Source organism: Sinomonas sp. ASV322, assembly GCF_030908245.1.
Taxonomy (GTDB): Bacteria; Actinomycetota; Actinomycetes; order Actinomycetales; family Micrococcaceae; genus Sinomonas.
Window position 1 is genome coordinate 1 of the sequence record NZ_JAVFJJ010000011.1, and the last position, 56,876, is coordinate 56,876.

Annotated in this window: 50 protein-coding genes and 1 tRNA gene (1 of these 51 running past the window's edge); 22 read left to right on the forward strand and 29 right to left on the reverse strand. The window is 70.4% G+C overall.

The features are described from left to right. The 4 genes from RBS12_RS14265 to RBS12_RS14280 form a co-directional block, all read right to left on the reverse strand. On the reverse strand, positions 1-3,378 hold a 3,378-nt coding region (locus tag RBS12_RS14265), incomplete at its 3' end, for a beta strand repeat-containing protein (RefSeq protein ID WP_373886527.1). A gap of 80 nt (positions 3,379-3,458) precedes the next feature. Beyond that, positions 3,459-4,643, reverse strand: a complete 1,185-nt coding sequence (locus RBS12_RS14270; RefSeq protein ID WP_307966790.1) for a hypothetical protein — start codon at positions 4,641-4,643, stop codon at positions 3,459-3,461. Positions 4,644-4,925: 282 nt separating this feature from the next. Continuing rightward, positions 4,926-5,450 carry a MarR family transcriptional regulator gene (locus RBS12_RS14275; RefSeq protein WP_307966791.1) on the reverse strand — a complete coding sequence of 175 codons (525 nt, stop codon included), beginning with the start codon at positions 5,448-5,450 and terminating at the stop codon, positions 4,926-4,928. Positions 5,451-5,708: 258 nt separating this feature from the next. Then, positions 5,709-6,617 carry a carbon-nitrogen hydrolase family protein gene (locus RBS12_RS14280; protein ID WP_307966792.1) on the reverse strand — a complete coding sequence of 303 codons (909 nt, stop codon included), beginning with the start codon at positions 6,615-6,617 and terminating at the stop codon, positions 5,709-5,711. Between the two features lie 133 nt (positions 6,618-6,750). Between RBS12_RS14280 and RBS12_RS14285 the strand changes: the two genes are divergently transcribed. Further along, positions 6,751-7,464: a TetR/AcrR family transcriptional regulator gene (locus RBS12_RS14285; protein WP_307966793.1), complete on the forward strand. Its 714-nt coding sequence runs from the start codon at positions 6,751-6,753 to the stop codon at positions 7,462-7,464. Here RBS12_RS14285 and RBS12_RS14290 read toward each other — a convergent pair. Beyond that, complete coding sequence (locus RBS12_RS14290; protein ID WP_307966794.1) at positions 7,364-7,912, reverse strand: VOC family protein; 549 nt, start codon at positions 7,910-7,912, stop codon at positions 7,364-7,366. The two genes, RBS12_RS14285 and RBS12_RS14290, sit on opposite strands and share 101 nt — an antisense overlap. A gap of 65 nt (positions 7,913-7,977) precedes the next feature. Between RBS12_RS14290 and RBS12_RS14295 the strand changes: the two genes are divergently transcribed. Together RBS12_RS14295 and RBS12_RS14300 are read left to right on the forward strand one after the other, a co-directional pair. Continuing rightward, positions 7,978-8,790 carry a helix-turn-helix transcriptional regulator gene (locus RBS12_RS14295; RefSeq protein WP_307966795.1) on the forward strand — a complete coding sequence of 271 codons (813 nt, stop codon included), beginning with the start codon at positions 7,978-7,980 and terminating at the stop codon, positions 8,788-8,790. Between the two features lie 42 nt (positions 8,791-8,832). After that, positions 8,833-9,606, forward strand: coding sequence for a hypothetical protein (locus RBS12_RS14300; protein WP_307966796.1), 774 nt, complete (start codon positions 8,833-8,835; stop codon positions 9,604-9,606). A gap of 66 nt (positions 9,607-9,672) precedes the next feature. On the opposite strand, the gene RBS12_RS14305 is transcribed toward RBS12_RS14300, so the two are convergent. From RBS12_RS14305 to RBS12_RS14315, 3 genes are all read right to left on the reverse strand, one after another. Next, positions 9,673-11,265, reverse strand: a complete 1,593-nt coding sequence (locus tag RBS12_RS14305) for an AMP-binding protein (protein WP_307966797.1) — start codon at positions 11,263-11,265, stop codon at positions 9,673-9,675. A gap of 155 nt (positions 11,266-11,420) precedes the next feature. Beyond that, positions 11,421-11,906, reverse strand: coding sequence for an SRPBCC family protein (locus RBS12_RS14310; RefSeq protein ID WP_307966798.1), 486 nt, complete (start codon positions 11,904-11,906; stop codon positions 11,421-11,423). Positions 11,907-12,075: 169 nt separating this feature from the next. Then, the gene (locus RBS12_RS14315; RefSeq protein ID WP_307966799.1) at positions 12,076-13,023 is read right to left on the reverse strand and encodes a YafY family protein; all 948 of its coding nucleotides are present in this window, start codon (positions 13,021-13,023) and stop codon (positions 12,076-12,078) included. A 128-nt stretch (positions 13,024-13,151) separates the two neighbouring features. On the opposite strand from RBS12_RS14315, the gene RBS12_RS14320 reads away from it, so the two are divergent. Then, positions 13,152-13,400 (forward strand): hypothetical protein, encoded by a 249-nt coding sequence (locus tag RBS12_RS14320; protein ID WP_307966800.1) that lies wholly within the window; start codon positions 13,152-13,154, stop codon positions 13,398-13,400. Between the two features lie 9 nt (positions 13,401-13,409). Here the strand turns inward: RBS12_RS14320 and RBS12_RS14325 are convergent, their stop codons facing one another. After that, complete coding sequence (locus RBS12_RS14325; RefSeq protein WP_307966801.1) at positions 13,410-14,015, reverse strand: phosphatase PAP2 family protein; 606 nt, start codon at positions 14,013-14,015, stop codon at positions 13,410-13,412. An 83-nt stretch (positions 14,016-14,098) separates the two neighbouring features. Here RBS12_RS14325 and RBS12_RS14330 point away from each other — a divergent pair, with 83 nt between their 5' ends. Beyond that, on the forward strand, positions 14,099-15,271 hold the full coding sequence (locus RBS12_RS14330) for an acyl-CoA dehydrogenase family protein (protein WP_307966802.1): 1,173 nt from the start codon (positions 14,099-14,101) through the stop codon (positions 15,269-15,271). 114 nt (positions 15,272-15,385) lie between these two features. Here the strand turns inward: RBS12_RS14330 and RBS12_RS14335 are convergent, their stop codons facing one another. From RBS12_RS14335 to RBS12_RS14360, 6 genes are all read right to left on the reverse strand, one after another. After that, entirely contained in the window at positions 15,386-17,062 is a 1,677-nt protein-coding gene (locus tag RBS12_RS14335; protein ID WP_307966803.1) for an amidohydrolase family protein, read from the reverse strand. Positions 17,063-17,182: 120 nt separating this feature from the next. Then, entirely contained in the window at positions 17,183-18,385 is a 1,203-nt protein-coding gene (locus tag RBS12_RS14340; protein ID WP_307966804.1) for an NAD(P)/FAD-dependent oxidoreductase, read from the reverse strand. 117 nt (positions 18,386-18,502) lie between these two features. Next, positions 18,503-20,020 carry a dihydrolipoamide acetyltransferase family protein gene (locus RBS12_RS14345; protein ID WP_307966805.1) on the reverse strand — a complete coding sequence of 506 codons (1,518 nt, stop codon included), beginning with the start codon at positions 20,018-20,020 and terminating at the stop codon, positions 18,503-18,505. Between the two features lie 8 nt (positions 20,021-20,028). Then, a complete protein-coding gene (locus RBS12_RS14350) occupies positions 20,029-21,009 on the reverse strand; it encodes a transketolase C-terminal domain-containing protein (RefSeq protein ID WP_307966806.1) in 981 nt (326 codons plus the stop codon). Next, positions 21,009-22,241, reverse strand: a complete 1,233-nt coding sequence (gene pdhA, locus RBS12_RS14355) for a pyruvate dehydrogenase (acetyl-transferring) E1 component subunit alpha (RefSeq protein WP_307966807.1) — start codon at positions 22,239-22,241, stop codon at positions 21,009-21,011. The genes RBS12_RS14350 and pdhA overlap by 1 nt, the downstream gene beginning before the upstream one ends. A gap of 159 nt (positions 22,242-22,400) precedes the next feature. Then, a complete protein-coding gene (locus tag RBS12_RS14360) occupies positions 22,401-23,576 on the reverse strand; it encodes a histidinol-phosphate transaminase (RefSeq protein ID WP_307966808.1) in 1,176 nt (391 codons plus the stop codon). A 57-nt stretch (positions 23,577-23,633) separates the two neighbouring features. Here RBS12_RS14360 and RBS12_RS14365 point away from each other — a divergent pair, with 57 nt between their 5' ends. Next, positions 23,634-24,065 (forward strand): phage holin family protein, encoded by a 432-nt coding sequence (locus tag RBS12_RS14365; protein WP_307966809.1) that lies wholly within the window; start codon positions 23,634-23,636, stop codon positions 24,063-24,065. A 47-nt stretch (positions 24,066-24,112) separates the two neighbouring features. On the opposite strand, the gene RBS12_RS14370 is transcribed toward RBS12_RS14365, so the two are convergent. Together RBS12_RS14370 and RBS12_RS14375 are read right to left on the reverse strand one after the other, a co-directional pair. Next, entirely contained in the window at positions 24,113-25,588 is a 1,476-nt protein-coding gene (locus tag RBS12_RS14370) for a hypothetical protein (protein ID WP_307966810.1), read from the reverse strand. Next, on the reverse strand, positions 25,585-26,085 hold the full coding sequence (locus RBS12_RS14375) for a hypothetical protein (protein ID WP_307966811.1): 501 nt from the start codon (positions 26,083-26,085) through the stop codon (positions 25,585-25,587). The genes RBS12_RS14370 and RBS12_RS14375 overlap by 4 nt, the downstream gene beginning before the upstream one ends. 231 nt (positions 26,086-26,316) lie before the next feature. On the opposite strand from RBS12_RS14375, the gene purB reads away from it, so the two are divergent. After that, entirely contained in the window at positions 26,317-27,747 is a 1,431-nt protein-coding gene (purB, locus tag RBS12_RS14380) for an adenylosuccinate lyase (protein ID WP_307966812.1), read from the forward strand. A gap of 183 nt (positions 27,748-27,930) precedes the next feature. Further along, positions 27,931-28,007 (forward strand) — tRNA-Met (locus tag RBS12_RS14385). Positions 28,008-28,212: 205 nt separating this feature from the next. Here the strand turns inward: RBS12_RS14385 and RBS12_RS14390 are convergent. Beyond that, entirely contained in the window at positions 28,213-29,934 is a 1,722-nt protein-coding gene (locus tag RBS12_RS14390; RefSeq protein WP_373886528.1) for an FAD-binding dehydrogenase, read from the reverse strand. On the opposite strand from RBS12_RS14390, the gene RBS12_RS14395 reads away from it, so the two are divergent. After that, complete coding sequence (locus RBS12_RS14395) at positions 29,933-30,604, forward strand: methyltransferase domain-containing protein (protein ID WP_307966814.1); 672 nt, start codon at positions 29,933-29,935, stop codon at positions 30,602-30,604. The two genes, RBS12_RS14390 and RBS12_RS14395, sit on opposite strands and share 2 nt — an antisense overlap. A gap of 103 nt (positions 30,605-30,707) precedes the next feature. On the opposite strand, the gene RBS12_RS14400 is transcribed toward RBS12_RS14395, so the two are convergent. Continuing rightward, positions 30,708-32,078, reverse strand: a complete 1,371-nt coding sequence (locus RBS12_RS14400) for an NAD(P)/FAD-dependent oxidoreductase (protein WP_307966815.1) — start codon at positions 32,076-32,078, stop codon at positions 30,708-30,710. A gap of 257 nt (positions 32,079-32,335) precedes the next feature. Here RBS12_RS14400 and RBS12_RS14405 point away from each other — a divergent pair, with 257 nt between their 5' ends. Next, positions 32,336-33,364, forward strand: coding sequence for a nitrilase-related carbon-nitrogen hydrolase (locus tag RBS12_RS14405; protein WP_307966816.1), 1,029 nt, complete (start codon positions 32,336-32,338; stop codon positions 33,362-33,364). Continuing rightward, positions 33,361-34,434 (forward strand): agmatine deiminase family protein, encoded by a 1,074-nt coding sequence (locus RBS12_RS14410; protein WP_307966817.1) that lies wholly within the window; start codon positions 33,361-33,363, stop codon positions 34,432-34,434. Before RBS12_RS14405 ends, RBS12_RS14410 begins: the two co-directional genes overlap by 4 nt. Before the next feature lie 16 nt (positions 34,435-34,450). Here the strand turns inward: RBS12_RS14410 and RBS12_RS14415 are convergent, their stop codons facing one another. From RBS12_RS14415 to RBS12_RS14425, 3 genes are all read right to left on the reverse strand, one after another. Further along, on the reverse strand, positions 34,451-35,935 hold the full coding sequence (locus RBS12_RS14415; RefSeq protein WP_307966818.1) for an FAD-dependent oxidoreductase: 1,485 nt from the start codon (positions 35,933-35,935) through the stop codon (positions 34,451-34,453). Between the two features lie 106 nt (positions 35,936-36,041). Next, complete coding sequence (locus RBS12_RS14420) at positions 36,042-39,377, reverse strand: response regulator (protein ID WP_307966819.1); 3,336 nt, start codon at positions 39,375-39,377, stop codon at positions 36,042-36,044. A gap of 58 nt (positions 39,378-39,435) precedes the next feature. Beyond that, positions 39,436-40,512, reverse strand: coding sequence for a SpoIIE family protein phosphatase (locus tag RBS12_RS14425; protein WP_307966820.1), 1,077 nt, complete (start codon positions 40,510-40,512; stop codon positions 39,436-39,438). Between the two features lie 235 nt (positions 40,513-40,747). On the opposite strand from RBS12_RS14425, the gene RBS12_RS14430 reads away from it, so the two are divergent. From RBS12_RS14430 to RBS12_RS14455, 6 genes are read left to right on the forward strand one after another with little or no spacing between them, the layout of a single operon-like run. Beyond that, on the forward strand, positions 40,748-41,278 hold the full coding sequence (locus RBS12_RS14430; RefSeq protein WP_307966821.1) for a TQO small subunit DoxD: 531 nt from the start codon (positions 40,748-40,750) through the stop codon (positions 41,276-41,278). Position 41,279: 1 nt separating this feature from the next. Beyond that, entirely contained in the window at positions 41,280-41,618 is a 339-nt protein-coding gene (locus RBS12_RS14435; protein WP_307966822.1) for a hypothetical protein, read from the forward strand. Continuing rightward, positions 41,615-42,730: a permease gene (locus tag RBS12_RS14440; RefSeq protein WP_307966823.1), complete on the forward strand. Its 1,116-nt coding sequence runs from the start codon at positions 41,615-41,617 to the stop codon at positions 42,728-42,730. Before RBS12_RS14435 ends, RBS12_RS14440 begins: the two co-directional genes overlap by 4 nt. After that, on the forward strand, positions 42,727-43,011 hold the full coding sequence (locus tag RBS12_RS14445) for a sulfurtransferase TusA family protein (RefSeq protein WP_307966824.1): 285 nt from the start codon (positions 42,727-42,729) through the stop codon (positions 43,009-43,011). The genes RBS12_RS14440 and RBS12_RS14445 overlap by 4 nt, the downstream gene beginning before the upstream one ends. After that, positions 43,008-44,027 (forward strand): radical SAM protein, encoded by a 1,020-nt coding sequence (locus RBS12_RS14450; protein WP_307966825.1) that lies wholly within the window; start codon positions 43,008-43,010, stop codon positions 44,025-44,027. The genes RBS12_RS14445 and RBS12_RS14450 overlap by 4 nt, the downstream gene beginning before the upstream one ends. Before the next feature lie 16 nt (positions 44,028-44,043). Further along, a complete protein-coding gene (locus tag RBS12_RS14455) occupies positions 44,044-44,685 on the forward strand; it encodes a class I SAM-dependent methyltransferase (protein WP_307966826.1) in 642 nt (213 codons plus the stop codon). Here the strand turns inward: RBS12_RS14455 and RBS12_RS14460 are convergent. Further along, on the reverse strand, positions 44,654-46,132 hold the full coding sequence (locus RBS12_RS14460; protein WP_307966827.1) for a glycosyltransferase 87 family protein: 1,479 nt from the start codon (positions 46,130-46,132) through the stop codon (positions 44,654-44,656). The genes RBS12_RS14455 and RBS12_RS14460 overlap by 32 nt on opposite strands. Positions 46,133-46,295: 163 nt before the next feature. Next, on the reverse strand, positions 46,296-47,651 hold the full coding sequence (locus RBS12_RS14465; RefSeq protein WP_307966828.1) for a DUF2064 domain-containing protein: 1,356 nt from the start codon (positions 47,649-47,651) through the stop codon (positions 46,296-46,298). A gap of 122 nt (positions 47,652-47,773) precedes the next feature. Here RBS12_RS14465 and RBS12_RS14470 point away from each other — a divergent pair, with 122 nt between their 5' ends. From RBS12_RS14470 to RBS12_RS14480, 3 genes are all read left to right on the forward strand, one after another. Continuing rightward, entirely contained in the window at positions 47,774-48,508 is a 735-nt protein-coding gene (locus RBS12_RS14470; protein ID WP_307966829.1) for a response regulator transcription factor, read from the forward strand. 17 nt (positions 48,509-48,525) lie between these two features. After that, a complete protein-coding gene (locus RBS12_RS14475) occupies positions 48,526-49,683 on the forward strand; it encodes a HAMP domain-containing sensor histidine kinase (RefSeq protein WP_307966830.1) in 1,158 nt (385 codons plus the stop codon). Positions 49,684-49,788: 105 nt separating this feature from the next. After that, positions 49,789-50,700: an alpha/beta fold hydrolase gene (locus RBS12_RS14480; RefSeq protein ID WP_307966831.1), complete on the forward strand. Its 912-nt coding sequence runs from the start codon at positions 49,789-49,791 to the stop codon at positions 50,698-50,700. Here RBS12_RS14480 and RBS12_RS14485 read toward each other — a convergent pair. Next, positions 50,613-51,755, reverse strand: a complete 1,143-nt coding sequence (locus RBS12_RS14485) for an NAD-dependent epimerase/dehydratase family protein (protein WP_307966832.1) — start codon at positions 51,753-51,755, stop codon at positions 50,613-50,615. The two genes, RBS12_RS14480 and RBS12_RS14485, sit on opposite strands and share 88 nt — an antisense overlap. Continuing rightward, on the reverse strand, positions 51,752-52,603 hold the full coding sequence (locus RBS12_RS14490) for an S-methyl-5'-thioinosine phosphorylase (protein WP_307966921.1): 852 nt from the start codon (positions 52,601-52,603) through the stop codon (positions 51,752-51,754). The genes RBS12_RS14485 and RBS12_RS14490 overlap by 4 nt, the downstream gene beginning before the upstream one ends. A gap of 102 nt (positions 52,604-52,705) precedes the next feature. On the opposite strand from RBS12_RS14490, the gene RBS12_RS14495 reads away from it, so the two are divergent. After that, entirely contained in the window at positions 52,706-53,812 is a 1,107-nt protein-coding gene (locus RBS12_RS14495) for an alanine--glyoxylate aminotransferase family protein (RefSeq protein ID WP_307966833.1), read from the forward strand. 53 nt (positions 53,813-53,865) lie between these two features. After that, on the forward strand, positions 53,866-54,222 hold the full coding sequence (locus RBS12_RS14500; RefSeq protein ID WP_307966834.1) for a VOC family protein: 357 nt from the start codon (positions 53,866-53,868) through the stop codon (positions 54,220-54,222). Positions 54,223-54,333: 111 nt separating this feature from the next. On the opposite strand, the gene RBS12_RS14505 is transcribed toward RBS12_RS14500, so the two are convergent. The 3 genes in view from RBS12_RS14505 to chrA are tightly spaced (at most 58 nt apart) and all read right to left on the reverse strand, a layout consistent with a single transcriptional unit that may run on beyond the window. After that, complete coding sequence (locus RBS12_RS14505; RefSeq protein ID WP_307966835.1) at positions 54,334-55,335, reverse strand: aldo/keto reductase family protein; 1,002 nt, start codon at positions 55,333-55,335, stop codon at positions 54,334-54,336. Between the two features lie 36 nt (positions 55,336-55,371). Next, positions 55,372-56,394, reverse strand: coding sequence for a LacI family DNA-binding transcriptional regulator (locus tag RBS12_RS14510; RefSeq protein WP_307966836.1), 1,023 nt, complete (start codon positions 56,392-56,394; stop codon positions 55,372-55,374). Positions 56,395-56,452: 58 nt separating this feature from the next. Then, positions 56,453-56,876, reverse strand: partial view of a chromate efflux transporter gene (gene chrA / locus RBS12_RS14515; RefSeq protein ID WP_307966838.1) — the final stretch only. The gene runs 800 nt beyond the window's last position; the window shows 424 of its 1,224 coding nt (coding positions 801-1,224); its start codon lies off the right edge, out of view; its stop codon occupies positions 56,453-56,455.

Consider the following 56,876-nt stretch of genomic DNA (forward strand, 5'->3'; position numbering starts at 1 on the left):
CGGCACGCCGGGCAGGCCCGGGAGGCCGCCACCGCTCGGAAGCTGACCAAGCAGGCCATCAACCGTGCTCGTCACCGTGCCCGGAAGGTCGCCCACGTTCGGCAGACCCGGAACCGACGGAACACCCGGAACACCGGGGAGCCCGCCACCGCTCGGAAGCTGACCAAGCAGCCCATCGACCGTGCTCGTCACCGTGCCCGGAAGGCCACCCACATTCGGCAGACCCGGAACCGACGGAACCCCCGGAAGGCCCGGAACCGACGGAACCCCCGGAAGACCCGGAACCGACGGAACACCCGGAACACCCGGGAGCCCGCCACCGCTCGGAAGCTGACCCAGCAGCCCATCGACCGTGCTCGTCACCGTGCCCGGAAGGCCACCCACATTCGGGACACCCGGAACCGACGGAACCCCCGGAAGGCCCGGAAGGCCACCCACATTCGGCAGACCCGGAACCGACGGAACCCCCGGAAGGCCCGGAACCGACGGAACACCCGGAACACCCGGGAGCCCGCCACCGCTCGGAAGCTGACCCAGCAGCCCATCGACCGTGTTCGTCACCGTGCCCGGAAGGCCGCCCACATTCGGGACACCCGGAACCGAAGGAACACCCGGAAGACCCGGGAGGCTCGGCACGCCGGGCAGGCCCGGGAGGCCGCCACCGCTCGGAAGCTGACCAAGCAGGCCATCAACCGTGCTCGTCACCGTGCCCGGAAGGTCGCCCACGTTCGGCAGACCCGGAACCGACGGAACCCCCGGAAGGCCCGGAACCGACGGAACCCCCGGAAGGCCCGGAACCGACGGAACACCCGGAACACCGGGGAGCCCGCCACCGCTCGGAAGCTGACCCAGCAGCCCATCGACCGTGCTCGTCACCGTGCCCGGAAGGCCACCCACATTCGGAACACCCGGAACCGACGGAACACCCGGGAGGCCGCCGCCGGTCGGAAGCTGACCCAGAAGGCCATCAACCGTGTTCGTCACCGTGCCCGGGAGGCCGCCCACATTCGGCAGACCCGGAACCGACGGAACGCCGGGGAGGCCCGGGAGCCCGCCACCGTTCGGAAGCTGACCCAGCAGCCCATCGACCGTGTTCGTCACCGTGCCGGGAAGGTCGCCCACGCTCGGCAGACCCGGCAGTCCCGGAACCGACGGGACACCTGGCAGGCCCGGAACCGACGGAACACCCGGAACACCGGGGAGCCCGCCACCGCTCGGAAGCTGACCCAGCAGCCCATCGACCGTGTTCGTCACCGTGCCGGGAAGGTCGCCCAGACCCGGCAGACCCGGCAGGCCCGGAACCGACGGGACACCTGGCAGGCCCGGAACCGACGGGACACCTGGAACACCCGGGAGGCCGCCGCCGTTCGGAAGCTGACCAAGCAGGCCGTCGACCGTGCTCGTCACCGTGCCCGGAATGCCTCCCACATTCGGAAGACCCGGAACCGACGGAACACCCGGAACACCCGGGAGGCCGCCACCGTTCGGAAGCTGACCAAGCAGGCCATCGACCGTGTTCGTCACCGTGCCCGGAATGCCTCCCACATTCGGAAGACCCGGAACCGAGGGAACACCCGGAAGACCGGGGAGGCCGCCACCGTTCGGAAGCTGACCAAGCAGGCCATCAACCGTGTTCGTCACCGTGCCCGGAAGGCCGCCCACATTCGGCAGACCCGGAACCGACGGAACACCGGGCAGGCCAGGGAGTCCGCCGCCCGGGGTCCCACCGAGATCGGGCCCCGTCACGAACAGGTGAGACGCGCCATGCGTCGGAGCCGCGGCGTCGACAAAGACGTTCTCGCTATCGGTTCCGATCCGGTCCGTCGTAGAAACCCCGTGAGGCCCAGCCGTCAGGTCCCAGACATCCTTCACACCAGCGACATCCAGGTTCTTCCCGACATTCACGCCATCGGGGGTGATCCCGGCGTGAACCGAGCCGACACCCGGAACCGGCAGGACAATGCTCTCCGGATTGACTGCCGGGAGGCCCGGAAGCCCGCCATTCGGCACCTGGCCGAGTGCGCCGTCGACCGTGTTCACGACGCCGCCCGGAACGCCCGCGACGTCCGGAACACCGGGAACACCGGGAACACCAGGCGTGTTCGGGTTGCCAAGAGCGCTGTTGACGGTGTTAACAACGTGGTTCACGGCAGCCTCGGGCGTGCCAAGCAGCGAACCAGGATCAGGGGTCCCCCCACCCGGAGTTGCGCCGCCGCCGGGAAGCTGGCCGCTGCCGGGCAGCTGGCTGACGCCGGGGAGGCCCCCAACCGTCTGCCCCGCGGAGTTGATTGCCCGCTCGGCGGCCACAACCGGCGCGCCGAGAAGCGAGCCGGGCTCGTTGATCCCACCGCCCGGAAGCTGCCCGCCGCCCCCACCGGGGAGCTGGCCGGGCACTTGGCCGAACGCGCCGCCGACTGTGTCGAGCACGTTCGTGGGAAGGCTGCCCGGGAGACCGCCGACGCCGGGAAGACCGGGAACCGGTCCGCCGCCCGTGAGGATCTGGCCTGTGGCCTGATCGACGGCGTGGTCGGCCGTGCTGATGGTGTCAGCGACCGGACCGGTGAGGCCGTGCACCGGGCACGGGGAGGTCAGGCAGCCGCATGGTGCCTGAGAGAGAGTAGAGATCGCGTGATCGAGCGTCGCGGCGGTCTGGTTGACCGCGCCATTCGCGGTACCAGGGTTGATCACGCCGCCCCCCACAAGCTGGCCAGTCGCCTGGTCCACGGCATGGTCGACGGTTCCCACCGTCTGGGTGATGGCCCCTGCCACCGAATCCGCAACGGGTCCGCCGGTCGGGAGCGGGGCCCCCGCTGCTGCCTGACCGAGGACGTCGTCCACGATGTCGTTGATGACGCCTGCCCCCTGGGCACCTGCGGTGCCGGCGGTCTGCGTCGTGGCGCCAGCGGCCGCTCCGGTCGTCTGTCCGACGGCCCCCGCGGTCGTGCTCGCGGCCTGGTTCGCGGAGCTGCCCGCGGTTCCAATGGTCTGGTTCGTCGAGCTGCCAGCCGTGCCGACCGTCTGGTTGGCAGCACTGCCCGTTGTGCCAACCGTCTGGTTTGAGGTGGTGCCCGCGGTGCCGACAGCGTTGTTGGTCGTGCCGGTCGCGCCACCAGCTGGGGCGCCTGCGGACGGGGTGATGGGTGCCGTAATGGCTCCGCCGACGGTGCCGACGGTCTGGTTCACCGTGCCGCCGACAGTGCCGACGGTCTGATTCAGGGTGCTGCCAACAGCACCGAGGATGGACCCTGCGCTGGGCGCAACGGGTACCGGAACGGGAGTGGTCGCGCTCGCGTCGGCGAGGGCTGCGGACTGGCCGATGCCGTAAAGGCCGCCGGCCACGAGGGTGCCGAGAAGAGCTCGGCGGGCATACCTGTTCACCTGAAACTCCTGACTGGATCAAAGGGACGCGCGAATGCGCGGATGAGACTTTGTCTGCATGAGGCAGACGCGTCCCTTGATCAGTCGGGAGTAGAACCGGGGTCGAAAGCCGGCGTGGGCGGCACGGGGCCACCGTGAGCCAGCACGTCGTTGCTCACGTGCTGAACCGGCGCAGAAGGCGCTGCGGAGATCGCCGCAGGCTGGCCCTGTCCGCCGCGGAGGGCGGACGAGGCGGCCGAAGAGCTGAGGACGGACTGCTCGGGGAGCGGCGCGTGCGAGGGCCCTGCCGGGCCGTCCGACGGCGCGATGGCGCCAACTCCGGACCCGAGGGAGGCAACGCCGTCGGCCGCCCAGAAGGCGGGCCAATCGGCGGCGAGGTTCCTCGTCCGCATCGCCTGGGCGGCGGCCGCGAGCTTGTCCGCGGGTGCCGCGCCGTTGGCGGCGGCAGCCGCCGCAGCGGGCGACGCCGACGAGCCGGCCAGCGATCCAACGTCGCCGACGCGGCCACCAAGACCGCCGACGCCGCCCGTTCCCTGGGAGCCAGAGCCCACCACGGGAAGGGAGCCGACAGCGCCCTGCTGCGGAAGCGGGAGCGAAGTCACCGCGCCGCCCACTGTGCCCCCGGTCGTCGAAACGGTGTTCCCGACTCCGGAGACCACACCATCGACGACGGGGGCGAGCGGCGCGAGCGGACCCGAAAGCACCGGGTCCGTCAACGACGAGATCGAGTGGAGGTCTGAGCCGAGGGTCGACGTCGTCGTGGTGACCACTGAAGAGACCGTTCCCTGAAGCGCCCCGGTTACCTCCGGAACGAGCGGAACCGCCGAGGCAACGGTCGACGACGCCGTGTCGACGACCGCCTCAACGGTCCCCTGAAGCTGGTTGGTCACCCCTGGGACCTCGTTGGTCACGGCCTGAGTCACCGTCGGGACGAGCGGAACGGCCGACGCAACCGGGGAGACCGCGTTGTTGACGGCCGTCGAGACTGCCTGGACGGGGCTCGACACGGCTCGCACCGGGCTCGACACGGGCGCTGCGGCACCCGTGGAGCTCGCGGGCGCGAGCGCGGAGGAGGCGACTGACGAAACGGTTGACGTCACAGACGAGACGGCCGAGGTGGCCGATGCGAGAGTTCCCGTGAGGTCCGTCGAGGCTGAGGCGGATGCGCTCGAGAGGAGCACCCAGCCGACCCCGAGGCCGGCTGCCACTGCCGCGTGCCGGGCAAGGCGGAGAACACGCGAGCGCGTGTCTGGCGTCAAGCGCATGTCCCCTCCCCTCTGCGGACCGCTGTGGCATTACCCATACGGATGTACAAACTAAGGCACACTCAACAGGATCTTTACGCTTCCTGTCAAGCGAAATACGAGACGTGGATCGAGCGAGTCGATTCTCGCAACACCCGGTGTGGCATGGAAGCAAGGCGGGCGGTCGGTTTTGGCCGTCCAGCTAGATATTAGAGGTATCCGCACGAGCGCACAAGACCCATCGGTGTTGAGCCCGGTGAACGCATTGTGACCGCTGCGCGACACCGCCCCGGCGGCCGCGAGTCAGGAGTCGGACTGAGGGCGGAGAGATTTCGAGATCTCTTCCGCGGCGACTGCCTGCGCCTGGGAGAGCCTCTCCATGAAACCCGCGATCGTGAGCAGCTGATCCTCGGAGTACGTCGCGTAGATCGCACGGAGCTGCCCGATCCACGGGGCGAAGAGCGGCCCCAGCTCCGCGTTGATTCGGTCAGTCCGCGCCTCGACGAGGATCCGACGGCCGTCTTCGGGGTGCGGCCGGCGCTCGGCGTACCCGCGATGCTCGAGGCGGCCGATGAGGTCGGTGACCGTCGGCTTGGCGAGGCCAGCCTCCTTCGAGAGCTGCGAATGCGTGAGCGGCCCTCGGCGCAGGAGGATGTCGAGGGCTTCCTCTTCCGACGCCGAGAGCCCCAGGTGTTCCGCGATCGCGGCATGGAACATGACGGTCGCGGAGCTCAGGTCGCGGCCCGCGAGATCGAGGCGCTCATAGAGCCCGCCATCCGCGGGGGTCGTCTGAAGGTCTTCGCGTTCGGTGTTCGAGGCGTTCGGCATGGGCCGAGTTTACGCGCGCATTCCGTTCGGCTGGGCGAACTAAACAAGTTGATGACACAATCGGTCAATTTGTCAGCGGGCCGAGAGGTCTCCCCCGTCGGCGTCGCACGCGAGGCCGCGGCAGATCGTTCGGGCCGCCGAACGATTCGTTCGGTCCGCCGAACCATCTCGGCGCGGCAGCCAGACCTCCGCGCGCGTCACCCCACGGCCCGTCACCCCGCGGGAACCAGACCTCCGCGGCACCCCACTCCGCGCCCATCACCCCGCGACGATGGCCCGCTCGGGGCGAAGGTCCCCGGGCGTCTCGGGCGAGAGCGCGGGGTACCACGTCGCGGGGTCGATGTATCCGTTGTAGAGAGGGAGCGCGAGCGGCGCGTCTCCGTCGCGGAAGAAGTCCCACGGCCACGAATCGCAGCTCGTCCCGAACTTCCTGGCCGCGGCGACGCGATCGAAGTCCACGACGCCGACGAACGTCGCATCCTCCATGCCGGACGATTCGATGCGAAGGGCCCCCTCGGGGTCGACCAGGAGGGTCTTGCCGAAGGCGGTCGGGGCCGCACCGTTGACGCTCGCGACCCACACCTGGTTGACGATCGCGTTGGCGACGTTGATGGGCACTTCCTGGGCGCGGCCCGCCGTCGTGGTCTGGACGACGTTGACGATGAGTTCCGCACCCATCCACGCGAGATGGCGCGAGACCTCGGGGTACCACGCGTCGTAGCAGATCGAGAGGCCCACGCGGCCCTTGCCCGGGATGTCGAACACGACGAAGTCGCGCCCGATGGCCATCGGCTCGTACGGGCGCCACGTGAAGATCTTCCGATAGCTCGCGACGAGTTCCCCGCCCGGGCCGTAGACGACGGCGGTGTTGTAGACCGTGCCGTCGTCGGCGCGCTCGAGGACGCTCCCGGGGATGAGCCAGATGCCGAGTTCGCGCGCGAGCGCGGAGAGAGCGGCTCCGCGCGGCCCGTCGAGCGGCTCGGCATACTCGGCGTACGCCTCCTCGACGCTCATGGATTCGACACCGAGGGAGCACAAGTGGAGCTCCGGGTACACGACCAACTCCGCCGCATTGGGAGACTTCATGCGGGCGCGGAGCCCGCGGGCGAAGCCTTCGAAGGTTTCGGCGGGGGCTTGGACAAGGGCGATTCGCAGGTGGCGGCTCATGGGTGGCTCTTCCGTGACGGCGCTGGCAGGGATGGGACGGGCGTGATGCGTGCCCCGCATTAGATTATTTAAAATTTATTTAAAGAACGAAGGAACCGTCAAGCCCCCCTCTCGTGCGTGACAGAATGACGGCATGGCACGGCCGAAGAACCAGGCAGCACGCCGGCTCGAGCTCGTGTCGGTCACGTCGGAGCTTCTCGTGGAACGCGGGGCCAGCGGGGCGCGCCTGACGGACATCGCCACCGCGGCAGGACTCACCCCCGCCGCCGTGACGTATTACTACCCGAACCTCGTCGAGCTCTACGCGGACACGTACGCGACCGCGACCCAGGAGTACGTCACGAAACGGCGAGAAAGCGTCGACAAGGTGAGCGGCGCCGTCGCCCGCCTTGTCGAATGCCTCAGGCTCGGCGTCCCCCGGAAGGGGACGAGCTCCTACGCCGCGACCGTGCTGCTCATCGAGCTCGCGGCGCTCGAATCGCGCGAACCCGCCGTCGCCCTCGCCGGGGAGGCGTTCGGGCGCGAGCAGGTCCGGCTCATCGAGGCGATCCTCGCCGAGGGAGAGGACGACGGCGTCTTCCGGCCCGCGCACGGACCGGCGGCCGCGGCGCGCGCCATCCTCGCGCTCGAAGATGGGCTCGCGCCGTCGGTCATCTCAGGCCGCCTCACGCCAGAGGAGTCGCTCGAGCTCACCCTCGCGATGGCCGGAACGCTCGTGGGTGCGGAGCTGGCAGCCGCGCCGGCCTCTACTCCCCCGCCGCGCCCGCCCCGCCTTGCATCGACGCCGCCCACTCGGCCACGCGCCGCGCGACCTCCTCATCGGAGACATCCTCGACCCGCGTCATGACGGACCAGCGGATGCCGAACGGATCGCGGATGCTCGCGTACCGGTCCCCCGTCACGAACGTCGCGGCGGGCTCGCGTAGCGTCGCGCCGGCCGCAACGGCCCGCTCGACGGCGGCGTCGACATCGGGCAGGTAGACGCCGAGGGAGAGGCAGTCGTCGTCGCCCGCGGGCGGCAGGACGAGGTGGTAGGCAGGGTTCGCGTCGCCGAGCTCGAGGCGGCCACTGCCGAAGTCGAGTACCGCATGCGCAACAATGGGCGTCCCATCCGGCCCCGGGAAGTCGGTGCGGCTCAGGAGCCTCGCCCCGAACACGGACTCGTAGAAGCGGATCGCGGCGCCGGCGCCGTCGACCACGATGAACGGGGTGAGGGACGTCGAGCCGCGCGGGGTGCCGTTGACGGTGTGCTCGCCGTTCGCCGCGGTGGTGGAGACAGTGTTCTGATCACTCATGCCGCCACCGTAAGCAGACACCGACGGCTTCCGCTTGAAGATTCGCGACACCCTACGATCGATTCGTGGACGAGCCAACTTCCCGCGGCCAGCTCACGCCGGACCCGCGCGCGCCGCTCGCGCGCATCGCGGCCCCGGAGTGGGCGAGCCACGCCATCAAGCACTTCTGGATCGCCGAGTGGTCGCTTCCCGCGGGCGAGCAGTCCCGGCAGCTCGTGCTCGGCTACCCCGTGCTCAACTTCGTCGCCGAACCGGGTCGGCTCGCGGTCTACGGGCCAACGACGACGGCGGGGACTCGAGTGCTCGAAGGCGCCGGATGGGCGGTGGGCGCCTTGCTGCGCCCCGCGGCCACACCGCTCTTCACGGACCGTCCCGCGAGGTTCGCGAACGGGGAACGCGACGTCGCGGCGCCCGGGCTGCACGCCGCCGTCGCCCGCGCGATGACGAGCGCGGCACCTGCGGCCAGCCGCTTCGCCGAGGCGACCCACGCCGTCGCCCGCTGGATCGTGGACCGCATCCCCGAGGCCGACGCGCGGGGACTCGAGGCGAACCGCATGGCCGATCTCGCGGACTCCGAGCCGGGGCTCCTCCGCGTCCCGGACCTCGCGGGGGCCATGGGGGTCTCGGAGCGGACGCTCGAACGGCTCGCCGCCGACTTCCTCGGCCCGACTCCCGCCGCGATCATGCGCCGGCGGCGTATCCAGCTCGCGGCCGAGCGCCTCCGGACCGATCCCGAGACGGGCCTCGCCGATCTCGCCCAAGAGCTCGGCTACGCGGACCAGCCGCACCTCACGCGAGACTTCCGGACCGTGCTCGGCGTGACGCCGCGCGAGTACGCCCGGATGGCGACGACAGCTCCCCGGGCGGCCGCCAGCTAGGCGCGGTACAGTCGCCTCAAGGGGGGTCCGAAGGAGGCGGGCATGACGATCCCCGAATCGTCCGAGCTTCTGCCGGCCGCGCCCCTCCTCCTCACGACGGAAGAGGTCCGGCTCCTGTGGGCCTTCGTCCACGGTGACATCATGAACGCGGCCATGCGCGCCTGGCTACGCGCCTCCCTCGGCTTCTGTCCCCGGCACACGTGGGCCTACGCGGTCGTGGAGATCGAGCTGTGGGAGGCCGGCGTCGGCGGACGCGGCGGGCACCAGCCGTTCGACGTGAGCGTGCTCTACGAATACCTTGCGCGCGACTTCGCACGGCGCCTCGCCCTCCCGCACGGCTGGGGCCGGCGCCCCGAGACGGTGCTCGTGCCGTCTCGCCGCTGCTATCTGTGCACGCAGCTCGAGGTGCCGCTCAAGGACGGCTTCGCGCTCGGCTACGCGAATTCGGACAGCGCGTCGCTCGCCGCCGAGGCGAATCTTCTCCTCCACACGCGGCGTTGGTGCGAGGCGACCGCGGACGAATGGAGCGACCGCGCGTGTCCCGCCTGCCTCGGGGTCCCCGGCGAGGCGCTCCTATGCCGCGCGCACCTCGCCGAACGGGTGCGCTCCGGCGAGGCGGACGACGGCGACCTGACCGCGTCGTCCCGCTTGCTCACCTCACTCGCGGATCGGCTTGCGATCCTCTCGACCTCCATGACGGCATCGGGCCAGCCCGCGGATACCGAGACCGAGGCGAGCTGGATCGAGACGCTCGGCTTCTTCGCGGGGTGGCGCTTCCCGGCGTTCCTCGCGGGCCTTGGTGGGCCCGCAGGGTGAGCGCCCCGAGAGGTGATTGGGGACGCCCGGCCACCTCCCGCCCCAAAAGCGACGGCGCCCCTGCCCTCACCCCCGCGCGCGGAGCTCCCGCCGCAGGATCTTGCCAGAAGCCGACTTCGGGATCGCGTCCACGAACTCGACCAGCCGCACGCGCTTGAACGACGCCACGTGCCCGGCAACGAACTCCATGACGTCGCCGTCCCCCAGCTCGACCCCAGCCTGGGGGACGACGAAAGCCTTGGGCACCTCTTCGCCGTCGTCCGCGCGGACGCCGATGACCGCCGCGTCGGCGATCTGCGGATGTGCGAGCAGTACGGCCTCGAGCTCGGCGGGCGCAATCTGGTAGCCCTTGTACTTGATGAGCTCCTTGAGCCGGTCGACGATCGTCACGATGCCGTCCGCCGTGACGGTCGCGATGTCGCCGGTGTGGAGGAAGCCGTCGGGGTCGATGGTGGCGGCCGTTGCGTCGGGCTGGTTGAGGTAGCCCAGCATGACCTGCGGCCCGCGGACGAGGAGCTCGCCGCGCGGACTCTCGCCCTCAGCCGGGATCTCGATCTCCTCGCCGGTCGCGGGATCGAGGAGCTTGCACTGGGTGTTCGGCAGCGAGTAGCCGATCGAATCGAGAGGAATGCGGTCTGCGGCTTCGAGCGGGATGACATGGGAGACCGGGCTCAGCTCGGTCATGCCATAGCCCTGGGTCACGACGCACCCAAGTCGGCGGGCGACCGCGCGGCCCAGCTCGCCGTCGAGCGGCGCCGCGCCCGAGACCGCCGCGCGCACGGTCGAAAGATCGTACGCCGCAACGAGCGGATGCTTCGCGAGCGCGACCGCGATGGGCGGCGCGATGTACAGGAACGTGCACCGATGGTCCTGGATGACGCGCAGGAACTCGGCGAGGTCGAACTTGGGCATCGTGACGAGCCGCGCCCGCGAGGAGAAGGCCAGGTTGAGCAGGACGGTCAGCCCATAGATGTGGAAGAACGGCAGGACGGCGAGGACCACGTCGTCCTGAGAGGTGCCGAGCGGAGCCCGCGATTGCGCCACATTCGCGACGAGGTTGTACTGGCTCAGCATGACGCCCTTCGGCGTGCCGCTCGTGCCCGAGGAGTACGGGATGACCGCCACCGCGTGCGGGTCGATCTCCACTCCGGGCGCCGGTAGGCCCGCTCGCAGGGCGTCCGCGAGGGAGGGATGGCCGGCCGCGGTCGCGGCAGCGCCGCCGTCGAGCACGACGAGCCGTTCGGCCGGGATGCCGGCGTCCCGCGCGGCGGCCTCGGCCCGATCGAGGAAGGGGCTTACGGTGACAAGCCATTCGGCGCCCGCGTCCTTGAGCTGCCGCGCGGTCTCGTCGGCCGTATAGAGGGCGTTGACCGTGGTCACCGCCGCGCCCGCGCGGAGGATCCCATGGAAGACGACGGCGAAGGCGGGAACGTTGGGGCAGAACAGGCCTAGCGTGGTCCCCGGTCCTACGTCGCGGCCCGCGAGCCACCCGGCGAGGGCGTCAATGCGGGCGACAAGCTGCCCGTACGTGGTCTCGGCACCTGTCGTACCGTCCACGACGGCCACGCGATCCAGGTCGTCGGGGGTCAGGTCGCCAAACAGGTACTCGTAGAGCGTCGTCTCGGGGATCACGACGTCGGGATATGGGCTCGCGAACATGGCTCCATTGCAGTCGTTCCCCCGCGAACGGGCAAGGCCTCGCGTTCCCGTCCGGTTGTGAACTTCCAATCGATCGGGAACGCGGCGTGTCGCGGGCTGGACACGCGAAGCGCCTTGAACAAGCGGACCGGGGCGCAGGGAGTCGAGAAGGACGCTCAGTCTTCGTGCGTGCTGTTGACCGTGATCCTTGAACCTAGCCGTCGGGCCAACGCCTCGCCGCCTTCCTTCATCAGGACATCGTGGTTCCACCTGAACGCGGGCCTGAGGAGATGGCCGGCCAAATTCATCCACAGCTTGGTCGTGGCGACCTTCCACCTGAAGATTGTGGTCGTCGTCCCGTCTGCCTCCCCCAACTCCCACCTGCCCGATCCCTGGAGCTGGCCTCGAGCCACAAATTCGAGAACACGCGGAGGCTCCCGGACAATGATCTCGGACTCGAACGTCAGGGAATATGGCAGGGCCGTGGTCCAATGCACGCGATCTACCCGCCCAATTCCGTCTTTGTCGCCGGGGCGAATCAGGTCGACTCGAGCAACGTACTTCCACCACTGCGGATATGCCTTTGAATCTACGATGACGTCCCACACTTGCTCGCTGGGCGCATCGATGTCCCAGCGTGTCACAAACGAATACTGGGCCATGCCTGACCTCCAAAGCTGAAGATCTTCGTCGGCGGTCTGAACCGACCTGCTGCAGTTCTAACAGGTGCCAAGGCTGCAGCCAAGGAAACGCATCGTCGCATTCTGCGCGACTCCCGGTCAGGCGCTAGCCCGACCCGCGAATGTGAGCGAAGAACGCTGAACGGCCTCCTTACGCTCCGGCCGCCGTGAGCCGTTCCCCTAGGGCGCGCATGGCGTCGCGCAGCTCGGGCGGATCCAGCACGGTGACGGGCCAGCCGAGCCGCACCACGTGGTACGCGATGTAGTCGAGGTTGTCCGCCCCGGCCGTGAGCACCGAGTGGCCGTCCCCGTCCGATTCGACGACCGCCATGGTCGAGGGAACGCGCGCGGCAACTTCCTCGGCCGGCGCCGCTATCCGCACCCTCGCGACGAACTGGTACGGCGCCTGGGTGATGGACGCTCGGACATACTCGACGGCGTCGGGCGCGTCTCGCTGCCTGAACCGCCACCCTGTTCCGCGCGCGGCCGCCATGCGGTCGAGGCGGAACGTGCGCCAGTCGTCCCTGTCGAGGTCCCAGGCCATGAGATACCAGCGCCGTCCCGCGGCGACGAGCCGATAGGGCTCGACGCGGCGTTCGCGTCGCTCGCCGTCGGCCTTCGTGTAGTCGAAGGTCGCGCGCTCGGGCGTACGGATCGCGCGGGCGAGGGCGACGAGCACGTCGGCGTCGACGGCCGTCACGGGGCTGTCGAGGCTCACCGTCGCCTCGATGACCCCCTTGACTTCGGAGCGGAGCCTCGCCGGGAGGACCTGGTCGAGCTTCGCGAGGGAGCGGACTGCCGCCTCGCCGAGGCCTGCAACCGTCCCGCCCGCCGCAAGGCGGAGGCTCACCGCGACGGCGACCGCTTCCTCGTCGTCAAGGAGGAGGGGCGGCAGCGCCTTGCCCGCACCGAGCTGGTAGCCGCCCCCTGTTCCGTGTTCGGCCCGGACGGGGTAGCCGAGCTCGCGCAGGCGCTCGACGTCCCTCCGGACGCTGCGCGTCGTGACGCCGAGCCGCTCGGCGAGCTCGGCTCCCGTCCAGACGGGCCGCGATTGCAGGAGGTTGAGCAGGCTCAGGACTCGCTGGGTCGTGTCTCCCATGAAGACATGATGACGCGGAATCCGGACAGGATCTGTCCTCAACGCGCCCGCCGAGGCAGCGGACCGAAGCTGTCCTCATCGCCGAGGAGACTTGAGGCAGCCCCAGGAAGAACAACGAGGAGATCATCATGAGCACGGTTGCTGGGCACAGTTCCGCACGGCGGTTGACGACGAAGCAGCGCACGACGACGGCGCGCCCCGCCTCGCGCGGCGCGCACACCCGCAATCCGCGACGCGTCGAGGAACCGCGCGAGCAGGGAATCATGGCGCGGCTCCGGGCCGCATGGCGCGACGGCGCCCGGATGTCACGGGCGATCGACGACGCCCGCGAGGCCGCGTGGATGGCTGCAGGCGCGCGGGGCCATCGTCTCTGGTAGCGCAGGGCCCTACCCGAGCCACGCGAGGAGCATCCGCCACAGCCCCACGATGACCGCGCCGCCGAATACCGCCCCGGCCGCGAGCTGCGCCGGAGTGTGTGCGCGCAGGACGATCCGCGACCACATGACCACGGGGACGAGCAGAAGCGCGGGCCACCACGCTGGGCCGAAGAGGAACATGAGCGAAACCGCGGCGGACGTGATAGCCGCCGCGTGACCGCTGATCTTCCATACGAGACTCACGAGGGCGAGGAGGGCGATGCCGCCCACGAGCGCGAGGACCATCGCGATGACGCTCGCGGGCGCCTTGAGGAACGCGAGCACGCCGAGGCCCGCGAGCACGACGACGAGCGAGAGTGCGAGGACCGGACCGCGCTGCCGGCGGTCGCTCACGTGGTGATCCGAAACCTTCCCGGCGCGGACGAGGGCGACGAGGACGAGGAACGGAACAACGCACGTGAACACGGCCGCGATCACGCCGTACCAGATCGTCTCCGGAAAGCCCGGACTGCCCGCGGGGCTCAGCACCATCATGACGGCGACGACGATGGGCGGCTGGAACACCTCGGTGATCACGCGGGCGGCGGCATAGCGCCCCGGCAGGCCGAACAGCACGCGGCCAGTCTGCCATCTCCCATCGGGGCCCGCCTAACCGCGCCGCCGAAGCCGAGTCACGGGAGGACCGCTAGCCTTGCCTCGTGGACGCCGAAGTCTCTGACCCCTCCGACCTCATCTCCTTCAACGCGCTCCTCACCGACGAGGAGGCCGCCGCTCGCGATCGCGTCCGGGAGTTCGTGCGCGCGGAGATCAAGCCGAACATCGCGCGCTGGTACGAGGAGGCGCGCTTCCCGCTCGAGATCGTCCCCGAGCTCGGCCGCCTCGGGCTCCTCGGCATGCACCTCAGCGGCTACGGCTGCGCGGGCCGCTCCGCCGTCGAGTACGGGCTCGCGGGCGCCGAGCTCGAAGCCGGCGATTCGGGGCTGCGAACGTTCGTCTCCGTGCAGGGTTCACTCGCGATGTCCGCGATCTCCAAGCACGGCTCCGACGACCAGAAAGAGGAGTGGCTCCCCCGCATGGCCGCGGGCGAGGCGATCGGCTGCTTCGGGCTCACCGAGCCGACCGCGGGTTCGGACCCGGGAGCGATGCGCACGTTTGCGCGCCGTGACGGCGCGGATTGGCTGCTCTCGGGGAGCAAGCGGTGGATCGGTCTCGCCTCGGTCGCGCAGGTCGCCGTGATCTGGGCGCAGACGGACGACGGCGTGCGCGGCTTCGTCGTGCCGACGTCCAGTCCCGGGTTCACGGCGACGCCGATCGAGCCGAAGCTCTCGATGCGTGCGTCAATTCAATGCGACGTCCGCCTTGACGACGTGCGGCTGCCCGCAAGCGCCGTCCTTCCGGGGGCGGTCGGGTTGCGCGGGCCGTTCTCCTGCCTCAACGAGGCCCGGTACGGGATCATCTGGGGCGCGATGGGCGCTGCCCGCGACGCGTTCGAGGATGCCCTCGCCTATTCGAAGGAGCGCCTCCAGTTCGGCAGGACGCTCGCGGGCTATCAGCTCACGCAGGAGAAGCTCGTCAACATGGCGCTCGAGATCAACAAGGGCTTCCTCCTTGCGCTGCACCTCGGACGGCTCAAGGACGCCGGCCAGCTCGCGCCCCACCAGGTCAGCGTCGGGAAGCTCAACAACTGCCGCGAGGCGATCGAGATCTGCCGCGAGGCCCGAACGATCCTCGGCGGCAACGGCATCACACTCGACTATTCGCCGCTGCGGCACGCGAACAACCTCGAATCCGTCCGGACGTACGAGGGCACCGACGAGGTGCACACGCTGATCCTCGGCCAGCAGCTCACGGGCGTGGCGGCGTTCCGGTGAGCGCCTCCGCCGCATGACCGTCCCTCGGGGCCACAACCGTCCCTTGAGGGCGCGAATAAGGGACGGTCATGTCGGCTTCCGACGGTTATGCGTGCAACCAGGTGGGCTGACGCGCTAGGCGCGGTCGACGGCGGAAGCCGGCCGCGCGTCGTCGCACACCTTGCGCCCCGCGAACCAGGTCTGCCTCGCGCTCAGGTGACGCACGGCGTCGACCGGAATCTCGTAGGGGTTGTCTGAGAGGACGACCAAGTCGGCCGACTTGCCCACCGCGAGCGTCCCCGTGACGTCCGCGAGGCCCATGGCCTCGGCAGAGTCGCTCGTGTAGGCACGGATCGCCTCCTCGAGCGCGATGGCCTGCTCGGGCCAGAGCGTGCCGGGGAACTGGCCGCTCGGGTCCTGGCGGGTCACGAGGCCGTAGATTGCCTCCCACGCGTTCGGGGACACGCTCACGGGCCAGTCCGAGCCGCCCGCGAGGCGGGCGCCGAGGTCGAGGAGCGTTCGGTTGGGCTGCATCTTGGACGCGCGATCGGCCGGGAGGACGGTCGCGATCGCCTCGGAGATGACGCCGGGAAACCAGAGCGATGGCGAGATGTCCGCCGTGACGTCGAGCTCGGCGAAGCGCGCGAGGTCGTCCGGATGGACGAACTGGCCGTGCGCGATGTGGTACCGCACGCCCGTGTGGCCCGCAGCCCGGATTTTCGCGACGGTGTCGAGGACCAGCCGCACCGACGCGTCGCCCGTGCAATGGATCTTCGCGGAGATGCCGCGCTCTGCCGTGCTGGTGAGCCAGTGCTCGAGCTCGTTCGGATCCATCGTCGTCGAGCCGCAATGGCATTCGGGGAAGCCCACGCCCTCGAGGTACGGCTCGAGGAATGCGCCCGTGCCCGACGGCGGGACGCCGTCGAGGAAGATCTTGATGAAGTCAGGGCGGTGGTGTTCCGAGCGCGTCTCCTCGCGGTGCTCGATGATGCCCTCGCCGAGCGGGGTCGTGCCGAAGATGAAGTCGTTCGCCTGCATCGAGGTGACGACCCACGCATCGAGCCGGCCGGCGTCGTCGAGCTCCTTGAGCGCGCGCATCGTCTGGAGCGACGCCGCCGCGTCCTGGAAGGCGGTGACCCCGTAGGAGTGCAGAATCTCGATGCCGCGCACGGCCGCGCGGGCGACTTCGTCCTGGGAGATCGGCTGGAGCTCCGCGAGGGTGCGCTCCACGAGGACGCCCCCGGATTCGATGAGGACGCCGGTCGCGTTGCCGTCAGCGTCGCGGAGGATCTGGCCGCCGTCGGGATCCTCGGTGTCTCGCGCGATCCCGGCGAGCTCGAGCGCGCGGGAGTTGGCCCAGCGGTTGTGCTTCGAATCGTCCTTGAGGAGAGCCGGTCGACCGCCCGTCGCGGCGTCGAGGCGCGCAAGCGCGTCGGGCGTGTTGATCTCGTTGAGCAGCCCGGAGCCCCAGCTGCCGCCGACGACCCAGCGATCCTCCGGGAGGGCGGCGGCGTGGTCGGCGATCGCCGCGAGGAACTCGTCGAGGCTCAGCGTGGGCGGGGCGGCGAGCTCGAAGAGGTCCATTTGGCCCGCGAGCAGGAAGTGGTTGTGCACGTCGAGCAGGCTCGGCATGACATAGGCGCCATCGAGGTCGACGACGACGGTGGCCGGCCCGCGCAGGGCCTCGGCATCGTCGCCGAGCGCCGCGATTTTTCCGCCGACGACGGCGAGGGCGTGCGTGCGCGGGACTGCGTCGTCGAGCGTGTCGATGACGCCGTTGACCAGCAGGAGTTCTGCCTCGCGGTGGGACATGCGGCCCTCTCAGGTGTCGGCGATCACATCAGGTTCACACACGATAGGACTCCCCCGGCCGGAGGGCCTTGCCTCCCCGCGCGGGGAGCTTGGCCGACAGCGCACACAAGTGCGACGTGCTCAGCGAGTGGTGGCGGCGACGGACTCGGCGACGATCGCCGCGTCGGCACCCACGCCGAACATCAGTGACGACCTCCTCGTGCGCATGAAGTGCACGCCACAAAAGTACAGGCCGCGCACGACAGTGCTCGCACCGTCGACAGTCAGCGGGAAGCCCGCGTCGTCGACAACATTGGGCTCGATCCAGCTGTAGTCCGGGCGGAAGCCAGAGGTGATGATCACTGACCCCACCTCGCGCATGTCGAGTGCCTCGATTGGGTGGTAGCGGAATGGCAGCGGCTCTGGCAGGTCGGGGACCGCGATCCCCTGATGCGGCAGCTGGCTGCGCAGCAACTCGCGCAGGTCCGCCCATCGGGCGTCCCCGAACGCGACCGAAGCGGCGAGATCGTCGACGAAGTATGCGCGGCCGTCGGAAACATGCGACAGCCGCCCGAGCAGGGTCACGCCGAGTGCCTGCAGCACGCGGTAGTGCAGGTCGTGCCCGCCGCGGGCGCCGGTCGCCTGTACGTTGGCGGTCAGCCGAGCCGCTGGGTTCGGCAACTCGGCCAGGGTCTGGTCCATGAACGTCGTCTTCGCGATCCACGTGACGATGTCGAGGCCGTCGAGCCTGCGCGGAGCCCAGGGAGCTCGTCCGCAGGACAAGAACACGTCCCGGCCGGCCAGATGCAGTTCTTCGGCCAGTTGGCACCCGGTTTGCCCGCTGCCCACGATGAGCACCTTTCCGGGAGGCAGCCGATCCGGCTCGCGATACGCGCCCGTTTCGAGCACGGTCAGCCACGCCGGAAAGTCACCCGCGCCCGCCGGGCGATGCGCTCGCTGATATGCCCCCGTGCACACGACCACGACATCGGCGTGCATCTCGCCAGAGGACGTCATCAGGCGGAACCCGTCCTCGACCGCAGGGCGCAGCGAATCGACCCGGACTCCCTCGCGTATCGGTGCACCGAAACGGGCCGCGTAGCTCTGCAGGTAGGCGACGATCTCGTCGCGGGGGACATGGCCCTCGGGGTCGCCCCCGTCATAAGGACTGCCCGGCAGGTCGAGCGTCCAGTTCGGCGTGACGAGGGTGAAGCTCTCCCACCGCTCGCGCCAGGCTTGCCCAACTCGTGCAGCCTCGAGCACGGTGTGCCGCACCGACCGCTCGGTCAATTCCCTGCTGACCGCAAGACCGGCTTGGCCGGCCCCGATGACGACGACATCCACGTGCATATCATGGCCCGGCCCAATCCACCGCAACAGGGTCTGGGCGTCGGCTGATGCCGGGCGCGACGAGCTGGCCCGGTCACGCGTGGCCGGAGTCGCAGAAACCCACGACGCCGATCAGTCGAGCAGGAGCGCCGGCTCCTCCATGATCGCCGCGACGTCCGCCATGAAGCGCGCGGACAGGTCGCCGTCGACCACTCGGTGGTCAAACGAGCCGCCGAGCGTCGTGATCCACCGCGGGATGACCTCACCCGAGACGACCCATGGCTTGAGCTTGATCGTGCCGAACGCCACGATTGCCACCTCGCCCGGGTTGATGATCGGCGTGCCGATGTCGATGCCGAGCGCGCCGATGTTCGTGATCGTGAGCGTGCCGCCCTGCATGTCACCGGGCTTCGTCTTGCCTGCGCGTGCCGTCGTCGCGAGATCGTTGAGTGCGACCGCGAGCTCCTTGAGCGAAAGATCCTGCGCATTCTTGATGTTCGGCACGAGCAGGCCACGCGGGGTCGCCGCCGCAATGCCGAGGTTCATGAAGTGCTTGACGTGGATCTCGTCGCCATTCGGGGTGCCGACCCATTCAGAGTTCACGCTCGGGTTACGCGCAGCCGCCCAGACGACGGCCTTCGCGAGGATCAGGAGCGGCGAGACCTTGATGCCCTCGAAATCGCGCGACTTCTTGAGGCGCTGAACGAACTCCATCGTCCGCGACGCGTCGACGTCCACGAAGATGCTCACGTGCGGTGCCGAGAACGCCGAATCGACCATGGCCTTCGCGGTCGCCTTGCGCACTCCGCGCACCGGGACCACCTCGACGCGCTGGTCCTGAGGCTTCTTCGCCGGCTCCCAGAACGTCGGGGCCGCCGCGATCTCGCGCTCGCGCTGCGCCTGGTACGACTCGAGATCGGCCCGCGTCACCTCGCCCCGCGCACCCGTCGCGGGGACGTCGGCGAGGTTGATCCCGAGTTCCTTCGCGATGCGGCGGACGGGGGGCTTGGCGAGGACGCGGGTGAGCAGGCGGGCGACGGCGGTGTCCGGTTCCGGGGCAGGGGTCGCCTCCGCGCTTCCAGCGCTCGAATCGACGCGCCCGGGCAGCGTCACCGCCTGCTGGGATGAGCTATTGACCGTGGAGCTCGGGCTCGTTGGTGGCTGCTTGCGGGGGCGGCGCTTGACGGCGTCGGCCTTCGGGCCCGAGCCCACGAGGGGGCCACTCTCGACGCCGGGCTCCTGCATCTGGGGGACGGGGGCGTTCAGGGCCTCGGCCACCGCGGAGGATGCGGGAGCCGCGGTCGGTGCCGTCGGCGCGGATGCTGCCGGGGCAGGCGCAGCGCTCGGAGCCGGCACCGCGCTCGTCGCCGCCCCGCCGTCGTTCGCCCCTCCTGGCCCGGGAACCTCACCCGCGGTGCCGATGGCGATGATCGGCGAGCCGACCTCGATCGTCTCGTTCTCGGGGGCGAGCAGCTCGAGAACGGTGCCCTCGTACGGACTCGGTAGCTCGACGAGGCTCTTGGCGGTCTCGATCTCGCACAGGATGTCGTTGATGGCCACGGTGTCGCCGGGCTTGACCTTCCAGGAGACGATATCCGCCTCGGTCAGGCCCTCGCCGACGTCCGGGAGGTTGAAGATCTGCTTGCTCATGGGGCCTCCTAGTACGCGAACGCCCGGTCGAGGGCCTCGAGGATACGGTCAATGTCCGGGAGGTACTGGCCCTCGACCTTCGCGACCGGGTAGGGCATGTGGAATCCGCCCACCCGGATCACGGGAGCCTCGAGGGAGAGGAACGCGCGTTCGGAGACCCGCGCGGCGATCTCGCCGCCGAGCCCGCCGAACGTCGGGGCCTCATGCGCGACGACGAGACGCCCTGTCTTCTCAGCCGACGCCGTCACGGTGTCGAAATCGATCGGCGAGAGCGAGCGGAGGTCCACGACCTCGACGCTCCGCCCATCCTCGGCGGCAGCCGCGGCCGCCGCGAGGGCCACCGGGACGAGGGGCCCGTACGCGACGATGGTCGCATCGGTGCCCTCGCGGACCACGTGCGCGCGGAACGGATCCGCAGACGCACCCGGCTCCTCCGTGTTGACTTCGCCCTTGAGCCAGTAGCGGCGCTTCGGCTCGAACACAATGACCGGGTCTTCGCACTCAATGGCCCGCCTGGTCATCCAGTAACCGTCGTGGGGGTTCGACGGCGTGATGATCCGCACGCCTGCCGTATGGGCGAAGAGCGCCTCGGGCGACTCCGAATGGTGCTCGACCGATCCGATGCCGCCGCCATACGGGATGCGGATCGTGACGGGAACAGTGAGCCGTCCGGCGCTGCGGGCGTGGATCTTGGCGAGCTGCGTCGTGATCTGGTTGAAGGCCGGGAAGACAAAGCCGTCGAACTGGATTTCGTCGACGGGCCGGTAGCCACGCAGCGCGAGTCCGATGCTCGCGCCGACGATGCCTGACTCGGCCAGCGGGCTGTCGATCACGCGGTCACCGCCGAATTCCGCCTTGAGCCCCTCCGTCACGCGGTAGACACCGCCGAGCGAACCGATGTCTTCGCCCATGAGCATGACGGTCTCGTCGGCCGCGAGGGCGTCTCGGAGCCCCGTGTTGATCGCCTTGGCGAGGGTCATCGTGGGCATCAGTGTCCGCCTTCCTTCGCACTCTCGTCGTCCGCAAAGCCGGACTCATACCCGAGGTGCCATGCGATCTCTTCCTCGACGAGCGGATGCCGCTCCGCGTACACGTGGCTCATCGCCTCGGCAAGGCTAGGAGCCTCGAACGCGAGGACGTCCTTGCGTGACTTGGCGGCGAGCGCGTCGCCTTCCGCTGCGACGTCGGCGAAGAACGCGTCGTCGGCGTATCCCTCGGCGCGGAGATACTTCTCGAACCTCGCGATGGGATCCTTCACGAGCCAGGCCTGCTCTTCTTCGGACAGCCGGTACTTCGTCGGATCGTCAGCGGTCGTGTGGGCGCCCTGGCGATACGTGTACGCCTCGATGAGCACCGGGCCCTTGCCGCTGCGCGCCCGCGCGAGGGCCCACTCCGTCACGGCGTGGACCGCGAGGACGTCATTTCCGTCCACGCGCAGGCCCGGGAACCCGTACCCCTTCGCGCGGTGGTGGAGAGGAATGCGCGACTGCACCTCGGTCGGAACCGAGATAGCCCACTGGTTGTTCTGGCAGAAGAAGACGACGGGAGATTTGAAGCTCGCCGCGAAGACCATGGACTCGTGGATATCGCCTTCAGAGCTCGCGCCATCCCCGAAATAGGCAACTACCGCTGGCGAAGGCACGGCTTGAGCTCCGGAATCACGGCCCGCGGCGGCCGCGCGTGCGGCGTCGCGCTGGATGCCCATGGCATAGCCGACGGCGTGCGGGACCTGTGCGGCGAGGACCAGGGTGTACAGGTGGAAATTGGTCTCTCGCGGGTCCCATCCGCCGTTCGAGACGCCGCGGAAGAGGCGGAGGAGTTCGCCGAGTTCGACGCCCCGGGTCAGTGCAACGCCATGCTCGCGGTACGTCGGGAAGAGGTAGTCCTCCGGCCGAGTGGCGCGGCCCGAGCCGATCTGTGCAGCCTCCTGGCCGCGTACGGGCACCCACAGCGCGAGCTGGCCCTGGCGTTGGAGGGCCGTCGCCTCCGCATCGAAGCGGCGGATGGTCGCCATGTCGCGGTAGAGGCCGCGCAGCTCGTCCGAGGTCAGGCGCTTCGCGTGCTCAGAGAAGTGCGACCCGCTGTTGAAGTGGCCGTCCTCATCCAGGAGCTGCACCATTCCAAGCTGTCCCTCACCCCGGTCATGCGCGAGCGACTCAAGCTCGTCGAGCAGAGCATCAGGGATGTCGTCGAACTCGGTGGTGGGCAGTTGTCCTGCCATGCCGCCGCCTCCTGCCGTGGTCGTGGTTCCGTGGTGGTCCCGGACGGTCCTTCCGCGGATATATGCCAGATTGGGAATGCATTCCCGGGTTGGAATATATGCAGCGGCCCAGCTGCCACTCTACCGAGTGCGGCTGGGCCGCTAGGCATAGGTTAACCGCTAGTAAGCCGCTGGGGCTTTTGTGAACGTCCTACAGAGCTCGAGGAAGCGCGAATTGCCTTCGGTTTCGCCGATGCTGACGCGGACGCCCTCATTTCCGAACGCCCTGACGGACAGCGCGTGGGCCCCGGCGAGAGCCGCGAATTCCTGCGTGGCATCGCCGAGATTGAGCCACACGAAGTTGCCCTGTGCGTCCGGTACCGCCCAGCCGAGCTCGCGGAGGCCGGCCACGACTCGATCGCGTTCGTCGACGAGCGTTTGTACCCTTCCTACAACCTCGTCCAGGTGATCGAGCGATGCGACAGCCGCGTGCTCGGCAATGGTCGAAACGGCGAACGGCACGGCGGCAACCCGAAGGCTCTCGGTGATCTCTGGCTGTGAGACGGAATAGCCGACGCGGAGACCCGCGAGCCCGTGCGCCTTGGAGAAGGTCCGGAGCACGACGACGTTCGGATACTTGCGGTATAGCGCGATTCCGTCGACCGCGTCGTCGTCCCGCACGAACTCCTGGTACGCCTCATCGACGACGATGACAACGTCGCTCGGCACCGACTCGATGAAGCGCTCGGTCTCGTCGCGCCGCAGCGCCGGTCCCGTGGGGTTGTTCGGCGTGCACAGAAGCACGACTCGGGTGCGCTTGCCGACCGCCGCCACCATCGCGTCAAGGTCATGGCGCCCGTCCGGGAGCACAGGAATCTGGACGCTCTTCGCACCCGCGAGCCCGACCGAGATCGGGTACGCCTCGAACGAGCGCCACGCATAGACAACCTCGTCCTGCGTGCCGTCGTCCTGCTGCCCAGCGAAGGCGGCGAGGAGCTGGTTGAGGGCCCCGAGGCTGCCTCCGCCCGTCACGATGTCCTCAGCCGGGACGCCGAGATGCTCAGACAGGCGGGCGCGAAGGGTGCTCGCCACGGGGTCGGGGTAGCGATTGATGGCAGAATGCGTGGCAATCGCATCAAGCACCGCCGGGATTGGCGGGAGGGGATTCTCATTGGAGGAGAGCTTGAAGCTCTCAAGCCCGGGGATCGGAACAGGCGGCTTGCCAGCCGCGTACTTGGGAAGCCTGCCGATCACGGGACGAGGGTCAATGGCTGCGCTCTCGGTGGTGTCGTTCACGGAGCCGGCGAAGGCGACGGCGGCATCTTTGGCGTCGCCGCCGTTCAGTGCGGTAGTCATGCCTCCAAGCCTAACGAGGTCGAGGCGAGCCACGGCCACGTATGGAACGATGGGCTCATGATGCGGTTCCTCCTTCGTATCGTCGTCAACGCGTTCGCCATCTGGATCGCCACGTGGGTGCTCCCTGGCCTCAAGATCAACTCGGGTGCCGCCGCAGGCGTCGCTGCCAACGCCGGGGCGGGCTCAAGTTCCGACACCGTGGGCGTCATCCTTGCCTACCTGTTCATCGGTCTCATCTTCGGACTCGTCAACGCGCTCGTGCGCCCGGTTGTCGAACTCCTCTCCTTGCCGGTCACGTGTCTCACGCTCGGCTTGTTCGCGCTCGTAATCAATGCCGCGATGCTCGCCCTCACCTCGTGGATCAGCGGATACACCCCGGTACACCTCACGATCGATTCCTTCCTCTGGACGGCGGTCTTCGGCGCCATCATCGTTTCGATCGTCTCTGCCATCATGGGCAGCCTCCTCGGCGCCAACCGCAGAGACTGAGTTTCGCTGCGGGCGACGGCCAGCGCGTCTCCCCATCCACCGGCTCGTCATCCGCCGGTTCCTGCCTTCGTTCGCGGGTCGGTGCCGGTATAGATGAAGCGTTCGCGTGCCCCGACCGCCGATCCCGCCCCGGCTGCCCCCGCGCCCACCGCTCCGGCTCCGACCGCACCCGCGCCCGCTCCCGATGCCCCTGCACTCGCCGTTCCCGCCCCGGCTGCGCCCGCTGCCGCCGCTCCCGCTCCGGCCGCACCCGCGCCCACTGCTGCGGAACCGCCGAGAGCGGCGGCCATAGCACCCGCGAACTCCCTCACCGCCGGGGCGGCGGACGTATCGAGCGCCGAAGCATCCTGCGCGTACCAGTCGAGGCTGTGGGCATTGGCGACGGTCTCCTTCGGGAAAAACGCCGCCGCGGCCGGACTGGTCCGGGACGGGGTCCGCACGTCGACGAGGGAGCCCGACGGCGGCGCCAGACGCCCCGACGTCGCCGGGACGATGTCGTCGGCATTGGAGAGGCTCAGCACCGGGACATCCTCTGGAATCGCAAACGCAGAGACAGGCCCGCCGACCGACATCACGCCCGCGACCTGATAACGCTCCGTGAACTCATGATCCTCAAGCAGGCCCAAGACGTGGATGGAACCCTGGCTGTAGCAGTTGAAGACAACCTTGTCCCCAGGGCCAAGCCCCTGATCTTCGAGCGCCCGCTTGATCAGCGTCCTCACATGACTCTCAGGGCGAGCCATCCCGTCGAGGATCGATTCTGAATCGAGGATGTTCCCGTCACTTGGATCGGCGCCCCAGGTCTGCGTGCCGGGCACGGCCACCATCACGGTCACCGAGCCATCGGCCTTCAGAAAGCGTTCCACGAGGATCGACGACGGCGGCACCGTCGTCCCGTCGTCGAGGGGCTCCTGGCCTTGAGCCTCACGGAGGCTTCGAACGGCGTACGCGAACGTGCCTCCGTCTCCCCGCCCGCCCACGGCCACCCTCATCTCGACGTCGGTCGCGTCGTCGCCCCTGCCTTCGAACCTCGACGGGTCGACCGAACGCAAGAACCCGGCCGCCCCGTGACCTGGGGCGGCGGCCGGCACACGCCGATCTGCGAAGAGGGCGCGCGGGAGGACGATCGAGAGCAGCCCCGCGATGGCGTCCGAATCCACGAGCACATTCTGAAGCCCGTCCAGGGCCGACCTGCGCTTCGCCTCCTCTTCCGCGTAGCTCGCCGCGGCGCGGCGCACCGCGGACTCCTCGCGCGTTGCCTCGTCGACGCACCGGCGAACCACGGCCTCAATTCTCCGCGATTCGTCCGAGATCCGAGGTCCCACGACCGAAAGAGCACATACCGCGGCCTCAACGCGATGCCGAGCGATGTACAGCGCCTTCTGGACTCGATCCAATGCCGCGGCGGCCGCGGCCAGCGAGCTGGCCGACGCGTCGAGGGACTCGAGTCGCGCGGCGAATCCTCGGCCTCCCGTGACGACGAACGTGTCCGGGTTCGGCGGCACGGCGACAGGGGTCGTCACCGGCACACCTCTCCGGGTCCGGGTGCCGCGGAACTTGCAGGCCCGCGTGCCGGGTCCGACCAGAGAAGCAAGGGACGGCCCGTTTCGTACGGGACGAGCGGACCGCGCGATTCGTAGGGAAGAACGGCCCGACCGGGTGGCGCGAGGGGAAGCCGCGGGCCAGCGGTCGCGGGCCCAGGCCCTTGATCGGCAGCGACAACGGCCGGGCTGGTTGACGCGCATTCCGCGGCCTCGCGCTGTGCCGATCCCACGAGGATCCCGAGACCGACGACGCCTGCGGTCACGGCCGCGAGCTCGGCCACGATCACGGCAGCCCGCGAGCGGAATGAGTCGCCCGCTGTGCCGGACCATTCGACGGCGCGCGCCTTCTCGGCCTCGGCCTGACCGGCGCGGGCATCGCTTTCGGCGGCGCGAAGATCCTCCGCCGCCGACCTCAACGTCGCCTCGTCATGCGAACACGCCCTCGCCGGTTCGCCGCCCTCGTGCTCAGATCCCATCGGTCCCCCTCCGTGTGCCTGTGCGCCCCTCGCGCCTTCGTTCGACGCTACGGAAGCGTGGCACCCAGCGCCTCCCGCCGTCGTCGTATGTGGGCGACCCGCCTCGACCACTTCTGTGGAGGAGATCCGAACCGCCCGCCGCACCGCCGTCGTCCTCGTAGGGGATCTCGCGGCAGTTCGCGATCGGCGATCGCGCCATCGCTCTGAAGGCCATCTGGAACAATGGAGGTCATGGCTGACTCCCCCGCACGCACCCCTTCCGGCAGGCTGTCCCTCGCGGCGTCCCCCGAGCAGATCGCGCTCGGCCCGCTCGACGGTCGCTACCGCCCCGCGGTGGCTCCGCTCGTCGACTACCTGTCCGAAGCCGCGCTCAACCGGGACCGCGTCGCCGTCGAGGTCGAATGGTTCATCCACCTCACGCACAACTCCGTCCTGCCGGGCACCGAGCCGCTCACGGCGTCGCAGGAGGCAGGCCTCCGCCGGATCGTCACCGAATTCGACGACGCATCCGTCAAGGAGCTCGCGGAGATCGAGGCCGTCACGGTCCACGACGTCAAGGCCGTCGAGTACTACATCGGCCGCCGCCTCGAGGGCATCGGCCTCGGCGGGCTCACTCCCCTCGTGCACTTCGGCTGCACGTCGGAGGACATCAACAACCTCTCCTATGCCCTCGGCATCAAGGGCGCGGTCGAGAACGTGTGGCTGCCCGCCGCGCGCGCCCTCGTCGGGCAGATCAGCGACATGGCGCGCGAGAACCGCAACGTGCCCATGCTCTCGCGCACCCACGGCCAGCCCGCGACGCCGACGTCGCTCGGCAAGGAGCTCGCCGTCATGGCCCACCGCCTCGGCCGCCAGCTCACCCGCATCGAGCGAACGGAGTACCTCGGCAAGATCAACGGCGCGACCGGCGACTTCGCCGCCCACGTCGCGTCGGTGCCCAGCGCGGACTGGCAGCAGGTGTCCAAGTCGTTCGTCGAGGCTCTTGGCCTCACGTGGAACCCGCTCACGACGCAAATCGAGAGCCACGACTGGCAGGCCGAGCTCTACGCCGACATCGCGCGCTTCAACCGGATCCTCCACAACGTCTGCACCGACGTGTGGAGCTACATCTCGATCGGCTACTTCGCGCAGATCCCCGTGGCCGGCGCGACCGGCTCCTCGACCATGCCCCACAAGGTCAACCCGATCCGCTTCGAGAACGCCGAGGCCAACCTCGAGATCTCCTCAGCCCTCCTCGACACCCTCGGCGCGACGCTCGTGACGAGCCGCTGGCAGCGGGATCTCACGGACTCGTCGAGCCAGCGGAACATCGGCGTCGCGTTCGGCCACTCGATTCTCGCGATCAGCAACGTCGCCCGGGGCCTCGCGGGACTGGACGTTGCGGGGGGCATCCTCGCCGCCGACCTCGACCAGAACTGGGAGGTCCTCGCCGAGGCCATCCAGATGGTCATGCGCGCCGAGGCGATCGCGGGCGTCCCGGGCATGGACAACCCCTACGAGCGACTCAAGGATCTCACCCGAGGGCACCGCGTCGACGCGGCCCGCATGAAGGAGTTCGTCTCCGAGCTCGGCCTCTCCCCCGAGGCGGAAGCCAGGCTCCTCGCCCTCACTCCGGCGTCCTACAACGGCATCGCCGGCGAGCTCGTGGACCACTTGGGCTGACGCGCCGGGCCCCGGAATGCGTACGACGGCGGGGCCGGGCTGAGTGCCCAGGCCCGCCGTCGTCGTCCCCGTCACCATGGGAGGTCCCCGTCGCAGCCGACGCGGAGTCAGCTTGGTGGCGTTTGGCGCCGTTAGATGCCGATTGGTGTCGGGAGATCAGAGCGTGTATAGTTGATTGAGCGCCGCGGGGTGGAGCAGTTCGGTAGCTCGCTGGGCTCATAACCCAGAGGTCGCAGGTTCAAATCCTGTCCCCGCAACCAGTCGAAGGCCCCGGATCTAGTGGATCCGGGGCCTTTCGCATGCCCGCATCAACGGCTCAGGCCGTCGTCCCAGCCATTTCGGCCACAGTCCGGGCCCGCGCTCCAGCCCGGTTGTGATTTACCAATCAGTCGCGGAAGCCGCGAGTACCCCGCGACACGTGTTCCGGCGGCCTAGAACCGGGCAGGAACGCGGCCAACTGCCCACTCATCCGGCCGCGGCCGCCGCCGCCCGTCCAGCGACCCGCCCCGAGAACAGGCATCCGCCGAGGAACGTGCCCTCGAGGGCGTTGTAGCCCATGAGACCGCCGCCACCGAACCCCGCGACCTCGCCCGCGGCGAACAGCCCTGGAATCGGCTGACCGATCCCCGAAGCGTCCGGCGCCGAAAGGCATCGTCCCGAAAGGTCCGTCTCGAGGCCTCCGAGCGTCTTGCGCGTGAGGAGGTTGAGCCGAACCGCGATGAGCGGCCCCGCCGAAGGGTCGAGAATGCGGTGCGGCGCGGCGACCCGGATGAGCCGGTCACCGCGGTACTTCCGATGCCCGCGGAGGAACATCACCTGGGCGTCCTTGCCGAACGGGTTCTCGATCTCCCGGTCCCGCGCCTCGAGCACCGCCCGCAGGCCCGCCTCCGTAAGAAGCCCCGCCTCCCCGACCCGGTTCATCCCCTCCACAAGCCCGCCGAGCGAGGACTCCACGACGAAGTCCGCCCCGTGCCGCATGAACGCGTCGACCGGCCCGGGCGCGCCGCCGCGCACGCGGCCGAGCAAGAGCCGAACATCCTTCCCGGTCAGGTCCGGGTTCTGCTCCGAACCGGAGAGCGCGAACTCCTTCTCGATGATCTTCTGGGTCAGAACGAACCACGAATAGTCGTAGCCGGTCCCCCGCAGGTGCCGCAGAGTCCCGAGTGTGTCGAACCCCGGAAAGAACGGCGGCGGCAGCCTGCGGCCCAACGCGTCGAGCCACACCGACGAGGGCCCGGGCAGGATCCGGATCCCGTGGTTCTCCCACACCGGATCCCAGTTCCGCAGGCCCTCGACGTAGTGCCACATGCGGTCGCCGTTGATGACCCGGCCCCCGGCCTCCGCCGCGATGCCGAGCATGCGTCCGTCCACGTGCGCCGGCACCCCCGCGATCATGGCCGAGGGCGGCGCGCCCAACCGGGCGGGCCACATGCGGCGAACGAGGTCGTGATTCCCGCCAATACCCCCCGAGGCGACGACGACGGCGGAAGCCCGCAGTTCGACGTCGTCCCTCACCGTCCGCGATGTCGCCACACCGCGCGGCTCCGAGGAGGGCTCGAGCACCGAGCAGCGCACGCCGACGACGGCGCCGCCCTCCGTGACGAGTTCGTCCACGCGGTGCCGGAAAAGGAGGCGGACGCGGCCGGCATCTGCACGGTCGAGCACACGCCGCACGAACGGCTCGAGCACTCCCGGGCCCGTACCCCAGGTGATGTGAAAACGAGGCACCGAATTCCCGTGCCCATCGGCGCGCCCGTCGCCGCGCTCGGCCCAGCCGACCACGGGGAAGAACCGGACACCCATGCCGTGGAGCCACGTTCGCTTCTCACCGGCGGCGAAGTCGAGGTACGCCTCCGCCCAGCGTCGCGGCCAATAGTCCTCGGACCGGTCGAATTGCGCGCTGCCCGCCCAATCCTGCCCCGCGAGCTCGCGCGAATCGCGCACGCCCATACGCCGCTGCTCGGGGGAATCCACGAGGAAGAGCCCGCCGAGCGACCAGAACGCCTGGCCGCCGAGCGACTGCTCGCCCTCCTGGTCGACGATGATCACGCGCCTCCCGGCGTCGGCTGCCTCAGCGGCCGCGACAAGCCCGGCGAGACCCGCCCCGACAACAATGACCTCTGCGTCCACGGGGCCAAGCCTTCCGGGCCGGGACAAGGGAGTCAACGCGTTGCATACTCGTGGCATGGACTCGTGCTGCGGTGGCCCTCACGATCCCGGGCGTGACCACGGATACGACGCGATCTTCGACTCGCGCTTCTCCGGCGCCATCGCCAAGCGATACGGCCGGAGGGGTCTGCGACAGTCCGAGCGGCGGATCGTCGAATTCCTCGCGGGGACCGGAATCGAGGGGGCCACCGTGCTCGAGATCGGCGGAGGGGTCGGCGAGATCCAGCTCGAGCTCCTCAAGCGAGGGGCCGCGCGGGCGGTCAACCTCGAGCTCTCGGCCGGATACGAAGAGGACGCCGCGAGGCTCATCGAGCGGGCCGGGTTCGGCGGGCGCATCGAGCGGCGGCTGGGCGTGGACCTCGCCGAGGAGGGCGACGGCGTGGAGGCGGCAGACGTCGTCGTCCTGCACCGCGTCGTGTGCTGCTACCCCGACTACGCCAAGCTGCTCACCGCGGCAGCGGACCACGCGCGCCGGGCCATCGTCTTCAGCTACCCGACGGCCAACCTCCCCGCTCGCGCGTTCATCAGGCTCATGAACGGGCTGCTCGCGGCGTCAGGCCGCTCGTTCCGCGGATTCATCCACCCGCCCGAGGCGATGGCCGACGTCGTGCGCGGCCAAGGACTCGAACCGTCCTTCCAATGGCACAGCCCGGTGTGGAACGTCCTCGGAGCCGTACGCGCCGGATAGCCCGCACACCAGCGCATCGACTGTCCCCATCGGCTCCCCGAGCTCGTCCCTCGCGCGGGGCCCCTCGCCGTTGGGGGCCCCGCACACCTGACACGCGTCTGGACTACACGCGGGCCGCGTGAAGAATCTCTTCGGCCACGCGGCGACCCATCCGTAGCGCGCCGTCGACGTGCTGGTACCCCTCCGAGGCGATGTCGGAGCACGCGAAGTGGATCGGCCCGACGGGCGTCCGCTGGTCGGCGCCGTAGCGGGCAAGGCCGCCGAGGTCGAAGCTCGCGGCGTACGCGCCGCGGGTCCACTCCTCGGAGCCCCAGTCGGACTCGTAGTAGACCTCGGCGTCGAGCGCCTCGGGGCCGAGGTAGTGGGCGATCGAGCCGAGGATCGCGGCCTTGCGCTCCTCGGGGCTGAGCGCGAACATCGCGTCCGCGTACTCGTCGGAGACGAAGCCGACAAGCGTGCCGCGCTCGTCGCCGTAGTTCGTGTTGTCGTAGACCTCCTGAACCACCTGGCCCACGCCGAAGCACGTGCCCGAAAGCCCCGACTCGCGCCAGAACGGGCGGTCGTAGACGGCGTGGACCTTGATGACGAGGCCCATCGAGAGGTGCTGGTGCAGCTGGTGCTGGCGGCGCGGGAGCGGCGGCACGTAGGAGATGCGGCTGTAGAGGGGCGGGGGGACCGCGAGGATCGCGCGGCGGGCGATGACGGTCACGCCGTCGGCCTCGGCACGGACGCCGTCGGCGCCCCACGCGAGGGTGCGCACCGGGGCGTTGAGGACGACGGCGTCGCCCAGCTCAGCGGCCATGGCCAGGCTCACGGACTGCATGCCGCCCACGACACGGCGGTCGAGGATGAAGTCCTCGTCGAGGAGGTTGCTGAACGAGCCGGCCGAGGCCGCCATGAGCACCGCCTGGAGCGCGGAGAACGCGTGGGCCGGCTTGGTCAGCATCGCGCCGGCGATGAACATGCCGATGAGCTCGCACGCGTCCTCGTTCGGGGACTGGGCGCGAAGCCAGTGGTGGAAAGAGATGGCGTCGAGCTCGCGCGCCTTCGGGTGGGCCCACGGCTCCTCGGGGCCGATCTCGGCGGCGAGCCCGTCGAGGATCGCCGTGAGCCGCCCGACCTCCGCGAGGGTACCCGGCGAGACCGGGAAGTCCGCGCCCGCGTAGACCGTGCGCGCGCCGTCGGCGGCGACGAACACGCTCTGGCCCTCGCGGTAGCGCTGGTACGTCTCCTTGCCGAGCTCCTCGACCAAGGCCAGAAGCTCGGTCTGGTCCGGGCTGATCCATTGGCCTCCGATCTCGAGCCACGCGCCGTCGACCGTGTCGCTCCAGGTACGGCCGCCCACCCGCTCGCGCGCCTCGAGGACCACGACCTTCTCGCCCGACCGGGCGAGCGTCCGCGCGGCCATCAGGCCCGCGGGTCCTGCTCCGACGACGACGACGTCGGCCTCGAGTTCTCGTCCCTCAGCTCCCATGCTGATTCCTTTCCTGACAGGGTGACGCCCCTGATGTGGTGTAAATCTCTAAATGAATATAGTTCATTTAGAGGAGATTGCAAGGAGGTCACGGCAATCCCCGCGCCATGAGACTTTTCGCGCGCGCCGGGCGAGAGGTGGCCACGGACTGAGGGGTGCGTGGGCATCGCTTGACTGTGGGGTGGGTCACTGCTCTAATAAACGAACGTCATTCATTTAGGGATGCCTCTCAGATCTTCCTCATCCAAAGGACACCCATGCACGAGATCCTTGCCCTGCAGCCCCCGGTGTCGTGGGCTCGCACGAGCGATCGGGCCGCAGGCCACACCCCGCTTCGCGTCGCGCTTCGCGTCGCGCTCGTCCAGCACCGCTGGCACGAGGACCCAGCCGAGACCGAGGCCGAGCTCAACGAGGGCATCCGCCGTGCGGCCGAACACGGCGCGAAGATCGTGTTCCTGCCCGAGCTCACGCTCTCGCGCTACCCCGCGGACACCCTCCCGGACTACACGCCGAGCAGCATCGCCGAAGACCTCGAGTCCGGCCCCACCCTCGCCTTCGCACGGCGCGCGGCCACCGAGCACGGCATCTGCGTGCACGCGAGCCTCTATCGCAAGGGCCTCGCGGACGACGAGCGCGGGTACAACACGGCGATCCTCGTCGGCCCGGACGGCACGCTCCTCGCCGCGACGGACAAGCTCCACATCCCCGTGACCGAGGGGTACTACGAGGACAAGTTCTTCCACCAGGGTCCCCAGCCGGGCCAGCCGCAGGCGGCCAACGGCGGCTACCCGGTCTACGCCCCCGCCGAGCTCGACGGAGCGCGCCTGGGCCTCCCGACATGCTGGGACGAGTGGTTCCCCGAGCTCGCGCGCGTCTATTCGCTCAACGGCGCCGAGATCCTCGCCTACCCGACCGCGATCGGCTCCGAGCCCGGCCACCCCGACTTCGACACGGAGCCGCTCTGGCGGCAGGTCATCGTGGGCAACGGCATCGCGAACGGCCTGTTCATGGTCGTCCCGAACCGCTGGGGCAGCGAGGGCCTCGTGACGTTCTACGGCTCGTCCTTCATCTCCGACCCGTACGGCCGCATCCTGGCCCACGCGCCGCGCGAGGGTTCCGCCGTCGTCGTCGCCGATCTCGACCTCGACCAGCGCCGCGACTGGCTCACCCTTTTCCCCTTCCTCACGACGCGCCGCCCCGAGACGTACGCGGCGCTCACCGCGCCGGTCAACCCCGAAGCACCGTTTGGCCAGGCGCCCACGGCGTTCGAAGGGGCCCGCGCATGACGTGGCGCATGCCTGCGGAGACCGATCCGCACGAACGCCTCTGGATGGCGTGGCCCTCGGGCGGGTACACGCTCGGCGACACCGAGGCGGACGCGCACGAGGCGCGCGCGGCCTGGGCCGCCGTCGCCCGCGCCGCCGTGCGCTACGAGCCCGTCACGATGGTGGTCCCGGCCGAGGACCGCGCGGTCGCGAAGGCGTACCTCGACCCGCGCGTCGACGTCATCGAGGCTGCGCTCGACGACGCGTGGATGCGGGACATGGGCCCGAGCTTCGTGACGGACGACGCCGGCCGGCTGGGGGCGGTCGACTGGGTCTTCAACGGCTGGGGGCAGCAGAGCTGGGCCTCGTGGGAGAACGATGCCGCGATCGGCCGGACGGTCGCCGAGGCCGCCGCTGCCGAGGTCGTGGACAGCACGCTCGTCAACGAGGGCGGCGGCTTCCAGACCGACGGCCAGGGCACCGTGCTCCTGACCGAATCCGTACAGCTCGACCCCGACCGCAACCCGGGCCTGAGCAAGGCCGACGTCGAGGCCGAGTTCGCCCGGACCATCGGGGCCCGGCACGCCGTGTGGCTGCCCCGCGGCCTCACGCGGGACACGAAGGAGTTCGGCACGCGCGGCCACGTGGACCTCGTCGCCGCGATCCCGTCGCCGGGGACCCTGCTCGTGCATGTCCAGCACAACCCCGAGCACCCCGACTACGAGGTGAGCGGCGAATTCCTCGAGCTCCTCCACGCGTCCCACACGGCCGACGGCCAGCCCTGGACCATCATCGAGGTCCCGGCCCCGCAGCAGCTCCACGATGGGGAGGACTGGGTCGACTGGAGCTACATCAACCACGTGGCCCTCAACGGCGGCCTCGTCGCGTGCTCGTTCGCGGACGCTCACGATGAGAAGGCGCTCCGAATTCTTGCAGATGTCTATCGCGGCCGGCACGTGACCGCCGTCGACGCCCGCGTCATCTTTTCCCGCGGCGGCGGCATTCATTGCATCACCCAGCAGCAGCCCCTCGCCGGCGGCATCCACTGCATCACCCAACAACAGCCCAAGGCCGGCCCCACCCGCCCCTGACGAAGAGAATCCTTACTCAGTACCTCCGCAGTGACCGCGTCGCGGGGCCCTCGAGCAGTGTCCCGTCGGCGGCGAACCGCGAGCCGTGCAGCGGGCAGTCCCACGACTTCTCGGCCTCGTTCCACCGCAGCGCTCCGCCCAAGTGCGTGCACACCCCGGAGACGGTGTACTCCTCGCCGTCAACCCGGCATCGGCCCACGGGCCAGCCGTCGCGGACGAGCGAGCGCGCCCAGCCAGCCGCGAGGCGGCCCGCAACCCCGAGGTTGAAGGCCGCCGCGTCGGCGGCGTCGCTTCCAGCCAGTCGGGCGCCATAGAGCTGCCGAGCCCACGACGGCTCGCCGCCGTCGAGGACGTCTGAGGAGATCGCGAGCCCAGCGGCCACGCCGTTCGTGAGGCCCCACTTCCCGTAGCCCGTCGCGACAAAGATCCGCCCGCTCGTCCCGGGAAGAGTGCCCACGAGGGGAACCGCGGTCACGGAACGGTAGTCCTGCGCGGCCCACACGTGAGTTGGCGTCGTGCCCGGGAAGCGCTCACGGACCCAACCGAGCAAGGCATCCCGCCGGGCGGACCATCCCGGCGTCCCGCCGCGGGCGCCGCCCTCGACTGCCACGAGGCGGGGGCCGCCGTCGTCCGCCCCGCCACTCTCAGGAGGCCCCGGCAACGCAGGCACAGAGCGAAGGGACCGCGTCGGCTGGTCGACGGAAAGATACATGCCCTGCAGGAAGCCTGTTTCCGCCTCCGGGCCCGCGAAGGCCGCGCCGAACGCCCGGCTCGGCTCAAGGAAGGCGAAGCGGGCGCCGTTGCCGAGGAAGGGGGTGCCACTCGCGAGAATGAGCTGGTCCGCGGTCACTGTGCCGTGGTCCGTCGCGATCTCGACGGGGCCGCCGCGGCGGGCCTTCGCCGTGCTGGCGCCGACAACGCGCGCCCCCAGCACGAGCCTCCCGCTGCGCTCGCGCAATTCAGCGGCGAGGGCGTGGAGCACAGGGAGAGGGTCGAACTGTACCTGACCGTCGAGCAGGATCGCGCCCGCCGTCCTGAAGGGAAGTTCGACGGCGTCCGCTCGCCGTGCGTCGATCCCCGCGGCCACCGTCGCGGCGTGCTCGGCGGCCAGACGGTCGAGGGCGTCGTCGTACTCGGCGTAGGTCCACGCGGGTCGGCGCTCGTACGCGACCGCCTTCTCGTCGAGGAAGCCCACAAGCCACCGCTGTCCCTCGAGATTGGCCTGCGCGTACGCCCTCAGCACGGCGTCGCCGTGGTGGTGGCGGATGCGGCCGAGCACCCTGCCCTGCAGAAGGGACAGCTTCCCCGTGGTCCCGCCGGTCGTCGCGGCGCCGACGCTCCTCGCCTCGAGGACCACGACCCGCTTGCCCGCGCGGGCGAGCAGCACCGCCGTCGTGAGCCCTGTTATGCCGGCGCCGGCCACGACGACGTCGGCGCGTTCCGCCGTCAAGAAGTCATCGGAGGCCAGCGCCCCAGCTCGGTCCAACCACAGCGACGGCATGGCGGCCTCCTTCGAAAACGCAGAACAGCGCTAGCCCATTGTCGATTCGCGCGCGGCGCCTGACCAGAGACGGCGCGGCGTCGACGCCGGCAGGCGAGGTGAGCGCCTACGACAGCAGGGCGCGTCGGAGGGACTCGCTCACCCGGGCAAGCTCCGCCTCGAGCTCGTCGAGCTGATCCGGCGCGGCTGTGCCGCCCTGACGCCCGAGTTCCTCGAGTTCCCGGCACAGCTCGGCGGCACGCTCGGCACCGATGTTCCCGGCGGAGCCCTTGAGCTTGTGCGCCGCCTTGTGGAGGTCGCTGCTGCCACCGCGAGAGCTGGCCCGCCGAAGGCTCTCCAACCCCGCGCCGACCTCTCGCTCGAAAGCTTCCACCGTGGCCTCGAGCACCCCGGAACCAAGCGAGCGCAGCATGTCGAGCCGGTCGCCGTCGACCGCGGACTCCGGCGCAGGTTCTGGGCGGTGCTCGCCGGCGGGAGCGAATTCCGCCCGAATCGTCCAGTGGTCGAGCGCTGCCTCGAGCCGCGACATGTCGACGGGCTTGGACAGATAGTCGTCCATTCCCGCGGCCAGGCACCGCTCTCTGTCCTCGTCGGACGCGCCGGCCGTCATCGCGATGATCGGCAGTGCCGCGCCCGAACCGCCCCGCGCGCGGATTCTCCGGGTGGCATCGAAGCCGTCCATCACCGGCATGTGGCAGTCCATGAGGACCGCGGCGTATTCGACTCGTGCCGTTGCCTCGACGGCCTGAGCACCGTCGGTGACCAGATCCACGTCATAGCCGAGCTTCTCCGCCATGCTCTTGGCCACAAGCTGGTTGACCTCGTTGTCCTCCACGACGAGGACTCGCCCGCGCGCCGAGGCCCGCAACGGCGCCGTCGCCGCCGGCGCCTGCCCTGCCGGCGCAGAAGCAGGCGCGAGGAGACGGCTCACGCGATCGAAGAGCTCCGAGCTGCGTACGGGCTTGCTGAGCCATTCCTGGACGCCGGCGCGCTCGAACTCGGCCCGGTCCGGCTGGCCCGCCGAGGTCAGGATGATGACCGGGATCGAGGCGATGGCGGCCTCGGCACGGATGGTCCGTGTGAGGTCGAGGCCGCTCGGTCCGGGCATGCACAGATCGAGGATGGCGAGTTCGAAGGGCAGGCCCTGCGCCCTCGCGGCGCCCAGCAGCTCAAGGGCCCCCGCGGCGTCCTCCGTCGACTCGGGTTCCATGCCCCACGCGGCAAGCTGGCGTTCGAGCACCAAGCGGTTCGTCGCGTTGTCGTCGACGACGAGGACGCGAAGGCCGGCGCGGAACGGTGCGAGCGGCGGTTCGGATGCCGAGGCGTCCGCCGCGAGCACGGACACCGGGACCGCAACCCAGAAGACCGAGCCCGCTCCAAGCTGGCTCGTCAGCCCGATCTCGCCCCCAAGGGCCTCCGTGAGGCGACGGCAGATGGCCAGCCCGAGACCGGTCCCGCCGTACTGACGGGTCGTGGAGGCGTCCGCCTGGGCAAAGGCGTCGAAGATGAGTTCCTGCTGTTCTGGGGCGATCCCGATTCCGGTGTCCCGCACCTCGAAGCGCAGCCGCGCGTCATCCGGGCCCTCGCCCTGGAGCTTCGCCACGAGGGAGACTTCCCCCTGGCTCGTGAACTTCACCGCATTCGAGACGAGGTTCAGCAGGATCTGGCGAAGAGCTCTCGAATCGCCGAGCAGGAGCGGGGGAACGTTGGGCCGGCAATGGGCGATCAATTCGAGGCCCTTGCCCTGCGCCTGCTCTGCGAAAAGCCCGGCCACTTCGTCAAGGAGTGCGCGCGGCTCGAAGGGCATGGGGTCGAGCTCGACCTTGCCTGCCTCGAGCTTCGAGAAGTCCAAGATGTCGTTGATGAGGGCGAGCAGGGCCTCGCCGGCCGTCTTGACGCCTTCGGCGTACTGCCGCTGGGCTTCGTCGAGCCGTGTCTGGAGCAAGAGGCCCGTCAGCCCGATCACGCCGTTCATCGGAGTGCGGATCTCATGGCTCATCGTGGCCATGAATTCCGATTTCAGGCGGCTGGATTCCAGGGCCGCCTCCCGCGCCGCCAGCAGTTCGGCCTCTGTGCGGCGACGCTCCGTGATGTCCTGGGCGATCGTGGCCATTCCGTGGATCCCGTGGTCTCCTCGCACGGGGAACGCGGTGATGGCCACGGGGACCAGGGTCCCGTCCGGGCGCAGGCGTTCCGTTTCGTAGCTCCGCGTCGCACCCCCCGCACGGACGGCTTCGAAGTTCTCTTCCTCGAAGGCCCTGCGATGGTCCGGAATGAGGAACGAATGGTCGCGGCCGATGGCTTCCGCCGCGGCATAGCCGTACACGTGCTCAGCACCGCGATTCCAGCTGGTGATCTGAGCTCCGGTCGTCTTGCCGACGATTGCCTCGGACGAGGAGTTCACAATCGCAGCCAAGCCCTCGAGTTCCGCGGTGCGCTGCGCGACCTTGGCCTCAAGCCCGCGCGTGAGCGTCACGTTCTCGAAGACGATGAGCACCTGGCGGGCCACGACAAGGGCGAGCAGTACAACTCCGGTGCCGAGCAGGAAGGCCTCGTTCCCTTCGGCAAGGCTCGACGACGAAATGACGATCGCTCCGAGAACGGGCGCATAAGGCAGGAGCTCGAAGGCCAGTGCATAGACCGCGTGGTCCTTCCCGGGCGCCGACCGCCGCGGAACCGCGGCGGCGAGGGCCATGAGCAGGAAGGCCGCCATCCAGCCACCCGCCATGAGCGTGCCCGTGGTTCCCGTGGCGCCGTCGAACGTCAGCCGGACGTAGGTGCTGTCGGTGACCGTCAGGATGATGAGCCCCGCCGCGAGGCATAGCCACGGCAGCCGATGCCCGGGCGTCTGCCGCATGGTCAACACGAGGACGAAAGACGCGACCGTGACGTCGACCACGGGATAGGCCAAGCCCGTGAGCCGCGTCAGCAGGTCGTGGCTCCCGGCGCCGACGAGGGGCCCCAGGACGATGGACCAGCTGACGAAGAGCACTGCCGCCGCGATGACCGCGGTGTCGAGAAGCGTCCTGGCGAGCCCAACCCGCGAGGCCCGGGCGCGCGGAAAGGACAGGAGCCCGACGATCGCGGGAACCGAATAGCCGACGAATCCGGCGTCGGCGAGGGATGGGAAAGGGTAGTCGTGGTCGGTGGCGAGCCCATAGCCGGTCCAGATCGCCTGGGCTGTCGACCAGATCAGGGCCGCAAAGCTGATCCAGAGCCAGGCCCGCGCCTCGGGGCCGCGCCTCGCGGCGGCGCGTGCGCAACTCGCGGTGCCCGCGAGCGCCGCCGCCAGGATCCCGAAGTCTCCGATGGTCTGACTCGAACCCGAGCCGGGATCTGAGGCCACGACCACCACGACGGCGGCGAGCGCCGCGGCGCCCGCAATGATTCCCCACAGCGTGCCGCGTGCCGTGGCCTTCGGGTGCTGCCCTGCGTCGATCACGATGCCCCTCCGTCTGATCCCCGTTGCAGCCACTGAACCCAGCCCCGGTCCTCGAAGCTCACGCGCATCGGCTGAAGACGACCGCTGTCACGTCGTCCTCCGCCTCGTGCGCAAGGGCGAGCAGCCGATCCACCGCATCCTGCGCGCCATCCGCACCCTGCACGGCGGACGCCACAGCGCTGAGCGCCTCGTCGAGTCCGACGAACGAGTCCAGCACCCCGTCGCTCATCAGGACGACAGAGCTTCCGGGCTCCATGCTCAGCGTCGCGCCACTCCACGTGGACTCGGGCACGAGGCCCAGCGGAGGGCCGCCTGTGGTCAGCCGTTCCCAGCCGCCGCCGGGATGGACGAGCATTCCGAGGCCGTGCCCTGCATCGACGTAGTCCACGGCCCCTGTGGCGCCGTCGAGCTGGAGGTACAGGAGGGTGATGAAGGAGGAGATCCGCTCGAGATCGGGTTCGAGGGCTGCGGCTGCGTGCCCGACGAGGGTCTCCGGGGATTCGCCGATGCCCGCCCGGAGGACGGCCCGGGCCGTGGCCGCGATGAGCGCAGCGCCCATGCCCTTGCCCATAGCATCGGCGAGCGTCACGTCCAAGGTCTGGCCGTCCGATTGCCAGTCGAAGAAGTCTCCGCCCACGGAGCGGCTCGGGCGGCATGCCCCCGCCACGTCGTAGCCCTGCAGGACTGGGCTCCGCTGCGGGAGGAGGCCACGCTGCACGCGGGCGGCCGTCTCGAGTTCGGTGGCTGGGAGGGGCTCGGCTCGCGGGCGGCGCAGCATGGCCTCCGCCCTCGCCTTCAGCTCGCGGGGATTGACGGGCTTGCCCAGAAAGCCGTCAGCGCCGGCCTCGAGGCTCGCGAGGCGCGTCGCCTCGTCGGCGCTTCCGGAGATCACGAGGATGTACGCATCGGTGAAGATCCTCAGTGCTCGGCAGACCTCGAGGCCATCGATGTCGGGAAGGCCCAAATCGAGCGTGATGAGATCAGGCCTCAGTCGTCGGGCCGCCTCAAGGGCCTGATGCCCGGTCACCGCGCTTTCGGCAACGAAACCCTCGCCCGACAGAACAGCGTTCAGGAGAACGGCCACGTCAGCACTGTCCTCCACGATCAGCGCGCGCCGCGCCCCCTGCCCCAGCATGAGCACATTAAAACCCGACCACTGGACACAAACGTAGACACGACGCAGTGCTCTCTGTGTCGGAGCGGAGCGCGCGCTCCCGATTTGCCGCTTCGCTGCCTGGCAACCGAGGGCACCGAAGGCACACGTCACCACTCTGTAATCCCTGAACCTTGCTGTCGATCCGCCCTCCGGATGGAATTTCAAGTGCCCCCACAAGGCGGAAACGACGCAAGAGCAGGAATGGATGAAAGCCGTGACATCGTCTCCTTCGCAGCTCGCAGCAGCGGCGCTGCCCGCCGATCGCGTCGCTCGCGTCGCGCTCGCGGTCGCGCGGATGCTCGCCGGGCTCCTGTGGATTCAGAATCTCTCGTGGAAATCGCCGACGGGTCCGAATTTCGGCGGCTTGCACGAATGGACCGAAAATGCGGTCAACCATCCCGTGTTCGCCCCGTGGGCGTGGACGGTCGAACACATCGTCCTGCCGAACTTTGCCGCCTTCGCGTGGATGACCCTGATCGTCGAGACCTGTCTTGGCGCGTTCCTGCTCGTGGGCCTCGCGACGAGGTTCTGGGCGGCCATCGGGCTCGCGCAGACCGTTGCGATCTCCCTGTCCGCGGTGAATACGCCCGGCGAATGGTTCTGGTCGTATGCGCTCATGTTCGCCCTGCATCTGGCCATCCTGGGCGCCGCCGCGGGCCGCACCTTCGGCCTCGACGGAGTGCTGCGTCCCGCCTGGCGGACCCGGCGCGGCGCCCTCGCCAAGCTGCTCACGGCGGTGTCCTGAGATGAGGCGGGCCACGATCACACTCGGAATCGCCTCGGCGGCCTCGACCCTGACCGCGCTGCCCCTCGGGAAATTGCAGATGGAAAGCCTGTCCGGTGCGGGCTTCGTCGCGGTGCTGATCCTGGCCGCGGCCACAGCGATCGCGGGGCTCCTCCGCCTGAGGCCTCTCGCCGTGGTGTCGGGACTCGGATTCCTCGGCGTCGCGCTCTTCGAGCTCGTGCAGCTCGCAACGACGGACGCCAACGCGCTGGGCGGATCCCTCTCGACGGTTTCGATGCAGTTCGCCTTCGGGCTGGGCGTGATCGCCGTCGCCAGCATGACGAGAAAGGCTCAAGCATGAACGAGATCACGGCAGGCATCGAACCCCAAGACATCGGACAGCTCGACGACGAGCTCACGGCGGATACCGCGCGCCGGCGGCGGCGCAGGGTGCTGGTGGGCACGCTCGCCACGGCGGCTCTGGCCATCGCGGCCCTCGCGTGGGCGAAATGGTACCCCTACGCGCTCAAGCTCCCCGTCGTGGCCGGGAGCCACTCGTTGGGAGACTCCCTCCTGTCCGGCAAGGCGGGCGCGCCGCCGTCGCCCTCGTGGAACGCGGCGGTCGGCTATGCACTCGGCTACCTCGCATCGATCTGGCAGGCGCTCGTCGCGGGCCTCCTTGTGGCCGCGGCGGTTGAGGCGTTCCTTCCGGCGCGCCGCCTGCTCGCGCTGTTCCAGGCGAGGCGCGGCATCGCGGCGAGCACGGTCTGCGGCGGCCTCCTGTCGATGTCGTCGATGATGTGCACGTGCTGCGCGGCACCGGTCGCGCTCTCCATCCGCCGCAGGGGTGTGCCGGTCAGCTCCGCGCTCGCGTACTGGCTCGGCAATCCCGTGCTCAACCCGGCGGCCTTGGCCTTCATGGCCTTCGTGCTTCCGTGGCAGTTCCTCGCCGTCCGGGTCGGCACCGGCGTTATCCTCGTCTTCGGCCTCACGCTGCTCGTGGGCCGCCTTGCGAAGGGGACGACGGTCGCCGACCCCGCCGACGAGCCCGTCGAAGCCGCGACCGCGACCCGCTCGGCCGTCCGGTTCGTCAAGGCGCTGGCCCGGCTCGCGGTGCGCCTCCTGCCGGAGTACGCCGTCGTCGTGCTGCTCTTGGGCGGCTTCCGCGGCTGGCTGTTCCCGGCGGCCGGCACGCTCGCGTCGTGGGGCCTGCTCGCGGCCGTCCTGCTGGCCGTCGTCGGGACCCTCTTCGTGATCCCGACCGCCGCCGAGATCCCCATCATCGGCGGCTTGATGGCCGCGGGGGTCGGAATGGGCCCCCTCGGCGCCCTCGTGCTGACCCTGCCGGCCTTGAGCCTGCCCTCGATGCTCATGGTCCGGCGGGCCTTCCCCGGCCGCGTGATCGTGGCCACGGGGCTCGCGGTCATGGCCATGGGGCTCGTGGGCGCGCTCGCGATGGCGGTGCTGGCGTGAGCGGTCTGGGCGTGAGCGGTCTGGGCGTGAGCCGAGCTGCCGTGGGCGTCCACCCGGCCGCGGTGTGCGACGGCGGTCCGCTCGACTGCGGCGGCGGGCTCCTCATCGCCATCCGCCGCGCTCTCGGCCAGCTCGCGCCCGGCCAGATCCTCGAGATCCGGAGCGAGGCGCGATCCGTCGCCGTCGACCTCCCGGCCTGGTGCGAGGTCGCGGGCCATCCGCTCGAAGGCACCGCGAACCACGGCATCAGCACGAGCTATTTCGTCCGGAAGGCAGGGTGACCGTGATCGAGGCGGACGCGGTGCTTGACGCCGGCGGAGCAGACTTCGGCAACGGCCTCCTGCTCAAGCTGCATGCAGCACTCGATTCGTTGGCCGACGAAGCAGTCCTCGAGGTCCGCGACGCCGCGTCGTCCGTGCCCGAAGACCTCGCGGCGTGGTGTGTGCTCACCGGGAACACGCTCGTCGGCCCGCTCCTCGTGCGCAAGGGCGCCATCGAGGCCGAAGACGACGTCCCGCCGCTGGGCACCCGCCTGTGGCTCTACAGCAACTTCGACTGCAACCTCGCGTGCACGTACTGCTGCGCCGAGTCGTCGCCGCGCGCGGTCGCGCGGCGGCTCCCGGTCGACGTCGTCCGCTCGGCCGTCCGCGAATTCGCCGCGGAGGGTGGCTCCGAGGTCTTCGTGACGGGCGGCGAGCCCTTCATGCACCCCGAGCTCGGCGACATCGCGGAGGCGGTGATCGAACACCTGCCGCTCACGATCCTCACGAACGGCATGATCTATCAGCGGGGCACGCGCCGGGCCACGCTCGAAGCGCTCGACCGGGAACGCGTCACGCTGCAGATCTCGCTCGACTCGGCGACCCCGGCCCTGCATGACCGGTCCCGCGGGGCGGGGTCCTTCGCGCGCGCGCTCGCCGGCATCGAGCTCGCGCGATCGCTCGGATTCCGCGTGCGCGTCGCCGCGACGATCGACCCGGCGGACGCCGACGAGATCGGAGGCCTCCGCGAGCTGCTGACGAGTGAGGGCATCCGGGATGGCGATCTCGTGGTCCGTCGCGTCGCGAGGCAGGGCTTCGCCGAGGGCGGCGTCGTGCTCACGCGCGAGGACCTCGCGCCGGAGCCGACCGTGGCGGCCGACGGCGTGTGGTGGCATCCCGTGGGCGTCACCGATCCGACGTTCAAGGTTCGCGATTCCCCGCTCCCCATCCGCGCTGCCTTGGACGAGATCGCGCGAATCCTCGGCGAGGCGGAGACTGAACGTGACCACATCAGGCACGCGTTCCGCTGTGCGTGAGATTTCGGAGGCGACCATGGCGGCCAATCGACCGACAAACCAAGCCGAACGCGCCGCGCACTGGAACCTCGTCTACGACACGAAGGGCGAGGACGCCGTCAGCTGGTACCAGTCCGTCCCGACCAAGACCCTCGAGCTCTTCGACGTGCTCGGCGTGGGCCCCGATGCCGCGGTCATCGACGTCGGCGGCGGCGCCTCCGTCGTCGTCGACCACCTGCTCGCCCGAGGCTTCGGCGACGTCTCGGTCCTCGACCTCTCCAGGGTCGCGATCGAGCGGGCCCGCGCGCGCCTCGGCGCTGACGCCGAGCGGGTCCACTGGCTCCACCGGGACCTTCTCGGGTGGGCGCCCGAGCGCCGCTACGACGTGTGGCACGACCGCGCGGTCTTCCATTTCCTCATCGAGGACGAGGAGCGCCGCGCGTACCTCCGCACGCTGCGGGCCGGGCTCGCCCCCGGCGCGCGTGTCATCGTCGCGACGTTCGACGCCGACGGCCCGACTCACTGTTCGCGGCTGCCAGTCGCCCGCTACAGCGCCGCCGACCTCGCGGCGCAGTTCGCGCCCGACTTCGAGCTCGTGACATCGCGCCGCGAGGAGCACGTCACGCCGGCCGGGCTCATCCAGCCGTTCACCTGGGTCGTGCTGACCGCGCGCGCGTGAGGCCCACCCCGAGCACCACGAGCGCCGCCGCGGCCATCGCGACTCTCGCGACGGGCGCTCCCGCGTCCGTCCCGACGGTCGCCGTCACGGCTTCGAGTGCGAGCGGCACCACGAGGAGCTCGGGGCGGCGCCCGAGCACGGCCAGCGGAACGAGCATGAGCGCGTACCACGCGTAGCTCGGACACACGATCAGGAGCGTCCAGCCGACCGCGAGCGCCTGGGCCGTCATCGGCTCGAGGACGTGGCGCCTGGCCCACACCCAGACCCACACGGCGAGGACCGCCGCGAGCCCGACGACGAGCGCCGCGAACGGCGGCAGCAGGATGCCGGGAAGGGCGAAGCGGGACTTGTCCCCGGAGGCGTAGCCCTCCTCCGAGAGGTAGCCGGGAAGGTACCCGATCACGGCCGGCCCCGACACGGCGACGTACGGAACGTAGGCGGCGACAAACGCGGCAAGCGCCGCGGCGCCGAAGCGCCACGGCCTGTTCCTGAGCATTCCCGGGAGGGCGACGGCGGGGATGAGCTTCGTCGCGACGGCGAGCCCGAAGAACGCGCCCGACGACGCCGCCCTCCGGGCCGACGGGAGGCCCGCTCCGGGGACGCCCGCGCCGAGGAGGCCAGCCCCCAGGAGGAGCGCGGCCGAGAGCACGTCGACGTGCGCGTTGTTCACCGCCTCGAGCAGGACGAGCGGGTTCCACGCCCAGAGGGCGGCCCACGAAGGCGGCCGCCCCTCGCGGCGCAGCGCCCGCACGACGACGAGCGCGACGGCGAGCGCGAGACCGAGTCCCGCGATTTGGAAGGCGAGCCACGCGACGCCCGGCGGCAGCGGGAGCCGCACGAGGGCGAAGAACGCCTCGGCGACGGGCGGATAGGCCGTCGGCACGTGCGGGCGGTTGATCGCAGTGCACAGGGGTGTCCCGCTCGGCACGGACGTGGTCGGGACGCCGCCCGTGGGGAACGCGGCGACGCACGCGTCCGCCGATGCTGCGCCCGGCCCCGCGAAGAGCCAGCCGGGGCGCAGGCCCGCGAGCGCATCCGCCGCGGGCACGTCGCGGTATGGGGAGATCCCGGCCTTCTGGACGATCCCGTCCCACGCGTAGCGGGCCGAGTCGTTGCTCGTGAGCGGCGGCGCGGCCAGCGCGGCGGCGCCCGCCGCGAGCAGGCCGAGGACGACGGCGGCAATCACCCAGCGCTCCGAGGCGCCGCGGCGCTCGGCGGACCTGAGCAGAAGCCACGCGCACCCTGCCGCAGCACAGCACAGCCCCGTCCCGACGAGGACGTGCACCGGGCCGCCGTCGCGCACGGTCACCGTCCACCACACCGCGGCCGAGAGCGCTGCGAGCGCGAGGCCGACGCCCGCGAGCGCCGCATGTGCCCGTGCCGACGCGGGTCGAGCCAGCACGGTCCGGCCCGTGCTCGGGCTACGGTCGATCGCACGCGAAACCACGTTGACAGCGTGCCTCACGATGTAGCCCCGGAGGCCGTCCGCCGGTCGACCGCAGTTCCGCCGGTCGGCTGCAGCTCCGCCGGCCCTTAGCCCCGCCACTGCGGCGGACCCCCTTCGCCAACGGAGTTCCGCCGGTTGACTGCAGGACCGCCGGTTTCTCGGCTCACGGGACCCGCTCCACCGCGCCGAGCACCCGCCCCACCGCGGCCGCGAGGTCGGTCCCGCCCATCACAGCCGCGACCGCGACGGCGTCGGCGGCCGTGTCGATATCGCGGAGCCGCGGGAGCAGGCCGACGGTGAGCCCGGCGCGGCGGAGCCGCTCGAGCTGCCGCGATCCGGTGTCGGGCCGCGACATGGGCACGCCGCGAATCAGCCTGCCGTCGGGACGTGCCATCGCGATGGCCCAGAATCCGCCGTCATGAGCGAGGCCCAGCCACGCGTCGGCGCCGCGCCGGGAGTCCGGAGCCCAGTCGTGGAAGAGCGAGGCGAGGTCGTCCGCCGTGAACTGCGGCGTATCCATGCCGAGGACGAGGAGCGGCCCGTCGACGGCGTCGCACAGCGCGCCGAGACGCGTGTCGAGGTCCCCCGCGGGCTGGGCGAGCACGTCGAAGCCGGCGGTGTCAACGGCGCCCGGGTCGCCGTCGAAGAAGAGCAGCCGACGGCGCGCGGGCAGCGAGCGGACAGCGTCGAGCGTGGCCGCGAGGCTCAGCGACGCCACGAGCGCGGCCTCCTCGGGCGAGAACGGCGGGGAGAGGCGGGTCTTGACCCGTCCGGGCACGCACTCCTTGGCGACCACGGCGATCGTGAGGCAGCCCTCGGGCACGCGCCGCGCGCCGTCGTCCGCCAGCCTGCCCCGCGGCGCTCGGGAGGCGAGATGCCCTGCCATGTCCCGGACAGCAGTCACCGTCCCCTTGAGCGTTCCCGTGACCTTGGAGCGGCCGACGCGCGGCGCGTAGCCGACCGGGAGCTCGGCGATGCGCCACCCGGACTCGGCCGCGCGGAGCACCATCTCGAGCGGGTAGCCGCTGCGGCGGTCGCGGAGCCCGAGGCCCCGGAGCGCCTCGGTGCGCGCCGCCCGCATCGGGCCCAGGTCGCTCACGGGCACGCCGAACCCGAGCCGCAGCGCCCCCGCGAGCGCGGCGTTCGCAAGTCTCGCGTGCAGCGGCCAGGCCCCGCGCTCGGGGCGGCGGGCACCGAGGACGAGGTCGGCGTCGCCCGTTTCGAGCGGTTCGAGGAGCGCCGGAAGCTCGGCGGGATCGAGGGAGCCGTCGGCGTCGCACACGGCGACGAAGGGGGCACTCGCGTGTTCGAGGCCCGCGTGGACGGCCGCGCCGAATCCGCGGCGGGGCTCGACGACCACGCTCGCGCCGAGCTGGGCCGCGAGCTCACCCGATCCGTCGGACGAGCCGTTGTCGACGACGATCGCCCGCCACCCAACGGGCACCCGGCCGAGGACCCACGGAAGTGCCTCGCGTTCGTCGAGGCACGGGAACACGACGTCGGCCCTGATCTCGTTCACAAGCCGACGCTAGGGCCACGCCCCCGGCCCGCGCGCCCGCAGAACCTTACGGAACGCGGAACGATCGCGATCGGGCGGCCCCGGCCCCCGCCGGGGGGCGTGGGTTGGCCTATCCTGCGAGAGTGAGCGCAGACCGCACCCAGGGCAGCCTGCTCGGCAACCCGCTCGGGAACCGAAGGATCCTCGTCGTCGAGGACGAGCTGACCCTGTGCGACGTCGTGCGCGGCTACCTCGCCCAGGCGGGGTTCCAGGTCGACGTGGCCCACGACGCGTTCACGGCAATGCACCTCGCCGCGACGCGCGAACCGGACCTCATCCTCATGGACCGGCTGATCCCCGGCCTCGACGGGGCCGAGGTGTGCCGGCGGCTGCGGGCGACAACCGACGTCCCGCTCATCATGCTCACGGCCCTCGGCACGGAAGACGACCGGATCGTGGGCCTCGAAGCAGGCGCCGACGACTACATCACGAAGCCCTTCTCCCCGCGCGAGCTCGTCCTGAGGGTCGAATCCGTCCTGCGGCGCAGCCTCCGGGCCTTCGATCCCGAGCCTCCCGTCGAGGGCGGCGGCATCTGGCTCGACCCGGGCTCGCGCACCGCGAAGCTCGGGGGCGAGCCGCTGACCCTCACGCTCCGCGAGTTCGACCTCCTCGCCTTCTTCCTCCGGCATCCCGGCCAGGCGTTCAGCCGAGAGGACCTCATCAAGGCCGTGTGGGGCTGGTCCTTCGGAGATCTCTCGACCGTGACCGTGCACGTGCGCAGGCTTCGCGAGAAGATCGAGCCCGATCCCAAGAACCCGTCGCTCCTCACGACCGTGTGGGGCATTGGGTACCGCTTCGACGGAGCCGGAGCCCCCTGATGCGCGAGGGCCTCCTTATGACTCTCGCCTGGCTGCTCGTCTGGGCGGTCGCGATCACCGCGCTGAGCATCGGGCTCCAGCGACTCGCGCGGCGGGAGCCGTTCTGGGTTCAGCTCGTCATCGTCGTCGCCGCGACGGTCGGCGTCTTCGTCGCCGGGGTCGTCAACGCGTTCAACGCCATGGCGATCACCGAGAGCGACCTCGCGACCGTGTGGGTCATCCTTGCAGCCGCGGGAGCCGTCGCGATCGCGATGTCCCTCATCCTCGGCTTCCGCCTCTCGCGCTCGACGACGAGGCTCATCGCCGACGCCGCGCGGATCGGCCGCGGCGAGGTGCTCGGCAGCGATCGGCCCCTCGCGACCGACCCGGCCGGCAGCGCCGAGCTCACGGCGCTCGCGGACGAACTTGCCCGCACGAGCCGCCGGCTCGAGGAGTCACGCGCCCGCGAGGCGGCCATCGAATCGGCGCGGCGAGAGCTCGTGGCCTGGATCTCGCACGATCTGCGCACCCCGCTCGCGACCCTCCGCGCCATGGCGGAGGCCGTCGAGGACGGCGTCGCGACGGACGCTTCCGACTACCACCGCCGCATGATCGCCGAGACCGACCACATGGCCGCCATGGTCAACGACCTCCTCGAGCTCTCGACCCTCGAGGCCGGGACGCTCACCCTGCGCAGGGAGCCGGTCGAACTCTACGATCTTGCGAGCGACGTCTTGGCCGAGCTCACCCCGCTCGCGGCGCAGCGCGGGGTGGCGCTCGACGGCGGCGAATCGTCCGGGGGCCGCGTCGTCGCCGACGCGCGGACGGCGAGCAGGGCTCTGCGCAACGTCGTGCTCAACGCGATCATGTACAGCGTCGAGGGAGGCATCGTCACCGTCGGCTTCGGCCAGGGTTCGGCCCCCGACGGGTCCCGCGAGGCCCTCGTGTGGGTCCAGGACACGTGCGGCGGCATCGCCGAGGAGGACCTCCCGCACCTCTTCGCGCCCGGGTGGCGGAAGTCGGAGTCGCGGGGCAGGGCGGTCGGCCAGAACCGCGGCGGTTCGCTGTACGCGGGCGCTGGGGTGGGACTGAGTGTCGTAGCGGGCATTGTTCAGGCTCACGGCGGACGGGTGACGGTCGAGAATCGGAACGGGGGCTGCCGCTTCACGCTGGCCTTCCCCGTCGACGCGCCGTGATCGCGCCCCGAACGTCGACGACCCCTGCCACCCGCTGACCATGCGGCGTAGCATGAGCGGCACGCAAAGGCCCCGGGTGTCTTCGGGTGTGGAAAGGCGGCGGCCATGGCAAGGCCCCTCGCGATGGCCTCGTCGGCAGGGCTCGCCGCCGCCGCGCTCACGGTACGGGCCGCGGGGCACCTCTCTCCCCGGCTCGGCGCCGCGGCGGCCCTTCCCCTGTTCATGAACACGCGCCCGCGGATGCGCCTCAGGCCGTCCGACGTTCCGACGATGCTCGCGGCAGAGCGCAGCACCGTGCCGGTCCCTGGCATGCACGGCCGCGGAGGGGAAGCCGTCGCCTACGCGTGGGAGCCCGCCGAGTCCCCCGTCCTGCTCGTGCACGGCTGGGGCGGCAGGGCCGCGCAGTACGCCCCCCTGGTCCGAGCGCTCCACGACGCCGGGATCGGCACCGTCGCGTTCGATGCCCCGGCCCACGGCGATTCGCCGGGGCGCGGCACGTACATCGTCGACTTTCAGGCGGCGATCACCGAGCTCGCGCGCCGCCATGGGCCGTTCCGCGCCGCCGTGGGACATTCCTTCGGCGCGTTCGCGACCCTCATCGCCGTGGCCGAGGGCCTTGAGGCATCGCGCGTCGCGGCCATTTCGGCCCCTCCCGACAGCGCTTTCATGATCTCCTCGTTCGCGCACGGAGTGGGCCTCGGGCCGGCGAGCGCCAAGGCTCTCCGCGACCGCTTCGCCCGGCGCATCCTGCCGCACGAACCGCAGGCGTTCGAACGGTACAACGCGGTAGACCGGCCGTTCCCCGGGGACGTGCCGTGCCTGTTCGTCCACGACACGGCAGATCCCGTCGTGCCCCTCGCCGAGGCCGAGAGGCTCGTCGAGGCGCGCCAGCCGAACGCTAGCCTCGTGACCACGACCGGCCTCGGGCACTACCGAACCGTCTCGGACCCTGCCGTGGTCGAGGCGGTCACCGCGTTCATCGCCGACGGCGCCCGCGGGCCATCCGCGCGGCCCTGACGCCGCAGGCCGGCCGCAAGGGCGCCCATCCCCTCCTCGAAACCGATGCGCGGGCGCCAGCCGAGCTCCGCGGCGATCGCGGCCGAGCTCGCGGTGATGTGCCGGACGTCTCCGGCGCGGAACTGGCCGGTCACGACGGGGGCCGCGGCGCCCGCGCCCCGCGCTAGGACTTCGGCGACGTCGAGGATGGTCTGAACGGCGGGGCCTCCCACGTTGAAGGCCCGGAACGCCGTTCTACCCGCTGAACCCTGTTCGCCGCCTACTGCGTGCCGCGCCGCGAGCACGGTGGCCTCGGCGACGTCGTCGACGTGCACGAAGCTCCGACGCTGCTGCCCGTCCTCGAACACGTGCGGGGCCTCGCCGCGCGCGACGGAAGAGGCGAAGAGCGCCGCGACGCCAGCGTAGGGCGTGTTGCGAGGCAGCCCGGGTCCGTAGACGTTGTGATACCGGAGCGCGACGGCGGTGCCCCCGCCCGCCCGGGCCCACGTTGCGACGAGGTGCTCTTGGGCGAGCTTGCTGAGCGCGTAGACGCTGCGCGGGTCGGTCGGCGCGTCCTCGGTGGTGAGCGCTGGGAGGAGGACGGCACCGTCATCCGGATCGCGCGGTTCGAAGAGGCCCTCCGCAAAGTCCGCCTCCCGCCGCGGTGCGGGCCGCACACTCCGGCCGGTCGCTGGGTGGACGTACGTTCCGTCGCCGTACACGACCATCGACGAGGCGAGCACGAGGCCGCGGATTCCGTGGCGGACGAGCGCCGGCAAGAGCTGGGCGGTCGCGAGCACATTCGTGCTCGCGTACGACGGCGCGTCCCCGATCCCCTGCTCGAGCCCCACCTTCGCTGCGAGGTGGCAGACGACGCCGACTCCCCCGAGCGCCGCATCGAGGACCCCCGCATCGGCGACGTCCCCGCGGAAGTAGACGACGCCGTCGTCCGCTTCTTCCTCACGCTCGGGGCGGGGCGCGAGGTCGAGGACGCGCACCTCCCAGCCGTCGGCGAGCGCCGCGCGCACGACCGCGGAGCCGATGAATCCCGCCCCTCCCGTGACGAGGAGCCTCACCGCTGGGCCCCTCGTGGCGTCGCGGGCGTCGCCGTCATGACGGACCGAACGGCAGACTCGGGGAGCAGCCTGCGCGGCTCGTAGTCGGCGGGGACGCGTCGCGCCGCCTCCGTGAGGACGCGCTCGAAGACCTTGCTGGCCTCCGTGAGGCGCGCCCATACCGCGTCGGCGGTGACGGCCTCGTCGGCGTGCTCGCCCGCGTCGGAGTCCGTGACGAAGGCGAGGGTCGCGTAGCCCATCCCGAGCTCGGCCGCGAGGACGGCCTCGGGGTACTGCGTCATCCCGACCACGTGCGCACCGGCCTGGGCGAGCCAGCGGGACTCTGCGCGGGTCGAGAAGCGCGGGCCGTTGATGACCGCCATCGTCGCCGTGGGCCGGTACGGAAGCTGCGCGCGGTCCATCGCCGCCGCGAGGACCCGCCGCAGGTCCGGGCAGTAGGGGTCCGAGGCGGGGAGGTGCTGGACGCCGGCAGCCGCACCCGGCCCCTCGCCGTCGAAGTACGTGTCCCGGCGGCCCCACGTCCGGTCGATGAACTGGTCGGGGATCACGAACGTTCCCGGAGCGAGCTCGGGCACGAGGCCCCCGCACGCCGCGGACGCGAAGACCGCCGAGACGCCGAGCCGTGTGAGCGCCCACAGGTTGGCCCGGTAGTTGACCGCCTGGGGCGCGACCGTGTGGCCGCGGCCGTGCCGAGCGAGGAACGCGATCGTCGCCCCGCCCGCGTCGACAAGCGAGATCGCGCCCGACGTCGGGCCGTAGGGGGTGGGGATCTCGAGCTCCTCGGCCCGGCCCTCGAGCTTGTAGAGCCCGGAGCCGCCGATGATGGCGACGCGGGCCGCCTCGTTCATGCGTTCCACGGAGCCATCCTGCCCGCTGCCCGCGTTCGGCGGGCAGGGCTCGCCTTACGATTCCGTGACGGTGCGCGGCCCGTCGTGTGAGACAGTGAAGCCGTGCCCGAGATCCTGCCCTTCCGCTATCTGTTCGGCCCCGGCCCAGGAAACGCGTACCCCGAGGTGATGGCGGCGCTCTCCCACCCGGTCATCGGCCATCTGGACCCGGAGTTCATCGACCGCCTCGACCGGGTGTCGGCGGGGCTTCGGGCAGTCTGGGGCACGCAGAACGCGCGGACCTGGCCCGTCAGCGCGACAGGCTCGGGCGGCATGGAGGCCGCGCTCGTGAACATGGTCTCAGACGGGGACGTCGCCGTGATCGCGGTCAACGGGATGTTCGGCGAGCGCATGTTCGAGATCGCGCGGCGCTGCGGGGCCGAGGTGGTCCGCGTGGACCACGAGTGGGGCCAGCCGGTCGACGTCGACCGCGTGCTCTCGGCGCATCCGCACCCCAAGGTCATCGCGGCCGTCCACGCGGAGACGTCCACGGGCGTGCGCTCGGACATCGCCTCGCTCGGCGCGGGCAAGGGCGACGCGCTCCTGCTTGTCGACGCCGTGACGTCGATCGGCGGCCTCGAGCTCCGCGCGGACGCGTGGGGCATCGACATCGGCTACGCCGGGACGCAGAAATGCCTCGGGGTCCCGCCCGGGCTCTCGCCGTTCACGGTCTCAGAGCGCGCGTTCGAGCGGCGGGTCCGGGATCCGCGCTCGTGGTACTTCGACATCGGGCTCCTCGGCGGGTACGTCGGCGCGGCCGAAGGGCACACGCGCACGTACCACCACACGGCCCCCGTGACGATGGTCGCGGGGCTCGAGGCCGGCCTCGACCGCATCCTTGCCGAGGGCCTCGAGAACGTGTGGGAACGGCACGAGGCGGCGGGCGCGGCGCTACGGGACGGGCTCGAGGCCATGGGCCTCGAGCTTTTCGCTGCGGACGGGCACCGGCTGCCGAGCCTCACGACCGTAAAAGTGCCCGACGGCGTGTCCTCCACGCGTGTGCGGACGCATCTGCTCGAGCGGTACAGCCTTGAGATCGGGGCTGGAGTCGGGGCGTTCGTGGACACCGTGTGGCGGATAGGCCTCATGGGGCCGAACGCGAGCCCGGCCGCCGTCACGCTCGTGCTCGGCGCGCTCGAGGAAGCGATCGTCGCCTCGCGGACCCCATGATCGACAACGGCCTGAGGACTCATCCTGTCCGCAGGGAGGCCTAGGTTGGCCTCATGGCTATCGCACGCTTCCCCACGGTCGTCATCGACTGCCCCGACCCGGCCCAGCTCGCCGCGTTCTACGCCTCCCTCCTCGATTGGAAGATCGAGGCCTCGTCCGACTGGGCGGACCTCCGCGCCGACTACGGGGATTGCATCTCGTTCCAGAAGGTCGAGGGCTACCGGGCGCCCAAGTGGCCCACGCAGGATGTGCCGCAGCAGATGCACCTCGACGTCGTCGTCGACGATCTCGACGAGGCCGAGGCAGCCGTCCTCTCACTCGGCGCGACCAAGGCCGACTTCCAGCCCGGCACAACGTTCCGCGTGTTCCTCGACCCGGCGGGCCACCCGTTCTGTCTGTGCCGGGAATAGCCGCAGCAGCACCGGTGCCGCGTCCCCGCAACGGTGGCGCGTCCCCGCAATTGTGCTGCAGACCCGCGGCACCATAGCGGCGAAGGGCGCCCCGTGCATACGAGCGTCGCGTCAGGGACGCTTCAGGAACGACTCAACCTTGGACGGGTCGCGCTCGACGACGTCGCCGAGCACCTCGTCGACCTTCGCCAGCAGCGCAGGGTCGAGGACGACGCCGGAGGCCGTCGCGTTGTCCTTGAGCTGTTCGGGGCGCGAGGCCCCGACGATCGCGGCGGAGACGTTCGGGTTCTGCAGAACCCACGCGACCGCGAACGCGGCCATCGAGAGGCCGGCCTCGTCCGCGAGCGGGCGTAGGGCCTGGACGCGCTCGAGGACGGCGGGCTGCATGTAGCGGTGCTCGGTCTTCGTCCCGCCGTCGTCGGTCGAGAACCGCGAAGACGCCGGGGCGGTCGCGCCCGGCGCGTACTTGCCCGTCAGGACACCCTGCGCGATCGGGGACCACACGATCTGTCCGAGCCCGAGCTCCTCGCTCAACGGCACGACCTCGGGCTCGATCACGCGCCACAGCATGTTGTACTGCGGCTGGTTCGAGATGAGCCGGATGCCGAGCTCCTTGGCAAGCGCCGCGCCCTGGCGAATCTCCTCCGGGGTCCACTCAGAGACGCCGATGTAGATCGCCTTGCCCGCGCGAACGATATCCGCGAACGCCTGCATCGTCTCCTCGAGGGGCGTCTCGTAGTCGTACCGGTGGGCCTGGTAGAGGTCCACATAGTCGGTCCGAAGGCGGCGCAGGGAGCCGTTGATGGACTCCATGATGTGCTTGCGCGAGAGGCCGCGGTCGTTCTTTCCGGGCTGGCCGATCGGGAAGTAGACCTTCGTGAAGATCTCGAGGCCCTCGCGCCGCACACCCTCGAGAGCCTCACCGAGCGCGCTCTCAGCGCGCGTGGCTGCGTAGGCGTCGGCGGTGTCGAACGTCGTGATCCCGAGGTCGAGGGCCGCGCGCACGCACTCGGTGGCTGCGTCCTGGTCGATCTGCTCGCCGTGCGTGACCCAGTTGCCGTACGCGAGTTCGCTGATGTACATGCCGGAGTTGCCGAGCTTGCGGTATTCCATGGGAGTTCCTTTCGGAAGGGTGGCGGGGCGGGACAGTCAGGAGCCCACGCGGAGGCGGCGCGGAGGCGCCGTAGATCCGCGGACGACGAGGCGTGGTTCGATGCGCCCGACGGCGGCGGGCTGACCCGCGAGCGACGCGACCAGAGCCTCCGCCGCGAGCCGGCCCTGGTCGGCCACGCTGTGGTCGATCGTCGTGAGTCCGACGACCCTCGCGAACTCGTGGTTGTCGTACCCGACGACAGAGAAGTCGGCCGGGACGTCGAGGCCCGCCCCACGGAGGGTCGAAAGCGCCCCGAAGGCGAGTTCGTCCGACGCCGCGACGACCGCCGTCGGCGGATCCGCCATGGTGAGGAGGGATGCCATGGCGGCAACGCCGTCGTCAACCGTGTTCTCGACGCCGAGTTCGAGCGCCGGGTCTGCGGGGAGCCCCGCCTCAGCGAGCGCGTCGCGGTAGCCGAGCAGCCGCTCGGCCGGCGGGACGCCTCCGAGCGGCGAGCCCGGAGACTCCTGGATGCCGAGGAAGGCGATGCGCTCGTGCCCGAGGTTGAGGAGGTGGCGGGTCGCCGCGAGCCCGCCAATCCTGTCCTCGACCCGCACGGAAGACGCGCCCGCGCGCTCCGAGCCGACGAGCGCCACCGCCTGCCCCTGCGCCCCAAGCGTCGCGAGTTCCTCTGGCGTGAGCTGGAGGGCGACGACGAGCGCACCGTCGGAGCGCCCGTGCAGGCGCGGGCTCCCGAAGAACTCCGCCCGAAGCTCAGGCGTGGAGAGCTCGGTCAGAAGGACGTCGTAGCCCTCACGACTCAGCACGCGGCCCGCGGCGGCGATGACTTCCGCGAAGAACCACTTTGAGAGGAGGGGGACGACGACGGCGATGGTCCTCGTGCGCCCGGTCGCGAGTCGCGACGCGCTCGGCGAGACGACGTAGCCGAGTTCGTCAGCTGCTTCTTGCACGCGCTTGCGAGTGACTGCGGAGATGCCCGGGACGCCACGCAGTGCGCGTGAGACGGTTGAAACCGATACCCCCGCGCGATCAGCGACGGTCAGCACAGAAACGGACATGCCCCAAGGCTAAGCCGACTCGGCGCCCTATCGCAAGCGCTTGCGAAAGGACTCGCGGTCAGCGCGGAAGGTGCAGCACGAGGCCGAGGACGCCCGCCGCGAGGACGATCCACGGCTCGCCGATCTTGAACCGCCACAGCAGCCCGAGCGTCACGAGGCCAACGGCGGCGGTCACCCAATCCGTGACGGCCTGCCGCGTGAGGACAACGACGGCACCGGCGAGCGCGCCGGCCGCCGCGGCGGTCGCGCCAGCGACGAACGCCTGGACGCGCTTGTTCTCCCGGTGACGGATGAACCACTTCCCGAGGAGGACGACCGCGAGGTAGATCGGGGTGAAGATCCCAACGGTCGCAACGACCGCGCCCGGGAACCCAGCCGTGAGATAGCCGATGAATCCGGCGGTGATGACGACGGGACCGGGGGTGATGAGTCCCATCGCGACGGCGTCGAGGAACTGGGCTTGGTCGAGCCAGTGGTGCTGG

What these genes read in the sequence shown, in the direction of transcription:
- RBS12_RS14270 (WP_307966790.1), bottom strand. Translation starts at nt 4,643, where the DNA reads ATGCGCTTGACGCCAGACACGCGCTCGCGTGTTCTCCGCCTTGCCCGG.
- RBS12_RS14275 (WP_307966791.1), bottom strand. Translation starts at nt 5,450, where the DNA reads ATGCCGAACGCCTCGAACACCGAACGCGAAGACCTTCAGACGACCCCC.
- RBS12_RS14280 (WP_307966792.1), bottom strand. Translation starts at nt 6,617, where the DNA reads ATGAGCCGCCACCTGCGAATCGCCCTTGTCCAAGCCCCCGCCGAAACC.
- RBS12_RS14285 (WP_307966793.1), top strand. Translation starts at nt 6,751, where the DNA reads ATGGCACGGCCGAAGAACCAGGCAGCACGCCGGCTCGAGCTCGTGTCG.
- RBS12_RS14290 (WP_307966794.1), bottom strand. Translation starts at nt 7,912, where the DNA reads ATGAGTGATCAGAACACTGTCTCCACCACCGCGGCGAACGGCGAGCAC.
- RBS12_RS14300 (WP_307966796.1), top strand. Translation starts at nt 8,833, where the DNA reads ATGACGATCCCCGAATCGTCCGAGCTTCTGCCGGCCGCGCCCCTCCTC.
- RBS12_RS14305 (WP_307966797.1), bottom strand. Translation starts at nt 11,265, where the DNA reads ATGTTCGCGAGCCCATATCCCGACGTCGTGATCCCCGAGACGACGCTC.
- RBS12_RS14310 (WP_307966798.1), bottom strand. Translation starts at nt 11,906, where the DNA reads ATGGCCCAGTATTCGTTTGTGACACGCTGGGACATCGATGCGCCCAGC.
- RBS12_RS14315 (WP_307966799.1), bottom strand. Translation starts at nt 13,023, where the DNA reads ATGGGAGACACGACCCAGCGAGTCCTGAGCCTGCTCAACCTCCTGCAA.
- RBS12_RS14320 (WP_307966800.1), top strand. Translation starts at nt 13,152, where the DNA reads ATGAGCACGGTTGCTGGGCACAGTTCCGCACGGCGGTTGACGACGAAG.
- RBS12_RS14335 (WP_307966803.1), bottom strand. Translation starts at nt 17,062, where the DNA reads ATGTCCCACCGCGAGGCAGAACTCCTGCTGGTCAACGGCGTCATCGAC.
- RBS12_RS14345 (WP_307966805.1), bottom strand. Translation starts at nt 20,020, where the DNA reads ATGAGCAAGCAGATCTTCAACCTCCCGGACGTCGGCGAGGGCCTGACC.
- RBS12_RS14350 (WP_307966806.1), bottom strand. Translation starts at nt 21,009, where the DNA reads ATGCCCACGATGACCCTCGCCAAGGCGATCAACACGGGGCTCCGAGAC.
- pdhA (WP_307966807.1), bottom strand. Translation starts at nt 22,241, where the DNA reads ATGGCAGGACAACTGCCCACCACCGAGTTCGACGACATCCCTGATGCT.
- RBS12_RS14360 (WP_307966808.1), bottom strand. Translation starts at nt 23,576, where the DNA reads ATGACTACCGCACTGAACGGCGGCGACGCCAAAGATGCCGCCGTCGCC.
- RBS12_RS14365 (WP_307966809.1), top strand. Translation starts at nt 23,634, where the DNA reads ATGATGCGGTTCCTCCTTCGTATCGTCGTCAACGCGTTCGCCATCTGG.
- RBS12_RS14375 (WP_307966811.1), bottom strand. Translation starts at nt 26,085, where the DNA reads ATGGGATCTGAGCACGAGGGCGGCGAACCGGCGAGGGCGTGTTCGCAT.
- purB (WP_307966812.1), top strand. Translation starts at nt 26,317, where the DNA reads ATGGCTGACTCCCCCGCACGCACCCCTTCCGGCAGGCTGTCCCTCGCG.
- RBS12_RS14395 (WP_307966814.1), top strand. Translation starts at nt 29,933, where the DNA reads ATGGACTCGTGCTGCGGTGGCCCTCACGATCCCGGGCGTGACCACGGA.
- RBS12_RS14390 (WP_373886528.1), bottom strand. Translation starts at nt 29,934, where the DNA reads ATGCCACGAGTATGCAACGCGTTGACTCCCTTGTCCCGGCCCGGAAGG.
- RBS12_RS14400 (WP_307966815.1), bottom strand. Translation starts at nt 32,078, where the DNA reads ATGGGAGCTGAGGGACGAGAACTCGAGGCCGACGTCGTCGTCGTCGGA.
- RBS12_RS14405 (WP_307966816.1), top strand. Translation starts at nt 32,336, where the DNA reads ATGCACGAGATCCTTGCCCTGCAGCCCCCGGTGTCGTGGGCTCGCACG.
- RBS12_RS14410 (WP_307966817.1), top strand. Translation starts at nt 33,361, where the DNA reads ATGACGTGGCGCATGCCTGCGGAGACCGATCCGCACGAACGCCTCTGG.
- RBS12_RS14415 (WP_307966818.1), bottom strand. Translation starts at nt 35,935, where the DNA reads ATGCCGTCGCTGTGGTTGGACCGAGCTGGGGCGCTGGCCTCCGATGAC.
- RBS12_RS14425 (WP_307966820.1), bottom strand. Translation starts at nt 40,512, where the DNA reads ATGCTGGGGCAGGGGGCGCGGCGCGCGCTGATCGTGGAGGACAGTGCT.
- RBS12_RS14435 (WP_307966822.1), top strand. Translation starts at nt 41,280, where the DNA reads ATGAGGCGGGCCACGATCACACTCGGAATCGCCTCGGCGGCCTCGACC.
- RBS12_RS14440 (WP_307966823.1), top strand. Translation starts at nt 41,615, where the DNA reads ATGAACGAGATCACGGCAGGCATCGAACCCCAAGACATCGGACAGCTC.
- RBS12_RS14455 (WP_307966826.1), top strand. Translation starts at nt 44,044, where the DNA reads ATGGCGGCCAATCGACCGACAAACCAAGCCGAACGCGCCGCGCACTGG.
- RBS12_RS14475 (WP_307966830.1), top strand. Translation starts at nt 48,526, where the DNA reads ATGACTCTCGCCTGGCTGCTCGTCTGGGCGGTCGCGATCACCGCGCTG.
- RBS12_RS14480 (WP_307966831.1), top strand. Translation starts at nt 49,789, where the DNA reads ATGGCAAGGCCCCTCGCGATGGCCTCGTCGGCAGGGCTCGCCGCCGCC.
- RBS12_RS14490 (WP_307966921.1), bottom strand. Translation starts at nt 52,603, where the DNA reads ATGAACGAGGCGGCCCGCGTCGCCATCATCGGCGGCTCCGGGCTCTAC.
- RBS12_RS14500 (WP_307966834.1), top strand. Translation starts at nt 53,866, where the DNA reads ATGGCTATCGCACGCTTCCCCACGGTCGTCATCGACTGCCCCGACCCG.
- RBS12_RS14505 (WP_307966835.1), bottom strand. Translation starts at nt 55,335, where the DNA reads ATGGAATACCGCAAGCTCGGCAACTCCGGCATGTACATCAGCGAACTC.
- RBS12_RS14510 (WP_307966836.1), bottom strand. Translation starts at nt 56,394, where the DNA reads ATGTCCGTTTCTGTGCTGACCGTCGCTGATCGCGCGGGGGTATCGGTT.